A 55,509-nucleotide genomic window follows, 5' to 3' on the forward strand; every position below is an offset into this window, starting at 1 on the left:
CCCGAAGACCACCCTCATCCTCGGCATGCTGATCATCGCGATCGGGTACGGGGCGGGGCTCGGCCTGATGAGCGCGGCCTGGCAGACCATCGTCATCTCGGTGATCGTCGGCGCGGGCATCGGCCTCGCCTACTCCTCGCTGCCCGCGCTGATCATCGGCGCGGTCGACCCGTCCGAGACGGGCGCGGCCAACGGGCTCAACACCCTGATGCGTTCGATCGGTACGTCCGTCTCCAGCGCGGTCATCGGCATGGTGCTCGCCAACACCTCGAAGAACTTCGGCCCGGTCGCGCTCCCGACCATGCACGGCTTCCGCGTCTCGTTCATGATCGCCACGGGCGCGGTCGCCGGCGGTCTCGTGCTCGCCGCCTTCCTGCCCAAGGGCCGCCCGTCCGCCGTGCCGCAGCTGCGCGCCAGCAGCGAGGAGGACGCGGCCCTGGAGCGGGTCACCGAGGCACTGGCCGCCTTCCACGGCCAGGTCGTCGGCGCGTCCGGCGCTCCCGTCGCCCACGCCAAGGTCACGCTGATCGACCGCCACGGGCGTCAGGCGGGCTCCGCCCACACCGACGAGAGCGGCCGGTACGCGGTGGAGGTCCCGCAGGGCGGCCCGTACGTCCTGGCCGCGACCGCCGCGGGCCACGCGCCCCTGGCATCGGCGGCCACGCACCACGGGGGCGAGGGCCGGGTGACCGTGGATCTGGCACTGCCCGTCCCGGTCCCGGTCCCGCCCGGCGCGGACCCCGTGGTGCCTCAAGGGGCGTGACGCGGGTCGCGCGCCGTCAGGGCCCGCCCGTGGGCGCGGCCGGCACCGGAAGGACGGTGCCCGCCGCTGTGCAACGCACGGTCCAGATCCCCTCGGTGCCGTGCTCGTGCACGCGTACGTCCACGGCGGGCGGCTGCTTGCCGCCCGGCACATCGGCGTTGGCGGCGGTGCAGACGAGCTGGGCGATGCCGAGCACCGCGGCGACGGTGGCCCCCCTACGCAGGGCGCCGGACGTGAGCCGAGCGGCAGGGCGGGCGGCGCGGGACGGGCCGGCCTTGCAGGATGCGCGGGAAGGGAGACGTCCGGTCGAAGCGGCGTGGTTGGTGGTCATGCGCCCAGCAAAACAGCGCTCCGGGGGCCCGGGCCCCGTTGTCATCGTCCGCTCACACCACGCGAAAAGAGCTGTCGAAGAGCGGTGCTCGCGGTGTTCGGCGGGGTGCTGTCGAACCCCGGGGGCCGGTCCGCGGGGAGGCACACAGGGACAGGGCGGACAGGGCGCGCGTCCGGCACATACCCCGCACGTACCCCACAGGGCCCCCAACTCCCCCATGCAGGAAGGGAGTTGAGGGCCATGCAGGCTGTCCCCGCAGGTGTGCCGCGGCGCAGCCGAGGCGTGGCTCGCGGCTGCGACCCTTCAGGGCCGACGGGGTCGCGCTGGCCTCGCGGGCCTGCGCGAGGTCACCGCTGAGGCGTGGCGCTCGGCGTGCCGCTGGGCATCGGGGCGTGGCAGACGCCGCCCTCGACCATCTTCAGGTGCGCGGCCACGACGGGCCGTGCCGCCTTGGCGGCCGCCTGGATCTGGGCGTCCTTGCCCGACTTCAGCTCCTTGTCGATCAGCGTGAGTGCCTGCTGGTGACCGGTGCTCTGCACCTTCAGCCAGGCGGTGTCGTACGCCGTGGTGCCGTTCTTCGGCTTCAGCGCGGACAGGCTCTTCTGCTGGTCGGCGTTGGGTTCCTTCGGCAGGGTGATGCTCTTGCTCTTGGCGAGCGTCGCCCCCTTGGCGTCCAGCGTGGTGTGGTCACGCACGAGGACGTCGCCGACCTGTTTCACACAGGTGCTCTTGGCGTGGGCGTGTGCGTCCTTGCCCGCGGCGATCTCGGCCAGGTTGGACTGGTGGATCGCCTGGAGAAAGGCCGCGTCGGGGTTGGCGGCGGGGCTGGCCGCGGCGAACGCGGGCGCCGCGCCGGAGAGAGCGAGGGCGGCGACGGCGGCCGCGGTTGCGCAGGTGTGGGTGAATCGCATGAATCCTCCACGTGTCCGTGGACCGGGTGAGGGTCGGTTCGGTGGCCGGACGGCGCGAGTGCGCCTGTCCTGATGTGGCCCGACCGGCATCATCCTAGGTTCGCTCACCCACTCCCGCCCGTTCAGATCACCCTGGGTGACCGACGGGCCGGACGGCCTCCCGCGTCAGGCCGGATAGGGGGCTGCCTTGAGGCGCCGGGCGAGGTGGCTGGCGTTCGCGGCGAGCGCGGCGGTGGTACCCGCGGTGGCCTTGGGCGTGCTGACGAGGTCGAGGTAGTCGCTCTTCTGCATGGCTTCGCCGACCCAGTAGGTGACCGCTCCGGGAGCCAGTGTGAATCCGATGTCGTTGAGTCCCTGGAAGATGTCGGCGCTGACCTTGTGCGCGCCGTCCTCGTTGCCCACCACGCACACCGCGGCGACCTTGCCGTACATGAGCGGACGCCCCTCGTCGTCGGTCTCCGAGATGTCCGCGTTCAGCCGTTCCATGACCTTCTGGGCGATGCTGGAGGGATGGCCGAGCCAGATCGGCGTGGAGATGAGCAGGATGTCCGCGTTCAGGACGCTCTCGCGGATCGCGGGCCAGGCGTCCCCCTCACCCATGTCGGTCTTCACACCGGGCTTCACATCGTGGTCCGCCACACGGATGACCTTCCCGGTCACCCCGTGCTCGGCGAGCGACGACATCGCCTGCTCGGCCAGCAGGTGGGAACTCGAATCGGCGGGGGACGGAGACAGCGTGCACACGAGCGCGACGGCGCTCAGCGGGACGTCGGACCAGGCATCGGCATGCGTTTGAGTCGTATCCATACCTCAGCTACTGCCCCGCCATCAGCCGCGTTATCGTTCCGGCAGCCGCCGGACCCCCTCTTGGAGGATCGCCGGGACGTGCTCAGGCCACGCCTCCGGTGGGCCTGCTGGGTTTGGTGGTGGGGGGCCACCATTCGATGAGGAGCATGGTGGCGTCGTCGCGCAGGTCGCTGTCCTCGGTGTCGAGGATGGAGTGGATGAGGCGGCGCAGCGACTCGGCGGCCAGTTCGCCGGCGGCGGTGGCCAGGATGATGGAGTCCGTGAAGCGGTCCATGCCGAATTCCCCGCCGTTGGCGGTGCGCGCCTCCGTGACGCCGTCGGTGTAGAGCAGGACACGGTCGCCGGGCTCCAGGGGCAGTTCGTGGACGGCCCTCGGATCGTCGCTGAACCTGGCCGGAAGCCCCATCGGCGGCTGGGCCGTGCGCTCCAGGGCGCCTTCGACGACGCGTCCGTCACGGATCAGCACCGGCGGCGGATGCCCGCAGTTGCACCAGCGGAACAGACCGGAGGCCAGGTCGAGCTGGGTGAGGATGCCGGTGCAGTACTTGTCGGGCAGCCACTGGGCGAGTGCCTGGTCGATGGTCTGGACGAGGTCGAGCAGCCCGGCGCCGGCCCGTCGTGCGTTGCGGCAGCCGGCCAGGGCGACCGAGGTCGTCAGGCCCGATGCCAGGTCGTGGCCCATGGCGTCGAGGATCGTCGCGTGCAGCGTGGACTGAGTGAGTGAATGGTCGAAGGCGTCGCCGCCGATCTCGTACGCCGGTTCCAGCACGGCGGTGGAGACCACGTGCGCGTTGCCGATGGTGCGTGGGGGCAGGAAGGCGCGGAGCATTTCGGCGGGGAGCTGCATGCGCTCGACCCGCGCCCGGCGCGCGAAGCTGTCGCTGTAGGCGCGTTTGGAGGTGATGGCCATCGCCACGATCCCGGTCAGCATGCGGCAGCGCCGCAGCCGTACGGCGTCCACGGAGCGCGTCCGCACACCGAGCACTCCCAGGCGCTCGGCTCCGTCCACGACGGGCAGCCACAGACACAGGACGCCGGTCTCCATGTCCTCGATGCGCTGGGACACGGTCCGGTAGCACCAGCCGGCAACGGACGTGTCGATGTCCAGGGTCGCGAGGCCTTCGGTGAGCCCGATCAGGCTGCGCTGCTGGAGGTCGGTGAGGTAGATGACGACCTCGCCCAGACCGAACGCCTCGGCGCAGCGGTTGACCAGTACCGGCAGGTCCATGGGCGTCGCGCTGTGCGCCTGGGCGAGCAGGTCCTCCAGCAATCGCTCCCCGCAGCCCGCATCCCGGGTGTCGTCCACGCTCATGGCAACCGCCTCCTCTCGTGAGGCAGTCTCACACCCGGCCCCGCGTCCCGCCTGCCGTGAGCGGCGCCCCGGCCCGGCGCGCAACTCGCTCTCGCGCGCTGCGAGGGGGGCGGACTTTCGGCGCGGCCGCCCTCGCCTTCGGGGCCGCGGCGGACGAGCCGTTGCGGGGCGGGCAGCACGGAGCGGGGTGGCCCGCCCGGCCACCCCGCTCCCGACGACGCGTGGGTTCAGCTGCTCTCGGCGCGGAACATCCAGGCGTGCTTCTCCAAATCACCGGTCACCGCGATCAGCAGATCCTGACTCACCGGATCCGGCTCATCAGTCACCGCGATCCGCTCACGCATCCGCTCCACCACCCGGCCCAGCGCCACCACCAGCACCTCCACCGCCTCGGAGTCCTTGATCCACCCCTCCGGCACCGTACCGATCGCACTGCTCCCCGCCACCGTCGCAGCCCGACCATCCGGATTCACGCCAAGCGCAGCAGCACGTTCAGCCACCGTGTCCGAATGCTGCCGCGCCGTCGCCACCACATCGTCCAACTGAAGATGCACCGACCGAAAACGCGGCCCGACCACATTCCAGTGCACCTGCTTCGCCACCAACGACAGATCGACCAGATCGACCAGCGCACCCTGAAGCGCCGGACCAACCACCTTCAGCTCCGCATCGGGCAGCGCACTCTTCACGACAGACACCCTTCACTCCACTTCGCACTACTGATGTCATCCGCATGGGCGGACAGGACACGCGGACGGGACACGCGCACAGGACGAGACCGACAGGGGGCAGGTCAGTGGGGCCGCCCGTCGTAGTAGCGGCCGACCAGGTCGCGGTACGAGGGGTCGTCCAGGTGGGTGGCCGGTTCGAACTCCGGCGAGCCCTTGACCTGGTCGCGGGTGAGGGCCACGTGGATCTTCTTGTCGTCCGGGTCGAGCCTGGTGACCGTGCCGGCCGGCAGCAGGACACGCTTCCCGAAGATCCACGGCCCGGTGTCCACCACGAGGTGTGCGGCGCCGACCTCGTCGGAATGGTTGTCGACCTTGCCGATGTTTCCGTCGGCCGCCTCGACCTTCCACCCGCGCAGGTCGACTCCGGCGAGATGGCCGCTCGTGTCCTGGTAACCCCAGAGATCGCTGTTCATCACGATGCCCCTTTCCCTAAGTTGTCGCGGCGAGCTTTCTTCGCGTTGTTCGCGTCGGCGGGCGACGTCGCTTTCGTCTTCCCGCCGGGACGGCGGCGGCAGCGCTCAGCGCCTGAAGGCCTCGTTGGCCTTCTCCTTCTCCTCGCGCGTTTCGCCCTTGACCTGGTCGATCCGCCCCTCGGCGGTGAGCCGGTCATTGCCCGTCATACGGCCGAGGGCTTCCTTCGCCTTGCCCTTGGCCTGTTCCGCCTTCGCCTTGGCCTTCTTGTCGGCAGACATCGGTTCGCCTCCACCATGGGTCACGTGCGTGGACATCCATACGCCTGGCCGCCATGGACGTTTTCAAACGGGCCGGCCGGCCTCTCATGAGTGAGGGCCGGCCTCTCCCGGGCGCGGGACGCGGAGGCCGGCCTGTCCCGGGTGCGCGGCCGTGAAGACCGGCCTGTCCTGGGTGCGGGCCGTTCGCACGCCTTGAATAAGCCTCGCATACGCGGAGCGATACGCGGCGGCAGGCCCCGGGCGGTTCAGCCCGCCGCCAGGACCTCGGTCAAGAACGCGTCCACGTCGACCTCTTCCTGCCCGGGCGGAACGACCTCGTACGTCTTGTCCAGGAAGTGGCGCAGGGCGGGTTCCCACGCGGAGAACACCGCGCATCCCCATGCCCCGTCGAGCCCGCACCCGGCGAGCTCGATACGCGCCTCGCGGCGCCCCGCGACGACCTGCGGAGCCACCCGTACATCGCCGTCGCCGATCGCGCGGTGCAGTCCCTGAGCCAGCAGGTCCCGCTCGATCCTCCACATGACGGCGATGTCTTCCTGGAGCTCGAAGCAGACGCCGATCGCGAAGGGATCGTCCGGCTCATACGTCAGCTGCGTAACCACCGGGACGCGTGCGGCCCCTTCGGCCTCCAGGTTCATGAACACGGTCTCGCGCACGGAACTCAAGGATCGCCTCCAGCATTCGGACTCGGGCAGGCGCCGGCTCTCGCACGAATCGGGAATCCGTTCACCGGCGGCGGGACTCCGGCCCGCATCGAAGTCCCGCCGCGGCACACCCGAAGGTCAGGCGCGTGCGGTGGACTGCTCCTCGGACATCCCGGCGCGGAGCTTGGTCAGGATGCGCGACAGCAGGCGTGACACCTGCATCTGCGAGACACCGAGCTCCGCACCGATCTCCGACTGCGTCAGCTCCTGCCCGAACCGCATGCTCACGATCCGGCGCTCACGCTCGGTGAGGTCCCCCATCAGCGGGGCCAGGGACTGAAGGTTCTCCACCTTCTCCATGCCGGGGTCGTCCTCGCCGAGGAAGTCGACGAGCGTACGGCTCCTGCTCCCGGCCGCCCGGCCCGCGTCCTCGGTGTCGGCGGACATGTCGAGGGAGCCCGCCGTGTATCCGTTGGCGGCGACCAGGCCCTCGACGACCTCGTCCTCGTCCAGGTCCAGTTCGGCGGCGAGTTCACGCACGGTCGGATCGCGGTCCAGGTCGAGGGCGAGCTTCTCCTTGGCCTTCGCGATGTCCACCCGCAGCTCCTGGAGGCGGCGCGGCACATGCACCGCCCAGGTGGTGTCGCGGAAGAACCGCTTGATCTCACCCACGATGTACGGCACGGCGAACGAGGTGAACTCCACCTCGCGCGACAACTCGAACCGGTCGATCGCCTTGATCAGTCCGATGGTGCCGACCTGGATGACGTCTTCCATCTCGCCGCTGCCGCGGTTGCGGAAGCGGCCCGCGGCGAAACGCACCAGGGACAGGTTCATCTCGATGAGCGTGTTGCGCGCGTACTGATATTCCGCCGTGCCCTCTTCGAGTACCTGAAGCCGCTCGAAGAAGACCTTCGACAGTTCACGGGCGTCCTTCGGCGCCACCTTCCCCGCATCCTCGACCCAAGGCAGCTCCCCCAGCCCGGGTTCCATGGTCATGGCCGCCGTCCGGTCCGTCCGCTCGCGTCCCGTCACTTGCGCCGCTGCCATGAGGACAACCTCCCTAGTCGCCGTAACTACGTCCGTCGAAGCAAGCGCCTGCCCCCGGCGATCCGGATCATGCGCCGCCACCCCCAACTGGCCGAAGCGCGCAGGGTGGGAGCGGCGCGCGCGGGGCGCGTGTTCACGGTCGGGGAGCGGTCAGCGGGGCAGGGCGACGCAGACGTTCTTCCCGCCGTCGGCGGCGGGGACGACGGCCACACTCCGGGCCAGACAGCGGACCAGGTGCCAGCCGAATCCGCCGTCGCACCCCCGCAGATCCGGGCGGCGCTCCCTGGGCGGCTCGGGGCTGGGGTCGCGGACGCTGACGTGCAGCGCACCCCGGTCGGCGGCCAGGTGCAGCGCCGTGGCGCCGCCCGCGTGCCGCAGCGCGTTGGTGACGAGCTCGGACACGACGAGCACGACGTTCTCACTGTTCTCGTTCGACGGCCGGGGCACGAGCGCGGCGAGGAAGGCGCGAGCCGCGTCCCGTGCCTGGGCGGCTGTGGCCGGACCCGTGGCGCGTTGCGCGACGTCCGGCGGCGGACCGGTGGTGGCAGGCGGGCTAGCCATGATCGAAAACCCCCAGATGATGGGCCCGTGGATATGTGCGTGCTGGTGCTTCTGCCCGCAATCTCCCCGGCCGAACGTGCACCCGCCGACGCCGCCGTACGGCCGGAACCCGCCCATGCCATCGCGTGCGCCGCACGGCCGGGCGCCGCGTCACACGGGGCTGAGCGTCACGCCGGACCTGCTGCGCCGGGGCCGGGATCCGCCTCGGCCGCCTTGGCCACATTGCGGGCCATGCCGCCGAATACGACGGCGTGGAAGGGGGACACGCTCCACCAGTACGCGTGCCCGAGCAGCCCGCGCGGATGGAAGATCGCCTTCTGCCGGTACCGGCTGCGCCCGTGCTCGTCCGGTTCCGTCCGCATTTCGAGCCAGGCGAGGCCCGGCAGTCTCATCTCCGCGCGCAGCCGCAATAGCCGGCCGGGGACGATCTCCTCGACCCGCCAGAAGTCCAGCGAGTCACCGACCCGCAGCCGGTGCGCGTCGCGCCGGCCGCGTCGTAGACCCACGCCGCCCGCCAGCCGGTCGAGCCACCCCCGCACCGCCCAGGCCAGCGGGAAGGAGTACCAGCCGTGCTCGCCGCCGATCCCTTCCACCACGCGCCACAGTACGGCGGTGGGCGCTTGGACGGTCCGCTCCCTGACGTCGGTGTAGAGGCTGCCGCCCGCCCAGTCGGGGTCGGTGGGCAGGGGGTCGCTGGGCACGCCGGGTACCGAGGCGTTGGACCAGCGCGTGACGACCTGGGCCTCACGGACGCGCCGCAGGGCCAGTTCGAGGGCCTGGTCGAAACCGAGCGGGGCGCCCGGCTCGTCGGGCACGTACCGCGTGATGTCGTGTTCGCCGCAGACCACTTCGTGGCGCAGGGACTCCGCGAGCGGCCGGGCGATGGCGCGGGGCACCGGGGTGACCAGGCCGATCCAATGACTGGAAAGTCTCGGGCTGAGCATGGGCACCGGGAGGATCAGCCGGTGCGGAAGGCCCGCGACCTTGGCGTACCGCTCCATCATGGCGCGGTAGGTCATGATGTCGGGGCCCGCGATGTCGAAGGCCCGGTCGACCTCCGGCGGCATGCGGGCGCTCGCGACGAGGTAGCGCAGCACGTCACGGATGGCGATGGGCTGGATCCGGGTGGCGACCCAGCTGGGGGTAACCATGACCGGCAGCCGTTCGGTCAGATAGCGCAGCATCTCGAACGAGGCCGAGCCCGAGCCGATGACGACGGCGGCCCGCAGCACGGTCGCCGGCACCGCGCCCGCCAGGAAGATCTCGCCCACCTCGGCGCGCGAGCGCAGGTGCGGCGACAGCTCCCGCACCGGCACGCCCACCGGCGTGAGCCCGCCGAGGTAGACGATCCGCCGTACCCCGGCGGCGGCAGCCCCGTCCGCGAAGGTGTGGGCGGCCTCGCGGTCGGTCTGCTCGAAATCCGCTCCGGTGCCGAGCGCGTGCACCAGGTAGTACGCGACGTCGATGCCGCGCAGGGCGTCCGCCACGGATGCGGGGTCGGTGACGTCGCCGCGCACCACCTCGACCCGGTCGGCCCACGGCTGGTCGCGCAGCTTCTCGGGGGAACGCGCGAGGCAGCGCACCTGGTGTCCGGCGTCCAGGAGCTGGGGCACGAGCCGGCCGCCGATGTATCCCGTGGCGCCGGTCACCAGACACCGCGGCGGCCCGGCCGCGTCGTGTTCCGTCTCGTCCCCTCGCGCCACCGGGCACCCGCTTTCTGTACGCGCGCCCGGCCGGGCGCCCGGCTCGTACGCCGGGCGTCGGGGCACGCTGTCGACGGGTACACGGTGGCACTCGGGGTCCGGACATCGCGGCATCCGGCGCGCCGTCGGTGTTGCGCGGGTCGCTCCGGTCAGGGGACGACGACGCGCTCCACGAGCAGCCGTACCGCCGCCGCGATCGACTCGGCGTCGATGCCCGCCAGGTGCAACTGCTCCTCGGGGCTCGCCGATGAGGGCATGTTCTGCACGCCGAGCCGTACCAGGCGGGGCACCGGGCGGCCGTCCGCGAAGGCCTCGGCCACCGCGTCGCCGATCCCGCCCTGCACATGGTGGTCCTCCACCGTGACGAGGCAGCCGGTCGCCTGCGCGGCTTCCTGGAGGGTCCGGGTGTCGACGGGCTTCACCGAGTACAGGTCGATGATCCGTACGTCGATGCCCTCCCGGTCCAGGAGGTCGCCGGCGCGCAGCGCCTCCTGGACCGTGACGCCCGCCGCCACGATCGTCACCCGGTCGTGCTCGCCCGAGCGCAGGACCTTGGATCCGCCGGGGGCGAACTGCTCGTCGGGGCCATAGATGACGGGGGCGTCGCCCCGGCTGGTGCGCAGGTAGCGCACCCCGGGCAGGTCGGCCATCGCGGCGACCAGCTGGACCGTCTGGTTGGCGTCGCACGGGTAGAGCACCGTGCTGCCGTGCACCGAGCGGAACATGGCCAGGTCCTCAAGGCCCATCTGCGACGGGCCGTCCTGGCCGATGGAGACACCGGCGTGCGAGCCGACGAGGTTGATGCCGGCCTGGCTGACGGCCGCCATCCGTACGAAGTCGTGGGCGCGGGTCAAGAAGGCGGCGAACGACGATGCGTAGGGGACATACCCCCGGGCCTGCATGCCCACCGCGGCCGCGACGAGCTGTTGTTCGGCGATGTAGCACTCGAAGTAGCGCTCGGGGTGCGCCTTGCCGAAGAGCTCCGTACGGGTGGAGTCGCCGACCTCGCCGTCGAGCGCCACCACGTCCTCGCGGGCCGAGCCGAGTGCGGCCAGCGCCTGACCGAAGGCGTCGCGCGTGGCCACCGAGTCGCCGACCTCGAAGCGCGGCAGGTCCAGGTGCCCGATGTCCGGGCGCCGTCGGGCGGGGGCCTTGGGCGGCGGGGACACCTCGACGCGGACGAACCGGGGGCCGCCCAGTTCCTCGATCGCGGCGTCCGCGTCCGGCAGCGGCTTTCCGTGGTGGCCCTCGCGGTCCTCGACCTCCGCGACGCCCCGTCCCTTGAGGGTGTGGGCGATGACGGCGGTGGGCTGCGAGGTGGTGGACGCCGCCTCGGCGAACGCCGCGTCCACCGCGTCGATGTCGTGTCCGTCGATCTCGATCGTGTGCCAGCCGAAGGCCTGAAGGCGGCGGGCGTAGGCGTCGAGGTCCCAGCCGTGGCGGGTGGGCCCGCGCTGGCCGAGCCGGTTGACGTCGATGATCAGCGTGAGGTTGTCCAGGTTCTCGTACGCCGCGTGCTCGGCGGCCTCCCAGACCGAGCCCTCGGCCATCTCGCTGTCGCCGGACAGCACCCACACCCGGTACGGCGCGTGTTCGAGCCGCTTGCCCGCCAGCGCCATGCCGACGCCGACCGGCAGTCCCTGGCCGAGGGAGCCGGTCGCCACATCGACCCAGGGAAGCCGGGGCGTGGGGTGGCCCTCGAAGAGGCTGTCGCGGCTGCGGAACGAGAGCAGCTGCTCGTCGTCGATCACACCGGCCGCGCGGTACATCGCGTACAGGAGCGGGGAGGCGTGCCCCTTGGAGAGGATGAACCTGTCGTTCCCCGGGTGGTCGGGTGTGTCGAAGTCGTAGCGCAGGTGCTGGGCGAGCAGAACTGCCGCGAGATCGGCCGCGGACATGGAGGACGTGGGGTGGCCGGACTTCGCCGCGGCGGCCGCGCGCACGGCGTCCACCCTCAGCTGCTGGCCCAGGTCGGCGAGTTCCAGCGCGGCTTCGCGTTGCATGTCACTCCTTGCGTTCGACGGCCCGGCAGGCGGACCGGCGGGGTGGGTTGCGGTGGGCGGGTTGCGGTGGGTGGGTTGCGGTGGGTGGGTTGCGGTAGGGACGGCCGTGGCCCGGAGCGGGGACGGCAGCCCGACGTTCCTGGCGCGCGTGCTGCGGCCCCGCACGCCCAAGGCCATCGTGGCGCCGGGTATCCCCGTACGACGAGCCGAAACGGCCACATAGCGGCGCCAACCGGATCCCTTTCCCGAAGACTGCCCCCATCCCTCGCCACGCCCGCGCCCAATGACACGCGGGACGGCCGGCGTCCAGGAGGATCGAGCCAGCCAGGGCCGCCGGGGGATTTCCGTGGCGCCGCCCCCGCCTTCGGGCGCACCGCATCCCGCCCCGACCGAGCCGAGGAGCCGACCCCGTGACGGTGTCCGTAGTCCTGTTCACCTCCGACCTGCGGTTGCACGACAACCCGGTGCTGTCCGCCGCGGTGCGCGAAGCCGATCAGGTGGTCCCGCTGTTCGTGGACGACGACGGGGTGCGGGCGGCCGGGTTCGACGCGCCCAACCGCCGGGCGTTCCTCGCGGACTGCCTGGCCGATCTGGACGCCGGTCTGCGCCGGCGCGGCGGGCACCTGGTGGTGCGCACCGGTGATGTCGTGGCGGAGGTCTGCGCCCTCGTGACCTCGGTGGGGGCCGAGCGGGTGCACCTGGCGGGCGGTGTGAGCCGGTACGCCGCGCGGCGCGAGGAGCGGCTGCGCGCCGCGCTCGATGGGATCGGCTGCGCTCTTTCGGTGCACGACGCGGTGGTGACGGCGCTGGCGCCGGGCGCCGTGACTCCGGCGGGCAGCGACCACTACACGGTGTTCACGCCGTATTTGAGGCGCTGGACCGCGGCGGGGGTGCGTGAGGTGGCGGCCACGCCGCGCACGATCTCCGTCCCCGAGGTCGCGCCCGGCACGCTGCCGCGGCGCCCGGGGCCGGACGACGTGTCGCCCGGTGTCATGCGGGGCGGCGAGACGGCGGGCAGGCAGCGGCTTCGGCAGTGGCTGTCCGACGAGGTCGCCGCGTACGAGGACGGGCACGACGACCTGGCGGGCGACGCCACGTCACGTCTGTCCCCCTTCCTGCACTTCGGCGCCCTGTCCGCGGCCGAACTCGTCCATCTGGCACGGCGCGAGGGTTCCACCGGGGCGCAGGCGTTCGTCCGGCAGCTGGCCTGGCGGGACTTCCACCACCAGGTGCTCGCGGCCCGGCCGCGAGCGGCGCACGAGGACTACCGGCCCCGCGGCGACCGGTGGCGCACCGACGAGCGGGAGGTCACCGCGTGGCGGCAGGGACGCACCGGCTATCCCCTGGTGGACGCGGCGATGCGCCAGCTCGCCCATGAGGGGTGGATGCACAACCGGGGCCGGATGCTGGTGGCGAGCTTCCTCACCAAGACCCTCTACACGGACTGGCGGATCGGCGCCCGTCACTTCCTTGAGCTGCTGGTCGACGGGGACCTCGCCAACAACCAGCTCAACTGGCAGTGGGTGGCGGGGACCGGCACCGACACCCGGCCCAACCGGGTCCTCAACCCGGTGGCCCAGGGCAGGCGCTTCGACCCACAGGGCGCCTATGTGACCCGCTGGGTGCCCGAACTCGCGGGCGTGGAGCGCAAGTTCATCCACGAGCCCTGGAAAATGGAGCCGGCGGACCGTGCGCGTCTGGACTATCCCGAGCCGATCGTGGACCTCGCCGAGGGACGCGCACGCTTCGAGCAGGCACGGGGAGCGTGACCCTGACGGATGTAGCGCGCGTCACACGCATGGGCGGACGGGACGCGGGCACCCGGAAGGCAAGCCCCCTCAGGGTCACGTGTCCCCCCGGCCTGACCCGGGCTTGCGGCCCCGCCATCCTCTCCCCCCTCGGATGCGCGGGGCCGCCCCATGTCCGGCGGCGGCCGACGGGCGGCCCGGCCGGAGTACGGCGAGCCGGAGTACGGCGGCTCGGCCGGACCACGGCGGCTCGGAGCACGGCGGACCGGCGTCCGGGGGCCCGCCGTCCGGAGTGTCAGCTCCTGTGTGCCCCTGCCGCGCCTGCGTGCCACTGGAGCGCGCCGTGGCTCCGCCAGACACCCCGCCGCCCCCTAGCGCACCGTGACTCCGATGAGGCACGTGTCGTCGTCCGTGTCCGCGTTCGTGTACCGCAGCAGGTGGTCGAGCTGGTGCTCCAGCCGGCTCCCCGGGCCCAACTGGCGTGCGGACTGGGCCACATGGAGCAGATTGTCCAGCGAGTCCTGCACCGAACGGTCGCGGCGCTCGATCAGGCCGTCGGTGTACATCATCAGGGTGTCACCGGTCTCCAGCTGGGTCCGCCCCTCCTCGTACCGGGCCTGGCCGGTGGCGCCGAGCAGGATCCCGCCGATCTGGGGCAGCGCGCCCGCCTTTCCGTCCCGTACGAGGACGGGCGGCAGGTGGCCCGCCCGGGCCCAGCGCAGTTGGCGGGAGGCGGGATCGTACAGCCCGCACACCGCGGTCGCCGTGACGTTCTCGGTGAGGTGGTGGGTGACGGAGTTGAGCCACGTCAGGAGCTGGGCCGGGCCCGCGCCGGTGGTGGCGAGGCCGCGCAGGGCATTGCGCAGAGCCACCATGCCGGTGGCCGCCTCGATGCCGTGCCCGGCCACGTCGCCCACGCACAGGAGTACCTGGCCGGAGGGCAGCGCCACGGCGTCGTACCAGTCGCCGCCGACGAGGTGGTCCTTCTCGGCGGGCCGGTACCGGACGGCCACGCTCAGGTTGTGCAGGTCCACAGGCCCGTTGTCGGGCGGCATGATGGCCTGCTGCAACTGGAGGGCGAGCCGGTTGCGTTCGGCCGTCTCCTGCTGGCTCTGGGCGAGCTGGTCCCGGGTGGCCGCGAGGGCGACCTCGGTCCAGTGCTGGGCCGATACGTCCTGGTAGGCGCCGCGCACCGCGACGACACGTGCGTTGTCGTCGAGTACGGGTTCGGCGACGACCCGGATGTGCCGGGCCACGCTGTCCGCGCGCTGCAACCGGAACGCGGCGGACGCCGGGCGCTGGTGGTACAGGAGGGCGCGCAGGAACCGGCCGATGGAATGGGTGTCGTCGGGATGGACGTGCGCGGCGAGCTGTTCGAGCGGGATCGGCTCGGCGGTGGGGGGCAGCCCGTGCAGTTCGAAGAGGGAATCGTTCCACGCGATCTCACCGGAGAGCAGGTTCTCCTCGAACCCGCCGATGCGACCGAGGCGTTGGGCGTGCTGGAGCAGACTCGCCACCCTGGGGGCGCCGTCGTCAAGGCGCAGCACCACCAGGACGTGGGTGCCCTGGCGGCTGATGCTGACCTGGGCCTGTGTGGTCAGCGAGACGGTGTCGACGACAGCGGCGAGCCGCATGCTCTGGGCGCGGAACGGCTCGCCCGTGGCGAGGACGTGCTCCACCTTTTCGAAGAGCCCTCCGCGTTCGGCGGCCAGCGGGTACGCGTCGAGCAGCCGGGCTCCGGCGATCACGTTCCGCGACCGGCCCGCGAAGTCGACGAAGCTCGGATTGACGTGCCGGATCAGGAAGTCGGCCGGGGTGTCCGCCACGTCCAGGAGGGGTTCGAGGACCAGGCACGGGTCGTGGAGTCCGTCGGTGAGGTCGAGGAGTTCGCCCACTCTGGGGTCCGCGGGCTGCTTCGCCTGGGGGTCCGGGTCGGGGACGGGGTGGCTCTCCAGGGCGATCGCGCACAGCTCGGCGAGGACCTGCACCTGACGTTCGGTGGACTGGGACTGCCCGGGCAGGCGGTCGGCCCAGCAGATCTCCAGGACGCCGATGATCCGGCCTCCGGTGCCGGCCGGGACCGCCATGCGCCCCCCGCTCAGCTCCCGCAGCCCGATGGACGGAAGGGCGGCGTCGGCCAGCGCGTCGTAGGTCACGGTGGCCCGGTCGTCGAGGGCGCGCCGGGCCGGGGTGGGGACGCCGGGCGGCACATGGCGCCAGCGCGCCGGTTCCTCCTCGGAGAATCCGGCGCTGCCTGCCAGCGTCAGGGACTGGTCGGCGTGGGCGGCCCAGATGGCGACGGCGACGGCGCCCAGCGGTTCCAGGGCGTGCTGGAGGATGGACTGCGCCACGGCTTGCGCGTCCCCGGCCGCGAGCGCGCCTGCCTCGGCGCTGCGCAGCCGCAGCCCCACCGACGCGCTGGCCGGCTGGACGGCTTCGGCGATGAAGTCACGGGCGACATCGGCGATCTTGTCGCGGGTCGCCTGATTGACGAGGTCCGCCGCGAGTTCGAGGGTGGAGACGCCGGCCTGGGCCGCCAGGCTGTCCAGCTGGGCCGCCGCCTCGACCGGGCTGCACGTCAGGCGCTCGACCAGGATGCCGCTCGCGAGATCGAGCAGCGCACGCCCCTCCGCCTCGGCCTGGGCGCGCTGGAGTTCGTGCTGGAGCCGCTGGACGGTGTCCGCGAGCCGCCCCACGGCGCTGCCCTCCCCGGCCGGGGCAGGTGCCGGTTCCGAGCCGGGTTCGGCATCGCTCTGGCGGGGCAGGGCGCGGGAGAGCGCCGGCTGGGCCGGCAGCGGCAGGCCGGGCGTGAGCTGCCGGTCGCCGCTGTGCTCGTCCCCGGTCTGGTGGGACTTGGACACAAGCTCGCTCCTTCGGAGTGGGGAGGTGGACGGTCGGTGGCGGATCGGGGCAGGGGCCGTCAGGCGTTCAACTGCCGTTTGATCCGCGCGATCAGCTCACCCGCGTCCACGGGCTTGGTGACGTAGTCGCTCGCTCCGGAGGCCAGGCTCTTCTCCCGGTCGCCGATCATGGCCTTGGCGGTCACGGCGATGATCGGCAGCTCGACGTGGGCGGGCATGGAGCGGATGGCGGCGGTGGCCGCGTACCCGTCCATCTCCGGCATCATCACGTCCATCAGGATCAGATCGATCGCGGGATGCGCGGCCAGCGTGTCGAGGGCGATCCTGCCGTTCTCCGCCTGAAGCACCGTCATGCCGTGCACTTCGAGGATGCCGGTGATGGCGTACAGGTTGCGGTCGTCGTCGTCGACGACGAGCACGGTGCGTCCGGCGAGCGACTTGTCGGCGTGCTGGCTGACCACGACCGGTTCGTCGGCCCGGACCAGCGGGAGTACGTCGCCCGGCTGGTCCGCGCTCAGGTGCAGGGCGATGCGCTCGCGCAGCTCGTCGAGGCTGGAGATGAGTTCCAACGGCTGTGTGGCCGCGCGCTGTTGGAGCACCCGCTCCTGGTCCGTGCCCAGGCGCCGGTTGTTGTGGGCCAGGACGGGGACACCGCGCAGCGCCGCGTCGCGCGCCATGTCCTCAAGGAACCGCAGCGCCGCGTCGTCCGGCAGATCCAGCTCAAGGACCACGCAGTGGCAGGGCGTGGCGGCCAGCGCTTCGGCGGCCTCGTGGACGCCGACGGCCGCGGTGATCTCCACCGGGCCGCGCGGGTCACCGAGGTCGGGGTGGGCCGCCAAATCGCCGACGGCGCTCTCGGCGACCAGGGACAGCAGGCCGCGCGAGCGCTCCTCGACGACGAGCAGTCGCTTGGACTGCACGGGCTCGGGTGCCGGGGTGGCCGAGTGCCGCGGGTCGGGCTCGTCGGCGACCTCCTCCTGCGGCTCGGCCGCCGGCAGCGCGGGGCGGCCCGTCTGCATGTTGAGCTCGGCGTAGTCGGGCCGGGCGACCGGCAGGTAGAGGGTGAAGGTGCTTCCTTGCCCCAGGGTGCTCTCGGCGGTGATCGCGCCGCCCAGGAGGAAGGCGATCTCGCGGCTGATCGACAGGCCGAGCCCGGTGCCGCCGTACTTGCGGCTCGTGGTCCCGTCGGCCTGCTGGAAGGCACCGAACACGGTTTCCAGGTGCTGCGGCGCGATGCCGATCCCGGTGTCCACCACATGGAAGGCGATCACCGGGCCGCCGCGCCGGGCGGCCTCGGGGGCCAGCTGCTCCGCCAGGACCTCGATCCGCAGCTCGACGCCGCCCTTCTCGGTGAACTTGACGGCGTTGGAGAGCAGGTTGCGCAGCACCTGGCGCAGCCGGTAGTCGTCGGTGAGCAGTTCGCCGGGCAGCGTCACCGGGGTCTTCACGGTGAACGTGAGGCCCTTCTGGCTCGTCACCGGCCGGAAGGTGACGTCGATGTAGTCCAGGAGCTTGCGCAGCGAGATCCGCTCGGGACTGACGTCCATCTTGCCCGCCTCGACCTTGGACAGGTCGAGGATGTCGTTGATGAGCTGGAGCAGGTCGGAGCCCGCCGAGTGGATGATGCCGGCGTACTCGACCTGCTTGGCGGTGAGGTTGCGGCCGGGGTTCTGGGCGAGCAGCTGGGCCAGGATGAGGAGGCTGTTGAGCGGGGTGCGCAGTTCGTGGCTCATGTTGGCCAGGAACTCGGACTTGTACTTGGAGGCCAGCGAGAGCTGGTGCGCGCGGTCCTCCAGTTCCTGACGGGCCCGCTCGATCTCCAGGTTCTTGGTCTCGATGTCCCGGTTCTGCGCGACGAGAAGTTCGGCCTTCTCCTCCAACTCGGCGTTGGAGGACTGCAGTTCCTCCTGACGCGACTGCAACTCCTGGGAGCGCACCTGGAGTTCCGCGGTGAGGCGCTGCGACTCGCCGAGCAGTTCGTCGGTGCGGGCGTTGGCGGTGATGGTGTTGACGTTGACGCCGATCGCTTCCATGAGCTGTTCCAGGAAGTCCCGGTGGATCGGGGTGAAGGCGTGCACGGCCGCGAGTTCGATGACGCCGAGCACCTGCTCCTCGACCACGATGGGCAGCACCATCAGGCAGATGGGCTCGGTGCTTCCGAGGCCCGACGAGACGGTCACGTAGCCGGGCGGGAGGTCGTCGACGGCGATGGTGCGTTTGCTGCGGGCCGCCTGGCCGACGAAGGACTCGCCGAGCCTGAAGCGGCTTCCGAGCTTGGTGTCGGGGCGCGCGTAGGAGCCGACCAGGTGGAGGTACACCTCGTCGCTCGACTCCTCCGCGAGGTAGAAGGCACCGTACTGGGCGGACACGAGGGGGGTGAGTTCGTCCATGATGAGTTCGGCGACGACCGCGAGGTCCCGCCTGCCCTGCATCAGGCCCGAGATCCGCGCCAGGTTGGACTTCAGCCAGTCCTGTTCCTCGTTGGCCCGGGTGGTCTCGCGCAGGGACTCCACCATGAAGTTGATGTTGTCCTTGAGGTCGGCGACCTCGCCGGACGCGTCGACGGTGATCGACCGGGTCAGGTCGCCCTCGGCGACGGCTCCGGTGACCTCGGCGATGGCACGGACCTGACGGGTCAGGTTCCCGGCCAGTTCGTTGACGTTCTCGGTGAGCCGCTTCCAGGTGCCGGAGACGCCTTCGACCTCGGCCTGGCCGCCGAGGCGTCCCTCGCTGCCGACCTCGCGGGCGACGCGGGTGACCTCGGCGGCGAACGAGGAGAGCTGGTCGACCATCGTGTTGATGGTCGTCTTGAGCTCCAGGATCTCGCCCCGGGCGTCCACGTCGATCTTGCGGGTGAGGTCGCCCTGCGCCACCGCCGTGGTGACCTGGGCGATGTTGCGGACCTGGCTGGTCAGGTTGTGGGCCATGAAGTTGACGTTGTCGGTGAGGTCCTTCCACGTCCCGGCCACGTTGGGTACGCGCGCCTGGCCGCCCAGCGTGCCCTCGGTGCCCACTTCGCGAGCCACCCGGGTGACCTCGTCCGCGAACGCGGACAGGGTGTCGACCATCGTGTTGATGACACCGGCAAGCGCGGCGACCTCGCCCTTGGCCTCGACGTTGATCTTCTGCGACAGGTCGCCCTTGGCTACGGCGGTGGCGACCTGGGCGATCGAGCGGACCTGCCCGGTCAGGTTGGACGCCATGACGTTGACGTTGTCGGTGAGGTCCTTCCAGGTGCCCGAGACGCCCCGCACGGTGGCCTGCCCGCCGAGGTTGCCCTCGGTGCCGACCTCGCGCGCCACGCGGGTGACCTCGTCGGCGAACGCGCCGAGCTGGTCGACCATCGTGTTGATGGTCTCCTTGAGTTCCAGGATCTCGCCGCGGGCATCCACGCGGATCTTCTGCGAGAGATCGCCCTTGGCGACCGCGGTGGTCACCTCGGCGATGGAACGGACCTGGGCGGTGAGGTTGTCGGCCATGACGTTGACCGACTCGGTGAGGTCGCGCCAGGTGCCCGACACGTCACGGACGTCGGCCTGTCCGCCGAGCCGCCCCTCGGTGCCGACCTCGCGCGCCACCCGGGTCACCTCTCCGGCGAAGGAGGAGAGCTGGTCGACCATCGTGTTGATGGTGTCCTTCAGCTCCAGCACCTCGCCGCGCGCGGTGACGGTGATCTTCTGCGACAGGTCGCCCTTCGCCACGGCCGTGGCCACCTGCGCGATGGAACGAACCTGGGCGGTCAGGTTGCCCGCCATGAAGTTGACCGAGTCGGTCAGATCACGCCAGGTGCCCGAGACACCCTTCACATCCGCCTGCCCGCCGAGGATGCCCTCGGTGCCGACCTCGCGTGCCATGCGGGTGACTTCGTCGGCGAAGGCGGAGAGCTGGTCGACCATGGTGTTGACGGTGTTCTTCAGCTCAAGGATCTCGCCGCGGGCGTCCACGGTGATCTTCTGCGAGAGATCGCCCTTGGCGACCGCGGTGGTCACCTGGGCGATGTTGCGGACCTGGTCCGTCAGGTTGCCCGCCATGAAGTTGACCGAGTCGGTCAGATCACGCCAGGTGCCTCCGACGCCGGGCACCTGGGCCTGGCCGCCCAGCCGGCCCTCACTGCCCACCTCGCGGGCGACGCGGGTGACTTCGTCGGCGAAGGCGGAAAGCTGGTCGACCATCGTGTTGACGGTGTTCTTCAGCTCAAGGATCTCGCCGCGGGCCGCGACGTCGATCTTCTGCGACAGGTCACCCTTCGCCACCGCGGTGGCGACCTGCGCGATGTCACGGACCTGACTCGTCAGGTTGCCCGCCATCGCGTTGACCGAGTCGGTCAGGTCCTTCCACGTACCGGAGACTCCGGGCACATCCGCCTGGCCGCCCAGACGCCCGTCGGTGCCGACCTCCCGCGCGACCCGGGTCACCTCGGAGGTGAACAGCGAGAGCTGATCGACCATCCCGTTGAAGACGGTGGCGATCTCACCGAGCAGACCGTCGGCCTCGCCGGGCAGCCGCGTACCGAAATCGCCGTCGCGCACCGCGGTCAGACCCGCGAGGAGCTGACGCAGTTCTGGTTCACCGACCTGTGTGGCAGCGGCCTCCGAAGATGTTCGCTGCTGAGCAATGCTGGATTTCGTCGAGCCAGACATCGAACATCGCCTCCGTCACGTACGCCGGGCCCACGACCCGTCACTCCCGTCCAGTCGGTGGGCCCGATGCGCAGGGACCGTCACGAGATCCCCACCGCACGTACACGCACCGCCGAGGAGGTTATCCCACTGCTTGGACCACTCGGGACCGGCCGACGGAACTGTCGTGACCAGGCCGCCGCTGGGCGCCAACGGGCCCGACCGGTACGCTCATACGCGTTCATCGTCCGTTCCGGCGCCACGAAGGGGGAGCCGCGTGTTCACATCCGACGGCCCCGAGACGCGGGCCCCCGACGGCGAGCACTCCTTCTTCTCCTACGACGACGACGCCGAGTGCGCCGCCGCGGTGGTGGGTGCCGTACGGGCCGGTCTGCACAGCGGCCGGCGTGTCCTGTGCGCCGTCGACACGGCGCCGGGCGCGGCCCTGGACGCCCTGCGGCGCGGCGGCGTCGACGTGAGCGCGGCGCAGGACAGTGGCCGGCTGAGCGTGGTGTCCTCGCAGGAGTTCCCGCGCCCCCGCCTTCCCTTCGACCCGGACCGGGTCATCCCGCTGCTGCGCTCGGCGTGCGCCGAGGCACTGGAGGACGGACTGCCGGGTCTGGCGCTCGTCGAAGACAGGACGTGGTGCGCGCGGGAGGTTCCGGGCGCGGAGCGGTTGCTGGAGTACGAGCTGCGCCTGGAGCGCGAGGTCTACGCGACGCTGCCCGTGACGGGACTGTGCACGGCCGACCGCCGGGTCGTGCCGGAGCCGACGCTGGGGCTTCTGCGCGGCGCGCACCTCTCCCCCGCGCCCGGCGAGGGCCAGGGCCTCCCGTTCACGGTCACGGCGCTGCGCGATCAGGCCGGCGCCCGTCTCACCGGAAGCGCCGATCACGACAGCCGGTCCGCCCTGATTGCGGCACTGGCGGCGGTGAGCGGCATTCCCGGCCCGACGGTGCGACTCGACCTGTCCCGTACGACGTTCCTCGACACGGGGTCCGTGGCCGCCCTCCTGACGGCGACGGACCATCTGCGCCTCCAGGGGCGACGCCTGCTGCTCCACAACCCGCCGTACTCGCTGCGCAGGGTGATGCAACTGTTCCCGGACGAGTGCGCCGCGTTGGAGGTGCCCGCATGACCGACACCGTCGCCTCGACGCCGGACGCGGGGGCCTTCATCCACCCCGCCCTCTTCTACCGGGATCTGGACGAGTACGTGCGCGAGACGGCCGGATTCGTCCGGGGCGCCCTCGCAGCCGATGAGCCGGTGTTCGTCGCCGTGCCCGGGCCGCGCCTCGACGCGCTGCGCCAGCACCTCGGCGCGGACGCGGCCGCCGTCTCCTGCGCGGACATGACCGAGCTGGGCCGTAATCCCGGCCGCATTCTCGCCGCGCTCCAGGGCTTCGCCGACCGGCACCCGGGGCGCGCCCCCCGGATCATCGGCGAGCCGATCTGGGCGGGCCGCTCGACGGCGGAGACCATGGAGGCGACCCGCCACGAGGCTCTGATCAACACCGCGTTCTCCGGTCGCGGGGCCACCATCCTGTGCCCGTACGACACGAGCGCGCTGCCCTCGTCGGTGATCTCCGACGCACTGCGCACGCACCCCACCGTGATCGAGGACGGGCGCGACCGGTCCAGTTCCGCGTACACCTCGGCCGACGTCGTGTGCGCCGACTGCGACCTGCCGTTGCCGGAGCCGGCCGGGGTCGAGGCGTACCTGGAGTACGCGGACGGGCAGTTGGGCGAGGTCCGTGAGCGGGCCGACGCCTGGGCCCGGAGCACGGACCTGGAACCCGACCGGCGCGGCGATCTCGTCATCGCCATCAACGAGGCCGCCGCCAACTCCGTGGCCCACGGCGGTGGGCGCGGCGTCCTGCGGCTGTGGCGCACTCCTTCCGGTACGGCGGTGGCGGAGATCCGCGACGGCGGCCGGCTGACCAACCCTCTGGCAGGGCGCCGCCGGCCCGCCCTGGCATCGAGCAACGGTGGCCGCGGTCTGTGGATGATCCACCAGCTCTGCGACCTTGTGGAGATCCGCGCTCACGACACGGGCCTCACCCTGCGTCTCCACATGAGGGCGCCCGGCGCCTGAGGCCCGGCCCGGGGCTTCGGGCTGGGCATCCGGGCCGGGCATCCGGGCCGGGCATCCGGGCCGGGCATCCGGGCCGGGCATCCGGCGGGTTCGCGAGGGCTCAAAGGCGGCCTGCTGCCCGGAATCTTCGGGCTGTTCGGGCTGTCCGGGCCGGTTCGGGGCTGCCCCTGCCCGTCGGCGCCGTGCCCCCTCCGAGCGGACGGCGAGTGAACGGATGGGCATCGCGGCGCTTTTCCCGGTATGGCTCATAGGCCTGATCGCCGACCCCTGGTAGCTCTCTGGGCCGCCGTCCGGTGACCGAGCCGCACGGCGGTCCGTTTCCTGGGCGTCAACCGAGGGCGCGCAGCGGCTCCGTGCGCGCCGGGGCGTACGCTCCGGTGTCGCTGACGGTGCGTCATGTTCTGCATTTGGTCACGTGTGGGGTTTCTCCGCGCCGAGGGCACCGTCGCAGGCCAGAGTGTGCGCGTCCGGCCGAACCAGTGCCGGGCATCCGCACGATTCGGCGTCCTCACACGCATGGTGAGGCCGCCGCGAATTAGGGGTTCACATGTCTCCTCGTTCCATCAGCCGCATCGCCGCACTCGCCCTGGCCGCCGCCGGGCTCGCCACGGCGGCAGCCGTTCCCGCCACCGCCGTGGCCAGGCCGACTCCGCACTCACCCGTCGTTCTGGGCGCGATCCAGTACGACAGCCCCGGGCACGACGACCGCTCCCAGCGGAGCCTCAACGCCGAGTGGGTCACCGTCACCAACACCGGCCGCGGCACCGTGAACCTCAAGGGCTGGACCCTGACCGGACGCTCCCACCAGCCCTACACCTTCCACTACCTGCGTCTCGGCGCACACCAGTCCGTGCGCGTCCACACCGGCAAGGGCCGCGACACCGGCCGTGACGTCTACCAGGACCGGCACGACTACGTCTGGGACAACCACGCGGACACCGCGATCCTGCGCGACCACCACAAGCACACCATCGCCACCAAGTCGTGGCGCCACCGCTGATCGCGCCGCACCACTCATGACGGGCCGGTGCCCGGCGTCCCTCACGGGGTGCCGGGCACCGGCCCGTCGGCGTACGCAATGGCCGCAATGGCGGGCGTCCGGCACCGGGCCGTGCGCCCAGTCCGGGCCACGCCTACAGGTCGGGGCACGCGTACAGGTCGGGGCAGCGCCTGCGCGGACGGCCGAACTTCAGGGCGGCGCACGGCGTCAGCACACAGGCCCGCCTACCACCAGTACGCGGGGTATTCCGGGGCGTTGCGCCGGATACGCGAGGCCGCGTACTCACCGAGGACGAGCAGCACGCAGGCGCCCGCGAGAAGCGGCACGAAGCGCTCGGGCGCCGGGTGCTGGAGCACGACGACGACCGGCGTGGCGCAGGCCGGTGAGTGCGGGGCGCGGGCGATGAGCGTGAGCGCGACCGTCGCGGCGCCGGCCAGGGCGGTGGCCCAGGGCGAGCTGCCGACGGTGGCGAGGACGGCGTAGCCGGTGGCGGCGCCCAGCAGGTGCCCGAGGATGACATTGCGCGGCTGGGCCAGCGGCAGGGTCGGCGCGCCGTGCACCAGGGCGGCACTGGCCGCCAGCGGAGGTATCAGGACAGGTTCGTGGATGAGGGTGCCGATGGCCACCAGGGCCAGCAGCACGGTGGCGGCGGCGCTGATCGTGTGGAACGCGGCGCCCGCGGGCGGGCGGGCCGGTGCCCGGCCGATGAGCCGGCTCCTGCCCACCGGGACGGCGCGGACGGCGGGAGCGGGGCCGGTCTCGGACGGGCGGCTCGGAGCGGGCCGCGACAGCTGGGGCAGTGGGGACATGGGCATGATCTCTGAGCGGGCGGCGCGTGCCGGGCAGGTCGACAAGGGGCAGGAACGGTCGACACTGCGCGGGGCAGGTTCTGCGGTGGCAGAGAACGTGACCTTGCGGCGGCCCGGTGGGGCCGACACAGTCCACCGCTCATATTATCGAACGTCTCCCGGCCCCTTGCCGCCGCCCGAACCCCCTTCGACCGGCGAGGACGCGGCACAAGCCCCACCGATCCCTGGTCCCCGATCTCCGATTTCCCGAGGAGCCGGCCGACGGATCTGACAGACTCGCGGTTCGGCCGTGGCGAGGAACGGGGAGGCCGTCGTGCTGGAAGGGGAGGCCGTCGTGCTGGAAGGGGAGGCCGTCGTGCTCGAAGAGGACTGCGCGGAACGGGCGTTGCCGGTGGTCGAGTCGCGTCCCGTCGCCTCGGTCGTCGCCGGGCGCGACGACCTGCGCGAGCGCGGTTGGGGCGAGGAGACGGCCCTGCTCCGCCTGGACGGGACCCGGTTCGGCCCCGAGGCGTTGGCCGGTCTTGAACAGTTCTCCCACCTGGAAGTCGTCTTCTTCTTCGACCGCGTACCGGAGGGGGACATCGACTCCGGTGCCCGCCAGATTCCGGGGCACGAGCCCGGGGCCATGGCCGGGATCTTCGCCCAGCGCAGCAGGCGCCGCCCCAACCGGTTGGGGGTCTCGCGCTGCCGGCTCGTCGCGGTGGACGGACTCGACCTCCGTGTCACGGGGCTCGACGCGGTCGCCGGAACGCCCGTCCTCGACATCAAGCCATGGGTTGAGGAGTTTGGCCCGCTCGGTGAGGTGCGGCAGCCGACCTGGGCGACCACCCTGATGCGGGGCTACTACTGAGCGAGCCGTCGCCGGAGTGCTCCCGGCCCGTCCGCAGCCTCGTCGCTCGGCCGCCGGCCTGCGTCGTCAGGACGTACAGCAGCGCAAGGCTGATCAGCCAGCCCGCCACCGCGGAGAACTGGTTGATCGTGAACTTGAAGGCCTGGCCGAGGAGCAGGTCCACGAGGAGCGCGGCGCGCAGCGTGCGCAGGGCGTGGTCCCGGTCGCGGCGCAGCAGGACCGTGCCGCGCAGGGAGAGGGCCAGGGAGGCGAGCGAGCAGGCCAGGGCCCCGGTGATGACGGCCCACTGTGTCTCATGGGCGAGGGTGCCCGTGAGGCCGTCGGCGGCGACGGCGATCAGGAGCAGCGCCGCCTGAAGCACCGTGCCCCATGCGGCGATCCGGGCGAGCCCCTGCCGGCCGGACACGCGGGCGGCCAGCCACGCGCGGACGCGTCGTGCCGCCTCCTGGTGGGGGCCGGGACGCCGGGCGGGGCGCTCGGGTACGACGTCGATGAGGGCCGCGAGGGCCGCGTCCAGCTCGGTGGCCGGCGCGCCGGTACCGCGCAGGCGGCGCAGGGCCTCGTCCCGTTCTCGCGGGGTCAGTCCGCACAGGACGCCGTGCAGAGCGGTGTCCGCGGCGGCTGCGGAGCGGGCCGCGCCGGGCGCCTCGTCCCCGTCCCTGCGCGCGCGGCGCGTGACCCACCACGCGAGGCCGGTCAGCACGGCGAACGACAGGTAGATGATTCCCGCGGCGGGCCGGTAGAAGTAGCCGACGTCGGCGACCAGTTTGCCGACCTCGTCGATGAAGAGTCCGAAGCCGACCCCGCCGAGGACCGCGCCACGCCGCCGGGACGCGACGCCGGTGAAGACGAGCATGACCAGGAGCCCCGCCAGCATCAGCAGCCCGCCCCACAACATGTGGGCGATGTGGAGTCCGCCCTTGCCTCCCCCGAGTTTCGGGTAGCCGGTCAGCGCGAGGAAGGCACGGGTCGCCAGGACGGTGACGATGCCGACCAGGACGAAGAGCCGCAGGTGCGCCGCGGCGCTCGCGGTGCGCAGGAATCCGTGGGTCACAGGCGTACGAGACATGCTCCGAGCCTCGCGCCGACGTTCCGGCCGGACCATAGGGGCAGCCCCCCTCCCGCCCACGGGCTGACCCCATGGGCGCAGGCCCCCGGGCCGGCCGGACGGACCCGGCCGGCCCGGGGGATGGCACGGGTCAGCGGTAGGTCCCGGGGTGACCCTGCATCGCGATGCATGTCATGCATGGCATGCATCGCGATGCAGGGATCGTGTCCCGGGTGCCGATCAGCCTGCCGATCAGCCCTCCGCCCCCGGCCGGGACAGCCCGGTTCCGGGCACGTGCGCGGCCCGGCCGCCCCCACTCCTCGGACCGGCGGGCCGCCAACGCGCCCGGGTCACTCGGAGGACGATCCGCCCAACGCCTCGGCGAACGCGCCGGCTTCGTAGGAGCCGCCCCGCTGATGCACGATCACGGCAAGCCGGTTGGCCGCGTTGATCAGGGCCACCAGGGCGACCAGTGCGGCGACTTGATCGTCGTCGTAGTGCTCGCGCACCTGGGCCCAGGTCTCGTCGGAGACACCCTGGTGGGCGTCGGCGAGCCGGGTGCCCTCCTCGGCGAGTGCCAGCGCCGCCCGCTCGGCCGCGGTGAACACGGTGGACTCGCGCCACGCGGCGACCAGGTGGAGCCGTACCGCGCTTTCACCGGCGGCCGCCGCCTCCTTGGTGTGCAGGTCGATGCACCATCCGCAGCCGTTGATCTGGCTGGCGCGCAGGGACACGAGCTCCTGCGTGGACTCCGGCAGGGATGAGCGCTGGATCACCAGGCCGGCGTTGGCGAACCGCTTGGCGAACTTCGCGGCGATCTCGTTCCCGAACAGGTTGAACCGCACGTTCGAGTTTTCGTTCTCGGACAGGTCGAATCGAGCGTTCATGATCTCGTCCTCACTCGTAGCGTTGCGCTGGATGCCCACAAGATGCCGACCGCCCGCCCCCTGTGACGGGTTCACGATGTGACGTGGGCCACCGCTTGTGGATGTCACAGCGGGGTGAGGGCCGGCGTCTTGTGGGCGTGTGCCGTGGAGAGCCGAGAGTCAGGAGCAGCCAGTGAATGGTGAGCACGACAAGAACGCAGGGAGCCCGGCCGGGCGACTCCCCGACGGCCAAGACGCAGGCCCCGCGACCGACGCCTTCGTCGCCCACCGCAACCTGCTGTTCACCGTCGCCTACGAAATGCTCGGCTCGGCCGCCGACGCCGAGGACGTCCTCCAGGAGGTCTGGCTGCGGTGGGCGGGGGTCGATCTCGGCACAGTGCGGGACCAGCGGGCGTACCTGGTACGGATCACCACGCGTCAGGCGCTGAGCCGACTGCGTACCCTCGGCCGCCGCAAGGAGACCTACGTCGGCACGTGGCTGCCGGAACCCCTGCTCACCACCCCGGACGTGGCCGACGACGTCGAGCTCGCCGACAGCGTCTCGTTGGCCATGCTGCTGGTGTTGGAGACATTGGCGCCGACCGAACGGGCGGTGTTCGTGCTGCGCGACGTGTTCGACCTCGGGTACGACGAGATCGCCGGGGCCGTCGACAAGAGCCCGGCGGCGGTCCGCCAGATCGCGCACCGGGCCCGGGCACACGTCGCGGCGCGCCGGCCTCGCGGTGCGGTCTCGGCGGCCGAGACGAAGCATGCGCTCGACGCGTTCCAGCGGGCGACCGACACGGGCGAGTTGCAGGGCCTGCTGGACATCCTCGCGCCGGACGTCGTCCTCCTGGGCGACGGCGGCGGGGTCAAGCAAGCCGTGCTGCTGCCCATCGTGGGCGCGGACAAGGTGGCGCGGCTGCTGACGCACGGCCTCGGCAGGATTGCCGCGTTCTCGCTGCGTCCCGCTCAGGTCAACGCCCGCCCCGCGCTGGTGCTCCATCTCGACGGCGAAGTCGACACGGTCCTGGCGCTGCGCATCGACGACGGCCTCATCACCGGCATTTACGCCGTCCGCAACCCCGAGAAGCTGTCCGGCATGCGCAAGGGAACCACCCTCCTGCGCCGCTGAACCCGGACGGCAGGGAAAGCCCCAGCGGTCCCGGCGCCTTCAGGAGAGGCAGGCCGACGGGCAGGGACAGGGGCAGGTGGACGGCAGGGGCAGAGACAGTGGGCAGGCAGACCGGCGGGGAGGAAAAGCCTTTGCTCAGCCTAGGGGCCCTAGGTATAACCTAGGGCCCCTAGGAAAGGGGTGGGTGCATGGTGCGGGCCGGGTTGACGGCGGAGCGGGTGACGATCGAGGGAGCCGAGCTGGCGGACGAGGTCGGACTCGACCGGGTGACCATGTCGCAGGTGGCACGGCGGCTCGGCGTGAAGGACGCGAGCCTCTACACGCATGTCCGCGGTCTGGAAGACCTGCGCGGGCGGATCGCGCTGCTGGCCGCGGACGAGAAGACCATCCGTATCGCGGAGGCGACCGCCGGACGGTCGGGCAAGGACGCACTGGTCGCGTTCGCGGACGCCTGGCGCGCGTACGCCCACCGGCACCCGGGCCGCTACATGGCGACGCAGATCCCGATCCAGATCGACCCCGAGCTGGCTGCGAAGGCGCCGGGACCGCGGCGCGCGGTCGAGCTGACCTACGGCATGCTGCGCGGCTACGGACTGTCCGAGCCCGACCTGACCGACGCGGTCCGGTTGCTGCGCAGCACGTTCCACGGGTTCGTCGCCCTGGAAGCCGCGGGCGGCTTCGCTCACGCGCGCTCGCCGCAACGCTCTTGGGCCCGCGCCCTCGACGCCCTGCACACCCTCCTGGAGCACTGGCCCCCGTCCCGAGAAGGAGACTTGTCATGAATGGCCCGACCGCCGGCGCCCTGCGGGTGAACGGCGCGACCCTGTACCACGAGGTGCGCGGCCGGGGCCCGCTCCTGCTCCTGATACCCGGGGGGACGGGCGGCGCGGCTTCCCTGGACGCCGTCGCCGACGACCTGGCCGACGAATACACGGTCGCGACGTACGATCCGCGCGGCATGTCCCGCAGCACGCTGGACGATCCCGAGGCCGAGCAGTACGTGGCCGAACACGCCGACGACGCACTGCGGTTGCTGGACCTCCTGTCGCCCGGTGAGCCCGCCCGGGTGTTCGGCGCGAGCTCGGGCTCGATCGCCGCCCTGCACCTGCTCACCGCCCACCCCGCACGGGTCGAACGCGTCGTGGTGCACGAGCCGCCCGTGGTGGAGGTCCTGCCGGACGCGGCCGGCCATCGCGCGCTCGTCGCGCGCGTGCGGGACACCTTCCGCACGCAGGGGCTCATGCCGGCGATGGCCGTGTTCGCCGCCGGTCTGGCGAAGGACGGCGACACCACCGGGCCGAAGCCCCAGATCGAGCTTCCACCGCAGGCGGCGGCGCGGGCCGAGCGGACCATGGCCGACCTGCCGTACTTCGTCGGGCGCATCGTGCCCGCCTTCATGTCCTACGTCCCCGACGCCGACCGGTTGCAGACGCTGTCGGACCGGCTCGTCCTCGCCTGCGGCCAGGAGTCACGCGGCGAGCTGCCCTACCGTCCGGCCGCGTTCCTGGCCGAACGCCTCGGCACGGAACTCGTGTACTTCCCCGGCGGTCACACCGGACTCACCACGCACCCCACCGAGTTCGCCGCATGCCTCCGCAGGGCACTCCGGGCGTAGACCCCGTACGGACTCGCCGGTGCAACCCGCGGAAACGCGGCGAGCAGCTTGTCCGGCGCCACGACACCACCTGCGCCGCCGTGGCCGGCGGGCGTTCGCGCTGGTTCGCGCGGCTTTCGCCGTACGGGCGCGCGACCGCCCGCCGCCCGGCTACAACAGACCGCGGGCCATGCCCAGCAGGCGGTCGAGGACCTGCCTGCCACTGACCCGCAGCCCGTCGTGCTCCCACTCGTTGGTCACCCAGGCCCGCACCCCGCCCACCGCGTCCGCGGTGGCCAGCGAGTCGGCGGTGTCGACGTACATGTCGTCGTGGTAGACGGCGGCGAACACCGGGACCTGGTTGGCCGCCAGGACGTCGGGAGCGTACAGATCGGGCCAGTCCGTGCGCCTGGCAAGGAGATCGGCCGTCTCGCGCAACGGGCGCAGCGCGGGGTCGGTGTCGAACATCCAGGGGTAGATCATCTCGCCGGTGAACCGTACGGGGGCGCCGTCCGCCAGCGCCTGTGCCGCGTCGAACTCGGGGAACTCCCGGCGCACCCGCTCGGCGGCCCAGCCGGTGGGCCCCGGGTCCACCGACCGCTGCCCGTAAATGGGTTCATGCAGAATGGCGTAGAGGGGTCCGTCGGCGAAGGAGAGCTTCGACTGGACGCCCGCGAGGAAGGTGTCGGAGAGCTCCGGCCCGCTGCTGCCGTGGACCCAGGCGTCCTCCAGCAGGTAGTGCAGGAGGTCGGAGCCGTTGCCCGCGCCGAGCATGAGGCCCAGCGACTGGAAGGCCTCGACTGTCAGGGTCCCGCCGTCGGGCAGCTCGGCGGGCGCGGCCAGCAGGTGTTCGGCCACCCGCCGGACGGCCTCGACGTCCTGCGGGTAGCGCGCGTAGTGGGCCGCGTTCTTGCGGGCCACCCGGGGGTAGGCCGCCCGGTAGACGTCCGCCGCGCTGCTGCGCAGGCCCGCGAGGCCTCCGGTGACCAGGGCCTCGCGCAGCCCTTCGGGGGCCAGCGACAGGTAGGTGAGCGTGCAGAAGCCGCCGAAACTCTGCCCGAGCAGGGTCCACCGACCGTGCTCACCGAGCAGCCGGCGCCGGATCAGCTCGGCGTCCCGGACGATCGAGTCGGCACGGAAGTGGGAGAGGTAGTCGGCCTGTTGGGCCGCGCTGCCACGGCGCGGCAGGGTCTGCCGGTTCGCCGGGGTCGAGCGTCCGGTGCCACGCTGGTCCAGGAGCAGCACCCGGTAGTCGTCCAGTGCCCGGTCCAGCCAGCCCTCCCGGCCCACCGGCCTGCCCGCCCTTCCACCGGGGCCGCCCTGGAGGTAGAGCAGCCAGGGGAGTTCGGAGCTCTCCTTGCCCGCCGCCACCACTTCACGGGCATAGATCTCGATCTGCTCGCCTTGCGGCACGTCGTGATCCAGCGGCACCTGGAAGAGATGGTCGGCCAGGACAACACCTTGCTGTCGGGTCACGACGGACATGAGACTCCTTTGTCTGCTCTGCACGGTCTGTTCTGTGCGGTGCGCTCTGTGCGGTGTGCGGTGTGCGGTGTGCTCTGTACGGTCTGTGCTGCTGCGGCGCGCTGCTTGTGCGGCACGGCCTGTCCCGCTGTGGTTCGGATCGTGCGGCACGGTCGGTGCCGCTGTGGTTTGGATCGTGCGGCCGGCGCGCACACGATCCGCTTTCGCGCACGGCACCGCTCGCGCGAGTCGGTCACGACCGTCGGCCGACGCCCCCGGTGGACCTCCGGCACCGGCGGCCCACCTGCGTACCGTAGTTGACGCGGCGAGCGGTGCCCGGGTCGGCCGTACGAAGCCGTCGGTGCAGGGTCCTGGGCCTGGCTCCTCGCGATCCGGCCCCGGGCCGTCCCCGAGTGCGTCAGGGTGCCCGCTCGGCGCCTCTGCCTGCCGTCGCACGCGGCCCCGTTCTGGCACCTGCGGCGAGGCCGCTGCAACGGTTCGGGCAGCCCGTGGTGTACGAAGTGCTACGTGACCGAAGAGAATCAGCCGCCGACCGTTCGCGTGTTCATAGCGCTTGCCCCGCCCGACGACGCGAAGCACGAGCTCGCCCGGGTGTTGGAGCCCGCCTATGACGCCTATCCGCGCCTGCGGTGGAACCGCATCGAGGACTGGCACATCACGCTGGCGTTTCTCGGGGAACTTCCGGCCGAGACCGCCCCGCTCCTGCGGCGGCCGCTGGCCGACCTCGCGGCGACGCGGCGACCGCTGCGACTGGCTCTGCGGGGTGGCGGACACTTCGACGAGCGGGTGCTGTGGAGCGGGATCGAGGGTGAACTCGAAGGCCTGCACCGGCTCACCGCCGACGTACGTGCCGTGGTCAGGCAGTGCGGTGTCGTCTTCGAGGACCGTCCTTTGCGGCCGCACCTGACGCTGGCCCGCGCCCGGCGCGACGATCTGTCGAGCATCGTGAAGGCCGCCGACGGCCTCTCCCACTTCACCGGACGACAGTGGCAGACCGAACGCCTGCATCTGGTCGCGAGCAACATCGGCCGCGGGCCGGGACCGATCCGCTACGGCGACATCGGGGCATGGGACTTCAGCGGCGAGCTGTGACCCGGTCCGGCGGGCGGTCGCAGGGGCCGTAGGAACTCTTCGCTCGGCGGTCCCAAACGACGCGGACGTTCCTGACTGGGTGTCACCCAAGGGGCGGACTGCGCGTGAACTGGCACCCGCAGAAGGCGAGTTGATGTCCACGCCTGGACACCTCAGCGTCCACCTCCGCCTCCGCCTCCGTCGCGCACGCGACACGCACCCCGGGGACGTACCGGCATGGCGTGCACAGACATGGACCGCACGCCGCCCCTCCCGCTCCCGCCCCTCGGCCCGGCCCGTCCCCCGACCTGCACCCCACGCCCCGCGGTACCAGCCTCCACCGCGACGACGCGACGTCCTCCGGCACCTTGTCCGAAACTCGTACCATCACAGACCGTCACGGATGTGAGATCCCCAGATCATCGGGGCATGAGGACTACCAGGGGGTTTCGCCACACATCCCCGCTCCGCGCCTCACCATAGAGTCACGGAGAGTGAGAATTCTTCGGGCGACGCAAGCGGAGCCGGGAACCCGGGACACAAGAGACAGGCAGGCACGACGTGGGCGCAGACGAACTCGCCTTCTGGCTGCGGGCGCGCACCGTGGGCGGCACCATCATCATCGAACTGCACGGCGAGCTGGACATGTTGGCCCACAGGGAACTCGGGCCAACCGTCCATGCGCTGATGTGCCGGGCCAATGTCGACGCCGATGTCGATGTCGATGTCGATGTCGACGTGATCGTGGACCTTCGGGCGGTGACCTTCCTCGACGCGGGCGGCATCCGCCTGCTCCTGGCCATACGTGAACACGTGATGCGGCGAGGCGGTGCGCTGCGCCTGATACGCGGCACTCCGCGCGTCTCACATGTGCTGAGGATCGTCCGTCTCGACGGCTCCTTCACCATGCTCGACACGCTCCCCCGCGCCCTCACCGAAAACATGGGAGCCGTCGGCGGAGGAAGAACTTCCGGGTAGCGGCGCGGGTGCTCGCAGCGCGCTCCGGACGCTGAAGCGCTGGTTCACGCACCTCCTACGCGGTCCGTTGCTAGGCCGGGTTCGACGGCGGCCTGCCCTGCGCTCACCGTAGCGCTGCGGCCCTCGGATCCACCGAACCGGCCGGATCCACCGAACCGGCCGGATCCGCCGGACTCGCCGGATCGTATGGCCAGCACAAGTCCGGCGATGAGATTCGCGCGCCCGGCCATGGTGTCCACCACCACATATTCGTGATCGGCATGGGCGCCGCCCCCCACCGCTCCGAGACCGTCGAGGGTGGGTACCCCGAGGGCCGCGGTGAAGTTGCCGTCGCTTCCGCCGCCGACGGCCCTGCCTTCGAGGTCCGGAACGAGTCTCTTGGCCACCGCGAAAAGCCCGGCGGACGCGGACTCGGGCATCGGCGGCCGGCCCACGCAGCCCTCGACCGTGATCTCAGCCTCGTCGAGGTGCGGGGACAGGCGCGCGAACGCGGCCTCGATCCGCTCCTTCTCCTCGGCGGTCTCGACCCGTACGTCGACGACGACGGTCGCCTGCGCGGGCACGACGTTGTCGAGAGTTCCGGCGGACGCGACGGTCGGGGTGACGGTCGTGCCGATCTCGGGCCGGTCCAGTGCCGCGATGTCCAGGATCTGATGGGCCGCCTCGATCAGGGCGTTCACCCCGGCCGCGGGCTCCAGGCCCGCGTGCGATGCGCGGCCCGCGATGGAGACCTGGAATGTGCCGCACCCCTTGCGGCCGGTCTTGACGCCGCCCCCGTCGGCGGCGCCCTCGCACACGAGCACCGCGCCGCAGGCAAGGGCCCGTTCCTCAATGAGCGCGCGCGAGCAGCGGGAGCCGACCTCTTCGTCGGCCGTCACCAGGATCTCGACACCCGAGCGGTCGTCGAGCGCCGCCACGGCGTGAATGGCCTGCACCAGGCCGCCCAGCATGTCGAAGACGCCGGGGCCGGTCACCTGCCCGTCCCTGACCTCGAACGGGCGGCGCTCCAAGGTGCCGAGGGGGAAGACCGTGTCGTGGTGACCGAGGATCAGCACGGCGGGGTCACCGCCGCCCGACCAGTGGACGTGCGGTCCGGCTTCGCTCTCCACGAGCGTGGCACGGCCGCCGAGGCGGTTCTCGATGACGGCGGCGACCGTTGCGGCCGAGGCCGCAAGGGCGTCGAGATCCCGCGAGGGGGACTCGACCTCGACGAGGGTTCTCAGATCCTTGATCATCGCGTCCACGCTCACCGGGACGGCCTTGTGCGTCGTCATGCGACGAGGTTAGTCGGCATTCGTACGTCAACGGCCGGGGCGAGGCGGGGCTGCGCACACGCCACAGGGGTTGTCCATGGGGAGACGAGAGGACCCCGGGCGGCCGAAAGGAGGACATGTCGATAGAGCCGCGCAGTGGGGGTACCCGCCCTTAGAGGCCCTTAGAAGGCCCTTGAAGACCCCCAGAGCGGCGACGAACGGCATGCAGAGGTGAGTGATGTGACCGCACCCGAGGACCGGAGCATCCCTGAGAACGGGACGGGGGAAGATCATGGGACAACGCTGATCGGTGTCCGGCCCCATGACGATGTCGACCTGGCGCTGGAGTACCTGACCGCACGGTCCGAGGCGCCCGCGCAGTTCGCGCTCGGGGTGGCCGCCGCGTACCGGTGGTCCATGGGCCGCTCCGAGCGCTCCCCGGTCACGGGTACGGCCGTCCGTCGCCCGCCGGATCTGCCGTTGCTGACCGCCGAGGTGGACGCGGCCGTCGTCCAGCTCGAAGACCCCACCTCGCAGGCCGGTGCCCGGGACTTCACCCGGGGTGTGCACGACGGTCTCGCCTGGGTGTGCGGCTACAGCGACCGGCGGATCTGAGGACCCCGGCCGTCCGGACCGCCGACGCCACGGCCAGGATGCCCCCGGGGATCACGCCGCCGCCGGGGCTCACGGCGCCGCCGGGACCCACCAGGCCGCCTCAGGACGCGTCGGTGCGGGCGAAGACGCGCTCGTCGAGGATCAGCCCGATCGCGACGGCGACCGGAATGGCGACCAGCGCTCCGACGATGCCGAGCAGCGCGCCCCCCAGCAGGACGCCGACGACGGTGACCAGCGGGTGGACGTCGACCGCGAACCTCATGACGCGGGGCACGAGCAGATAGTCCTCGGCGACCCGGAACGCGATGTAGAAGCCCGCCGTGGCAAGGGCCACCGGCAGCGACACCGACAGGGCCACCAGGCTGACGACGAGACCGCCGATGGTGGAGCCCACGATGGGAATGAGGTCCATCAGGGCGATGAAGACCCCGAACGCGGCCGGGTAGGGGACGCCGGTGACCACGCACCACAGGAACGTGGCAAGGCCCGCGATCGCCGAGGTGACCACGTTGCCGAGCATGTAGCGGCCCACCCTGTTGAGGATCTCGTCGGTGACCCCCTGGGTGTGCGGGCGTTTGGTGGCCGCGACGAAGCGAAGGCAGAACCGCTTCAGGGACGGCAGGAACGCCATCACGTACACCGTGACGACCACGACGACGACGGCCGAGGTCACCGCACCCACCACGATCCGTCCGGCGCCGAGCAGACCGCCCGCCAGTCCGGCCGCGCCGCCCGAGGAGAACTGCTGCTTGATCTTGTCGAGCACGTGGTAGCGGTCCTCGAACCTGCCGAGCGTCGAGTTGTGGTCGCGCAGTTGCCGCAACCAGCCGGGCACCGCCTTGACCAGCGCGTTGACTTCGTCGGTCACCGGGGGTACGACCAGCGCGAGGAATCCCGCGAACACGGCCAGGATGACGGCCAGGACCGCCAGGACCGCCCAGCCGCGGCGCACCCGGTGACGGGTGAGCCAGGCGACGACCGGCTCAAGGGCGAGCGCGATGAACACGGAGAGCAGCAGGAGAGTCAGGAGGCTGCCGACCTCCAGGACGGTCTGCACCGTCAGCCACGCCAGCGTCGCTCCCAGGCCGACCGCGAAGCCGACGGCGAACCAGGAGCCGCCCCCGACCACGATCCTTCGGCCGGGGCGCACGCGCGCGCTCGCCGCGGGCTCCGCGGCGGACCGCCCGGCAGGATCGCGGCCGTCCCCCTCAGGCCGGGCCGAGGTCATGACGGCCCTTCTGCCCGTCCGGCGCGAGTGAGGCGCAGGCGTGCGATGCGTGCGATGCGTGCATCTGCCAGTACCTCTCTGCGAGGCCGCGGCGACGGCTCCGTGGACGGCCGCACAGCCGCACAGCCGCACGGTTGCACGCCCCGCGCGACACGACAGCGGCGCCCGTCGGAGCCGGGCTCTTCCAGCTCCGACCCTAGCCAGGTATCCCGCCCACGGCCTCGTGTGCCGGTCCCCGTGCCCGCCATCCGGCTGAGGAGCGGCGTCGCCGAGCGCCTGTGCCGTCATACTCCCGGCGTCGCTGGTGCCCGTGCGTGCGGCGGTGATTGGCCGGCGATCTGCCGGGTACTGGTGGGGCCCGGAAGGACCGGTTCTCACGGGTGCTCCTCGATGGCCCCGGCACAGCGCGCCGTCGTCGGCGGGCCGGCCGGCAGTGCTTTCATGAGCGAGCCCGGAACGGGGCCGAACAACTGATGACGGGTCGGGGGTCGAGGTGATCGCGGATGGGTCGAGCAGTGGCCGTAACCGCTGAAGTGGTCGCGTGGTGGTTGCTCCTGACGGGAGTGTGGCTCATCCTCATCAGCACGGTGGACGCCTTGGAGTGCCTGGTCGGCGCTGCGGCCGCGTTGCTGGCCGCGGTCGCGGCCGCGGCGGCGCGCCGGGCGATGAGCGGCGGGTGAGCGGCTGGCTGGTGGCCGCGACGGCGTTGCTCGCGGCAGGGTTCGGCCCCGTGGTGTGGGGGGTGGCGACCGGCCCGCTGGAACGCCGGGTCGTCGCCCAGAACTTCGGCACATCGGTGGTGTGTCTGGTCATGCTGCTGCTCGCCCAGGGGTACGCCCGCCCGTCCTATGTCGACCTCGCGCTGGTCCTGGCCGTACTCGGCCCGGCCGGCACGCTGGTGTACGCGCGCCTGCTCGCCGACGACCTCGACGACCGTCCGCCGCACGCCAACCTGCTGACGGTGGTGGCCGCGTCGGCCACCGCGGTGGTCGTGGTGGCGACGTGCGTGGCGACCGGGCCCGGCCGGGCGATGGTGAAACTGCTGCTGATCGGGGTGCTCCTGGTGGCCGGGAACGTCATCGCCTCCCGGGCGCTGGCGGGCGGCTTCCCGCCGGACGGAGGCGCCGCGCGATGACGGACGCTCTGATCCTGGTCTCGCTGCTGCTCGTCGCCGCGTCGGCGACCGCCGCCGTCGCCGTGCGCGACCCGGCCCGACAGGCCCTGGTGCTCGCGGTGCTCGGTCTCGCGCTCGCCGTTCTCTTCACGGTGCTCCAGGCGCCCGATGTGGGCCTGTCGCAGCTGGCGGTGGGTTCGGCTCTGACCCCGCTGCTCATTTTGCTGTCCGTACGCAAAGTACGGCGCCGCGGCCAGGGAAAGGACGGCGAATCGTGAGCCGCCGCATGCGCATGTGGGTGCTGGCGACGGGCGCGCTCGGCGTTGCCGCCCTCTTCGTCGCCGCCTTCCTGCGCATGCCGCGTTTCGGCGGCGCGCGCCACCCGTACGGGGACCGCGCAGTGGCGGCGGCACTCTCCCGGCACACCGCCAATGTCATCTCCTCCGTCAATTTCGATCTGCGCGCCTTCGACACCCTGGGCGAGGAGAGCATCCTGTTCGGCGCGGTGCTCGGCACCGTCGTACTGCTGCGTCAGACGCGGGACGAGCGCCAGGTGCGGCCGGCCCCGGCCGAGGTCGCGGCTCCCGTGCGCCGCTACGCGCTGCTGATGCTGCCCGTCGCCCTCCTGAGTGGCCTGTACGTCATCGCGCACGGACAGCTCAGCCCCGGAGGCGGTTTCCAGGGCGGTGTGGTCGTGGCGACGGCGCTGCATCTGCTCTACATCGGTGCGGACTACCACGCCCTGGAGCGGATCCGGCCGGTCGGTCTGTACGAAGTGGGGGACGCGGCGGGCGAGGCCGCCTATCTGATTCTGGGCGTCGCAGGGCTGCTGGGTGGTTCGGCGTTCCTCGCCAACACCCTGCTTCCGTACGGCACGTTCAACACGCTGGCGTCGGGCGGCACGGTGCCGCTCCTGAACGCGGCGGTGGGCATGGAGGTCGCGTGCGCGGTGGTGGTGCTGCTCGCCCGCTTCCTCGACCAGGCGGTCGAGATCGCGGACGACGAACGACCGAAGGGCGAGAACGGATCATGAGTGGGGGTGTGAGGCGACCGTGATGTCCGTAGTGCCGTACCTCGTCGCCGGATGGATCTTCCTGGTGGGCTGCTACGGCCTGGCCACCAGCCGGAACCTGGTGCACGCGGTGGGCTGCCTGACGGTATGTCAGTCATCCACGTATGTCCTGCTGCTCGCCGCGGGCTACCGGGACGGCGGCACCTCCGCCGTCTTCTCCGACGTGAAGCCCGGCTCACGGCCGCTGGTCGACCCCGTGGTCCAGGCCCTGGCGCTCACCGATGTCGTGGTGGGCGCCACGGTCACCGCCCTGCTGCTCTCTCTGGTGATACAGGTCGCCAAACGTCATGGCACGGTGAACCCCGACGAGCTGTCCGAGCTGCGCGGATGAACGACCTGCTGCCTCTGGTCGTGGCCCTGCCCCTGCTCGGCGCCGCGGCGCTCGTCGCGGCCGGGCGCCGCCTGCCCCGCATCGCGGCCGAGGTGACCGCGTGCGCCGTGGCCGCCGCCACGGCGGGACTCGCGATCGCGCTCCTCGTGAACTCCTCGCCGGACGCCGTCGAATGGGTCGGCGGCTGGCACCCCGAGGGCGGCGAGGGCGTGGGGGTCGTCCTGGTCGGCGACGGGCCCGGCACCGGTCTCGCCGCGCTGGTGTCCGTCCTCGTGGTCGCCGTCCTTGTCTACTCCTGGCGGTACTTCGACGAGCCGCCGCAACGGCACGCCGGCTCCTTCCCCGCTCTTGTGCTGCTCTTCCAGGCCGGCATGTGCGGATTCTCGCTCACCGGCGACCTCTTCAACGCCTTCGTCTTCTTCGAGCTGATGAGCGTCGTGGCGTACGCCCTGACCGGCTACCGGGTCGAGGAGGCGAAGGCCGTCCAGGGCGCGCTCACCTTCGGGGTGCTCAACTCCCTCGGCGCGTACGCCACGTTGACCGGGATCGTGCTGCTCTACGCGCGCACCGGCGAGCTGGGGATGCGGGCGATCGGGCGGCACCTCGATGCCGAAGGAGGGCCCGACGCGCTGGTCCTCGCGGGCTTCGCCCTCGTCCTGACGGGGCTTTTGGTCAAGGCCGCGGCGCTGCCGTTCCACTTCTGGCTGCCGGACGCCCACGCGGTGGCGCCCACCCCGGTGTGCATGCTGCTGTCCGGGGTCATGGTCGAGCTCGGCGCGTACGGCACGTGGCGGGTGTACAGGACGGTGTTCGCCGGGCCGGGCGGCGTGCCGGCGCCGGACGCCGAACGCGCCCTGGTGGTGCTCGGCGTCCTGACGGCCCTCGTGGGCGCGCTGATGTGCTGGCAGCAGCGCCACATCAAACGGCTTCTCGCGTACTCCACCGTCGCGCACACCGGGCTCTTCCTGGCCGGGATCGGCCTGTTGAAGCCGGAGGCCACCAGTGGCGTCGCGCTCTACGTCCTCGGCCACGCGGGGGTGAAGGCGGCGCTCTTCGCCTGCACCGGCATCCTGCTCGACCGCTACGGCAGCGTGGACGAGCACGAACTGCACGGCCGGGCAAGGAAGTTGCCCGTCGTCGCCGCTCTGTATCTGGTGGGCGCGCTGGCCCTGGCGGGGCTTCCGCCCTTCGGCACCGGCCTCGGAAAGTCGGTCACGGAGGAAGCGGGAGGCGTCGGCTTCACCGTCCTGTTCGTGGCCGTGTCGGCGCTCACCGCGGGCGCGGTACTGCGGGTCGCCGCGCGCGTGTTCTTCGGTCTCGGGCCCCGGCCGCTGGGCGACCCGGGGCATGAGACGGACGGAGGGCACGAGGAGCCGGAGACCGAGGGCCGGATCGCCCAGGTGCCGGTGACCATGATCGCGGTGCCGGGCCTACTGCTCGCCGGGGCACTGGCCGTGGGTCTCGTCCCCGGCATGGCCGCGGCGGTCGGCAGGTCCTTCGACGCCGAGGCGCCCCACGCACCGCACTGGACGCTGCCCGGTCTGCTCCTGGGCCTCGCGTCGGCCGCGCTGGCCGTGGGCATCGCCGCGGCCGCGGTGCGCGGCCCGGCGCGCCGGGAGCCGTACCACTGGATGGAGCCGCTGCGCCGGCTGCACTCCGGGCACATCGGTGACTACGTGGCCTGGCTGCTCGTGGGGGCGGCCCTGCTCGGCGGCCTGGCCCTGCCGGGCATCCTCACCGGCTGACCGGAGCCGCACACAAGGGCATCCGCACCCGCGCCGAACGGGACCCGCCGAGCCCGTGTCCACCGGCGCACGACGCACGGCGGCCCCCCGTCCGCCCTACGGGCGCGAGGGGCCGCCGTCACGCGGAACCCGGGATCACATGGGGTCGATGCCGCGGCCTTCGGTCGCCATCCTGCTCTGCTCCTGAAGGTGGCGCGCCTTCTCCTTCAGGCGTCGGCGCTCCTCCGGGTCGGCGGCACGCTCCGCGGCCTGCTCCAGCTCCTCGGCCTTCTGGCTCATCTGCCGGGCACGGGCACCGAACTCGTCTGCGACGCTCATGTTCACTCCTGAAACTCGGGTGGGGGTACAGCTGCCCCCAGCCAAACAGCGTCCGGAACCCTTCGCATCCCGAACGGTCACGCACGGTCACAGTTCCGGGCAGAGGACGCGGGGTGCCAGGAGACTTCCGGTGCCTCGTGTCAGTGCGCCCCCATCGCGGGTAGGCGCTGTGCCATGACCATTCTCGCTTCGTCACAGACCCTGGCCAGCGCCTCGTCGTCCTGGCTTTTCACCGGCGTGGGCGTCCTCGTCGTCGCCGTACTGCTGTGCACCTTCTGGTACGGCAGCCGCCGTGCGGCCCGGAAGCCGACGCCTCCTCAGGAACCGCAGCCGCGCTCGGACTCCTGGCAGACGCCCGACGCCGCCGGGGCGCCCGAGCGTTCGGATCCCTAGAGCCGCCGACAACCGCCAGGACCTGGTCCGCCCGACATCCCCGTGGCGCCGTCCGGGCTCACCCGCCCGCCTTCTGCGAATGGGCCGCCCGGTCGGACAGGTCGTCAAGCCCCAGCGGCTTCGCCGGCGGGTCCGGCACGGCCGAGCGGCGCCGGACCCGCCCGTCGGACGCGACGTGCAGCAGTTCACCCGGCTCCATCGCACGCCATTCGGGGTGCTCGTCCATGGGCTCACTGGCGACGACACACGCCGGGGCCTCGGCCAGATCTCCCGAATGCACACGCATCCGGCCCGCGATGCCGCTGTGGTCGAGGTGCCTGGCCCCGTGCGGTCCGCCGGCCTCACGCTCCAGTACGTACAGCTCATGTGTGGCGGGGTAGCGCAGGGCCCACAGTTCGTCCACCGTCGTCAGGACGAAGTTGAGGGAGTACACGGGCAGGTGGGCCGCGATCCAGCGGGCGGCCTGCTCGATGCCCCGCCCGATGTCGCCGTCCGCGCGCCGGATCTCCCGGGTGATCAGCGCGAAGACCCGCTCGGAGTCCGTGTCGCCGCGCACCAGGGCCAAATCCGGCCCCAGATGTGCCTCAAGGGCCGGCAGGTCCTCGACCACTCCGTTGTGCGCGAACAGCCTGACGTCCTGCTGGAAGGGGTGGGTGTTGGCCGCGGTGAGACTTCCGGTCGAGGCGAGACGGATGTGGGCGATGAAGGTCGCCGAACAGATCTGCCGTGCCTCGCGGGCGAAGTCACGGTCCTCGTACGCCGCGTCGGGCGCCTTACGGACCTGGGGCCCGCCATCGGCGTCGAAGTACCCGAGCCCCGTCCCGTCCGGGTCACGGTGGCTCTGCGCCGTGAGGCTGTCGGGGGCGTCGAGCAGCCAGAAGGTCGCCCGGCTGCGGCGCGGGGCGCTGCTCAGTCCGAACAGACGGCACATCGACGCCACCTCCACGATCGTGTCGAACTCGGGCCCCGCTCAGGCATCGTGACGCCCTCGGGCCGCTGAACGCAACCTGCCGACGCCGCGTCGGGGTTCGGGTTCGGATCCGGATCCGGATCCGGATTCGGGTTCGGGTTCGGGTTCCGGTTCCGGTTCGGGTTCCGGTTCGGGTTCCGGTTCGGGTTCCGGTTCCGGTTCGGGTTCGGGTTCCGGTTCGGGTTCGGGCGTATGCGGCAGACCCCGCCGGCCGGACGGGACTTCGAAGACGCGGCCTAGCCGGGGGTGCTGAGGGTGAAGGTGGCTCCGTCGGGGTCGCTGAGGCGGACCCAGGGACCGGTGGGCGAGGTGCCCTCGGCCAGGACGGTCGCGCCGTGCTCGCGGGCGAGCCCGGCGTGGGCGCCGGGATCCTCGACGGTGAAGTGGGTGTGCCAGTGCGGACGCAGACTCGGATCGGGCGCGGCCTCGATGGCCCCCGACGTCAGCCGGGCCACCGGATGCCCGCCGTGGCGCAGCACCACCTCGTCGTGTTCGTAGCGCACATCGCAGCACCCCGGCCGCTCGCACGCCCAGTCCAGGACCTCGCCGTAGAAGATCGCCGCGTCGAACGCGTCCCGGGTGTGCAGCCGCGTCCAGGCCGGCGCGGTGTCGCGCCACGTCTCCCACTGCGCGACCAGCGGGCCCTGCCACAGGCCGAACACCGCACCGTCCCGGTCCGCCGCAAGCGCCCCGCGCCCGGTATGCAACGCGACAGGACCCACCGCCACCGTGCCGCCCCGCTCCCGGATACGGCTCGCGGTCACATCCGCGTCCTCCACCGCGAAATACGGCGTCCACGCCACCGCCACCTGCAACGCCGGAGCCAGCGCACCGATCCCGGCCACCGGCACCCCGCCCGCCAACGCGATCCGGAACTCCTCACCCAACGCCCCCGACCGGAACGTCCACCCCAGCACCGCACCATAGAAACCCAGCGCGGCATCCAGATCCCGGGCCATCAGACTCACCCAGCACGGCGCCCCGAACACGGGTGCGCCGGAGCTGAGTCGGGCGGTGGAGTCTGTCGATGGGGGCGTCAAGAAGGGCCTCGCTTCCAGGTGCGCGACACACCGGTTCATGGGCTTTCCACTATCGCGCCGCCGAGCCGTCGATGCCTGCCGGCCGCGCGGGGGCGGGAGGCGCCGGGTTGACGGCCCCGATTTTCCCCGTGGCGCAAGGGGTGGCGGTGCTTCGTGTTGCGGATGCGGCCGTACGGGTCATGCTGGAGGAATCCGCGCTGTGCTCACCTGGCTACTTTTAGTGGCCCTGGCGTGGTTGCGGACGCGGGAGTGGCCGGCGAGCCGCTCCCGCCGACAAGGGAGCCGTAGTGGTAACCATCGACAGTCCCCGCCAGTACACCCTGAGTCTGCACGCGACGCCGGACCGCATACCGCAGATCCGTCGCATCGTGGCCGCTCATCTGCGCCACTGGCGGTTGGAGAACATCATCCAGCCCGTGAGCCTCGGCGTGTGCGAACTCCTCACCAACGTCCACCGGCACACCGACGGCAATCAGCCCTGCGTCCTCGAACTGCGGTGGTCGCGTGGGCAGTTCACCGCGTCGGTCGCCGACGGTGAACCGCGGCTGCCGAGCCTTCAGGGGCCTCAGCCGTTCGCCTCGCGTGGCCGCGGTCTCGCCCTCGTCGCGCATCTCAGCGACAGCTGGGGCACCCATCCCACGTCCGACGGCAAAGTCGTCTGGTTCACGCTCACCGCCCAGCCCCAGGCGTTGCGCCCGCTGCGCGTGCTGCCGCCGACGCCCGCCTTGAGCACGACCGTGAGTGTGCCCGCCCTGTCCCGCCCGGACACCCGGGCGCACGCGCATCCGCGGCCCGTCGACACCCCGTGTCTCACCGGCGCCTGACGCCCCGGCCTCGGTCGCGCACACCCGTGGCCCCGCCCCCGCGAGGGCGGGCCCCGGGCGGCGCCGGCGGCTGATGGTCCCAACCGGCCCGGCGCCTGCGTTCCTCCGTACGCGAGGAACGTACTTGCGGACTACCACGGGACAGCCGGAGAAAACCTGCGAACAAGAGACCTTTGACCTCCTCGTGCGGACGGCACCCTGCCGTGCGGGGTGCCGTCCGGGGGACGGTGCCGTCCGGTGCCCGTCAGGATGCGAGTTCACCGATGAGGGCTTCGCAGAACGCCTTCAGGTCGTCCGGCTTGCGGCTGGTGATCAGGGTGCTGGGGGCCGAGGTACACACCTTGACCTGCTCGTCGACCCAGGTGGCGCCCGCGTTGGTGATGTCGGTACGCAGACTCGGCCACGAGGTGAGGGTGCGTCCGCGCAGCACGTCCGCCTCGATGAGCGTCCACGGCGCGTGGCAGATGGCCGCGACCGGCTTGCCCCGGTCGAAGAAGCCCTTCGCAAAGGCGACCGCGTCCTTGTCCATGCGCAGCGCGTCGGGGTTGGCGACACCGCCGGGCAGCACCAGGGCGCCGTAGTCGTCCGGTTGTGCCTGGCTCACGGTGGTGTCGACCGGGAACGTGTCGGCCTTGTCCAGATGGTCGTACGCCTGGACGCGCCCCGAGTCGGTGGACACCAGTTCCGGTGTGTGGCCCGCGTCGGACACGGCCTTCCACGGCTCGGTCAGCTCGATCTGCTCGATGCCTTCCGTCGCCACGAGAAATGCCACCTTCATGACGTCGCTCCTTTCCGAGTGCACCGCGCGGATCGCGGTGAGGATGGGTTCATGGGAGGGATGGATTTACGGGCTGGGTTTACGGGACGGGTTCACGCGAGGGGGCCATGGGAGGGGTTCATGTCCGCCTGCGGTGGCGCCGTACGGCCCATCCCGCCGCGGCCAGCACACCGAGACCGGTGCCGGCGGCCAGGACGGGATGCTGGGCGGTCGTCGCCTGGTAGGACCGGGAGTGGGCCTGCTCGTCGAAGATGCCGTGCGCGCCGTGGTCGTCGCCGGGTGCCTCGTCCAGGGGCTGCCACAGATTGCCCCGTGATGTCTCCGGCTTCATGTCCTCACGCTGCTGCGAGTCGTACCCGGTCCTGGCCAGGTAGCGGTCGAGGAGGGCGGGCACGAAGCGGTTGGCCCACACGGTCGCGACCGTGGAGGCGCCGACGTAGTACTGCTTGCGCCCGGGGTGGTCGGCGGCGTGGAGCACGGCGCGCGCGGCGACCTCCGGCTGGTAGATCGGCGCAACCGGCTGTGGGTGGCCCGACAGTCGCGAGCGCACCCAGGAGAACTGGGGGGTGTTGACGGCCGGCATCTGGACGACGGTGACGCGTACACGGCTCTTGTTGTGGAGGAGTTCGGTGCGCACGGACGAGGTGAACCCGTTGATCGCGTGCTTGGCTCCGCAGTAGGCCGACTGCAACGGAATGGAGCGCTCCCCCAGTGCGGAGCCGACCTGCACGATCGTCCCCCGGTCACGCGGCAGCATGCGGGCCAGCGCGGTGTGCGTGCCGTGCACGAAGCCGAGGTAGGTCACCTCGGTGACGCGCCGGAACTCTTCGGCGGAGATTTCATCGAAGGGGGCGAACACGGAGGTGAAGGCGACGTTGACCCACACGTCGATCGGCCCGAAGGCCGCCTCCGCGGCTTCGGCGGCCTTTTCGACCTGCTCGGGGTCGGCGACGTCGACGGGCAGCGCGAGGGCGCGTCCGCCCAGCTCCTCCACTTCGGCGGCGGTCACGTCGAGGCCTGCTTCACCGCGGGCCAGAAGGACGACGTGGGCGCCGCGCCGGGCGAAGAGCCGCGCGGTGGCGCGGCCGATGCCGGCGCTCGCTCCGGTGATGACGACGGTCTCGGGCATGGCCTTTCCTTTCGGGACGCGACGGCGGGCGGCGATCTCGCCGTCCGGGTCAACCGGCGCGGTAGGGCTCGGCATCGGCGGTCTTGAACGTCAGTCCGTGACCCGGCGCCCCGTCGGACCCCGGCGTGATGTGTCCGCCCGCGGGGTCCAACGTGCCGTCGAACCACAGGGATTCGATCCGGACGTGGTCGTGGAACCACTCCAGGTGGCGCAGGTTCGGCACGGCGGCCGCGACGGCGGCGTGCGCGTGCGGGGCGCAGTGCCCGGAGATGTGCAGTCCGAACGCCTCGGCGAGCGCGGCCGCGCGCAGCCAGACGGTGGGCCCGCCGCAGCGGGTCACGTCCGCCTGGAGGCAGTCGACGGCGCCGGCCCGCAGCATGTGCCCGAAGTAGGTGAGGGTGTACCCGTATTCACCGGCCGCCACGTCGACGGGGCCGGCGGACCTCACGCGGGCGAGGCCGTCGAGGTCGTCGGACGAGACGGGCTCCTCGAACCAGGTGACTTTGTGATCGTCCAGGCAACGGGCCATGCGGGCGGCCTGTTTGACGGTGTAGCCGCCGTTGGCGTCGACGTACAGCTCGGTGTCGTCGCCGATGGAGGCGCGGGCCTTCGCGACGCGCTCCCGGTCGCGGTGCTCGGCGCTCCCCCACGACTCGCCGATCTTGATCTTGACGCGGGGGATGCGCTGCTCCTCGGCCCAGTGCCGCAGCTGGTGGTCCTGGTGCCGGTCGTCGTACGTCGTGAACCCGCCGCTTCCGTACACCGGGACGTGCGGACGGGCCCGGCCGAGCAGGTGGGTCAGCGGGACGCCGAGGAGTCGGGCCTTGAGGTCCCACAGGGCGAGGTCCACGGCGGAGATCGCGCCCGCGACGAGGCCCGGGCGCCCGTCGTTGCGCACGGCCCGGGTCATCGCCTCGTTCGCGCCGGGTACGTCCCAGGCGGAGCGGCCGGTGACCACGGACGCCAGATGACCGCGGACGTACGCGGCCGTCTCGGGCGCGCCGTAGGTGTAGCCGAACCCGGTGGTGGTACCGGAGCGGGCGTGGACGACCACGAGGGTGGTCCTGGCCCACTCCAGCGTGCCGTCGGCCTCGGGGGTGTCGGTGGCCAGCGTGTACGCGGCCGCCTCGACCCCGTCGACCGAGGGCGCGTCGCCGGGCGCCGGGGGTGCGCTCACGCGTTGCCGCCGTCGCCATGGCGGTGGCGGGTGCCGGGAAGCATCTCCTGCACCTTGGCCTTGAGGCCCTGCTTGATCATGCCGGTGCGGTCGCTGTCCCCCTTGAGCACGGACGCGGCGGCGGCCTCGATCTGGTCGAGCGAGGCGTGGGGCGGGATCGGCGGCACGGCCGGGTCGGTGCGGAAGTCGATGACGAACGGCCGGTCGGCGGCCAGCGCCTGCCGCCATGCTCCCTCGACATCGCCCGGCTTCTCGACGCGCACGCCGCCGAGCCCGATGGAGCGTGCGAAGTCGGCGTAGGCGATGTCGGGCAGGGACTGGGACGGCAGGAACTGCGGGGCGCCGGACATCGCGCGCATCTCCCAGGTGACCTGGTTGAGGTCCTGGTTGTTGAGCACGGCGACGATCAGGTTGGGGTTGCTCCACTCCTGCCAGTACTTCGCCGCCGTGATCAGCTCGGCCAGCCCGTTCATCTGCATGGCCCCGTCACCCACGATCGCGATGGCCGGGCGCTCCGGGTGGGCGAACTTGGCGCCGATCACATAGGGCACGCCGGGCCCCATGGTGGCGAGGGTGCCGGAGAGCGAGCCCCGCATCGAGCCGCGCATCCGCAGGTGGCGGGCGTACCAGTTGGCGGCGGAGCCCGAGTCGGCGGCCAGGATCACGTTGTCGGGGAGCAGCGCGTCCAGGGCGTGCACCACATACTCCGGGTTGACGGGGTCGGCGTCGACCGCGGCGCGCCGCTCCATCACCTCCCACCAGCGCGCGGTGTCCTTCTCGATCTTCTTGCGCCACTTGTCGTGCTTCTTGCGCTTCAGGAGCGGAAGGAGGCGCTTGAGGGTGCCGGCGGAGTCGCCGACGAGGTTGACCTCGAAGGGGTAGCGCAGGCCGATCATCTGCGGGTCGATGTCGATCTGGACCGCGCGGGCCTGGTCGAGTTGGGGCATGAACTGGGTGTAGGGGAAGCTCGATCCGATGACGAGCAGGGTGTCGCAGTCCTGCATCATCTCGTAGCTCGGCCGGGTGCCGAGCAGACCGATGGAGCCGGTCACGTACGGCAAGTCGTCGGGCAGCGCGTCCTTGCCGAGCAGGGCCTTGGCGACGCCGGCGCCGAGCACGTCAGCGATCTCCTCGACCTCGGCGCGGGCGCTGCGGGCGCCCTGGCCGATGAGGATGGCGACCTTTTCGCCGGCGTTCAGGACCTCGGCGGCGCGGGCGATGTCGTCGTCCGCCGGGACCGGGGCGTACGACGCCATGCCGAGGCTGGAGGGCACCATCTTGAAGGCGTGCTGCGGCGGCGAGTAGTCGAGTTCCTGCACGTCCGCCGGGATGATGACGGCGGTCACCGTGCGCTGGGCGCGGGCGACGCGCATCGCGCGGTCGATGACGTTGGGCAGCTGCTCGGGGACCGTGACCATCTCGCAGTAGGCGCCCGCGACGTCCTTGTAGAGGCTCAGCAGGTCGACTTCCTGCTGGTAGGAGCCGCCCATGGCGCTGCGGTTGGTCTGGCCGACGATCGCGACGACCGGTACGTGGTCCAGCTTGGCGTCGTACAGGCCGTTGAGCAGGTGGATGGCGCCCGGTCCCGAGGTCGCCGCGCAGACGCCGACCTTGCCGGAGAACTTGGCGTAGCCGACCGCTTCGAAGGCGGCCATCTCCTCGTGCCGCGCCTGGATGAACTGGGGCTTGTTCTCGGCGCGTCCCCAGGCGGCGAGCAGGCCGTTGATGCCGTCACCGGGGTAGGCGAAGACGTGCTCGACCTCCCACTCGCGCAAGCGCTGAAGGACGTAGTCGGAGACTTTGATCGACACGGGGGCTGCCTTTCGCTCTTTCGTTTCGCGGGATTGCTGAGGGGCGGGGGGGCGGGACGCGACGGGTCCCAGGTCACCGGCGGCGTCGGCGCGTCCAGGCATAGAGGGCGGCCGCGCCGCCGCCGACGGCCAGGCCCACCGCCCCCGTGACCAGCCGCGCGTCCGCGGCCGACGGCTCGGGGCGGGCGGTGAGCTTTTCCGGGTGGTCGGCCGGCAGCGGCCCGTCGAGGCCGAGCGCCAGCGCTTCGGCCAGGTGCATGGCGCGGCGCCCGGTGTTGCCCTGCTCGATCTGGGTACGGCAGCTGAATCCGTCGGCGACGACGAGCGTGCTGGGGGCGGCGCCACGCACGGCGGGCAGGACGCCCTTCTCGCCGATCTTCATGGACAGGTCGTAATGGCCCTGCTCGAAACCGAAGTTGCCGGCCAGGCCGCAGCAGCCCTCGTCCAGGACGTCCGCGTCCAGGCCCATGCGGCGCATCAGTTCACGGTCGGCGTCGTCCTTGAGGACGGCGTGCTGGTGGCAGTGCGTCTGAACGAGCGCTGTGCGGGCCAGAGTTGGCGGTCGCCAGTCGTCGGGCGCCCGGTGCAGCAGGAACTCGGCGAAGGTTTTGAACTGCTGGGCCAGGCGCTGGACGTCCTGGTCGTCCGGCATCAGTTCGGGCGCGTCCGCGCGGAAGACGGCGGTGCACGACGGCTCCAGCCCGATGACGGGCGTACCCGCTTCGATCCACGGCCTGAGCACGTCGAGCGTGCGGTGCAGTACCCGCTTGGCGGTGGTGAGCTGACCGGTGGAGATCCAGGTGAGAGCGCAGCACACGGCCTTGGTGGGGACCGCCACATGGAATCCGGCGTCCTCCAGGACCCGTACCGCCGACTTGGCGACGTCGGGGTGGAAGTACGTGGAGAACGTGTCGGGCCACAGGACGACGGTGCGTTCGTCGGCCGGGTCGGGTTCGGGCAGGCCGCGCGCCGCCCACCACTGCACGAACGACTCCTCGGCGAAGGCCGGGGCCTCCCGCTCGGGTGCCACTCCCGCGAGCCGTTTGCCGAGCCGGGCGACGACCGGCGCGTGGGCCAGAGCGTTGGCGGCGCGGGGAGCGAGGCGGGTGAGGCGGGCCCACAGCGGCAGCCAGCCCATCGAGTAGTGCGCGGCCGGGCGGGGCCGGCCCGCGTAGTGGTGGGACAGGAACTCGGCCTTGTAGGTGGCCATGTCGACGCCGGTCGGGCAGTCGGACTTGCAGCCCTTGCACGCCAGGCACAGGTCGAGGGCGTCGTGGACTGCGGTGGAGCGCCAGCCGTCTTTCACCGCCGAGTCGGGGTGGCCGTCCAGCATCTCGAACAGCAGCCGTGAGCGGCCGCGCGTGGAGTGCTCCTCCTCGCCGGTGGCCCGGTAGGAGGGACACATGACGCCGCCGGAGTGGGTGCGGCAGTTGCCGATCCCCACACAGCGCAGCACCGCCCGGTTGAAGGAGCCGTTGTCGTCGGGGTAGGCGAACTGGGTGGCGCGTTCCTGGGGGCGCCAGCGCGCGCCGAGCCGCAGGTTCTCGTCCGTGCGGTACGGGTCGACCACCTTTCCCGGGTTCATCCGGTTCGTGGGGTCGAACAGCGTCTTGACCTCGCCGAACGCCGCCACGATCGGTTCGCCGAACATCCGGACCAGGAGCTCGCCGCGGCCCTGGCCGTCGCCGTGCTCCCCCGAGAGCGAGCCGCCGAAGGAGGCCACCAAGTCGGCTGCCCTGAACAGGAATTGACGGAACGCCGCCACCCCTTCGGCGGTCTTCAGACCGAACGGGATACGGGTGTGGACACAACCCTGCCCGAAGTGCCCGTACAGCGAGGGGTGGTCGTAGTCGAACTCTTCGAAGAGGTTCCTGAGGGCACGCAGGTAGTCGCCGAGGCGCTCGGGCGGCACCGCGGAATCCTCCCAGCCCTCCCATGTCTCCCGCTCGTCGGGCGGGCGCGCGGTCACGCCGAGCCCGGCCTCGCGGGCCTTGAGCATGGCCTGCTCGCGTTCGGTGTCGTCGGAGAACGCCACCGACGGATCCTTCTCGTCCCGGCCGAGCGCCCGCAGCAGCGCGTGCGCCTGCCCGTCGACCTCGTCCTGGCTGTCCCCGGTGAACTGCACGAGCAGCCAGCTGTCGCCCTCGGGGAAACTCTCCAGGGATTCGAGGTAGGCGTGCTCCTCCCGCATGAGCTGCGCCATCCGCCCGTCCAGCGCCTCCAGTTCGGCAGGCGAGCTGTGTTCGAGGAGACGGGGCACGTCGTCGGCGGCGGCGCAGATGTCGGGGTAGCCAAGGACGAGGATCGCGTCGCACGGCGGCACCGGCACGAGGTCGAGCTCGGCGTGCAGCACCGTCACGAGCGTGCCTTCGCTGCCGACCAGCGCGCGGGCCAGGTCGAACTCGTTCTCCGGGAGCAGGGAGTCCAGGTTGTAGCCGGACACCCGGCGGGGGATCTTGGGGTAGCCGCGCCTGACGTCCGCCAGATTGCGGTCGATGATGTCCTTGAGCCCCTGGTAGATCTCGGCGCGGCGGCCGCCCTCGGCGACGATGGCCTCGAACTCGTCGGGGGTCGTGGGGCCGACCCACATGCGTGTCCCGTCGTAGGTGAGGACTTCGAGCCGCCGTACGTTGTCGACGGTCTTGCCGTAGGCCTGGGCGGAGGCGCCGCAGGAGTTGTTCCCGATCATCCCGCCGAGCGCGCAGTGACTGTGGGTCGAGGGCTTCGGGCCGAACTTCAGCTTGTGGGAGGCGAGTTGACGGTTGAGTTCGTCCAGGACGAGCCCCGGCTCGATCACACAGGTACGCCGGTCCGGGTCGACGGACACCAGGGCGTCGCAGTATTTGGTCCAGTCGATGACGACCGCCGTGTTGGTGCACTGGCCGGCCAGGCTGGTCCCTCCCCCGCGCGAGAGGACCGGGGCGCCGAATTGCGCGCACACCGCGACGGCCTCGACGGCGGCGTCGACCGAACGGGGCACGACGACACCGATCGGGACCTGCCGGTAGTTGGATCCGTCGGTGCTGTAGGCGCCACGGCTTCCCGCGTCGAACCGCACTTCGCCGTCGACGCGCTCGCGAAGGGCGCGTTCGAGTCCCGCGGTGTCCAGGTCCTCCGCTGCTTTTCGAGCGTCGGGCCCCTGGCGGGCCGAAGTGGGGCCGTCGGGCATGTGCATCACTCTCCTCGTCAGCTTTCGCTCCCCGTCCGCGTTCCGCGGGTACCCCTGGTCGTGGTGCCCACACCCTCCCTACGGCTACCGCAGGTCGACCGCCCCCGCCACTCGGCCGTCCACCGCCGCCCGGGCATGCGGGGGTGCCTGGCCGCGTCTAGGGTGGCTGGGGAGGGGGCTCCGTGCCGCCGGCTCGCGGCCGGGGCGTTTCCCCGCGCGTACTCCGGCCACCCGGATGGGGATGGATCGCGTCCGCCACTCGTGAGGAGTCTCCAATGACGGAATACGGCTACTTCCTGTCCAGCGAGGAGCACACCCCGGCCGAGCTGGTGGAGCAGGCCAGAATGGCGGAGCAGGCCGGTTTCACCGCGCTGTGGATCTCCGACCACTACCACCCGTGGAACGGCGAGCAGGGCCAGAGCCCGTTCGTGTGGTCGGTCATCGGGGCGCTGTCCCAGGCCGTCTCGCTTCCCGTGGAGACCGCCGTGACGTGCCCCATCGTCCGGATGCACCCCGCTGTCGTCGCCCAGGCCGCGGCCACGAGCGCCGTGCAGCTCGGTGGGCAGTTCCGGCTGGGTATCGGCAGCGGTGAAGCCCTCAACGAGCACATCCTGGGCGGCCACTGGCCGGAGGCCGCCGTGCGCCTGGAGATGATGGAGGAGGCTGTCCGGGTGATGCGTCAGCTCTTCACCGGGGACCAGGTCAGCCATCACGGAAAGCACTACACGGTGGAGAACGCCCGCCTGTACACCGTCCCCGACGAACCCGTACCGATCGACGTCTCGGCCTTCGGACCGCTCGCCGCGGAGGTCGCCGGACGGATCGGGGACGGCTTCATCACCATGGCGCCCGACGCCTCGTCCATCGAGCGGTTCCGGCGCAGCGGCGGCGGCAGCAAGCCGGTGATGGCCGGGCTCAAGGTCTGCTGGAGCACGGACGAGGAGGAGGCGCTGCGCACCGCACACCGGCTGTGGGCCAACGAGCAGCTGCCCGGCGAGCTGCCCCAGATCCTGCCGACCCCGGCCCACTTCGAGCAGGCGTCCGAACTGGTCACTCCCGACCGGGTCCGCGAGAACGTCACCTGCGGACCTGATCCGGACGCTCATGTCGCGGCGGTGAAGGGGTATGTGGACGCCGGGTTCGACACCGTCTACATCAACCAGATCGGCAAGGACCAGCAAGGGTTCTTCGACTTCTACCGCACCAAGGTGCTGCCCCAGCTCGACTGAGCGGCCCCAGCGGCGAAGGAGCCGGCCCCCATCGCACCGACCACGGGAGTGACATGACCCATCCGCACCAGCAGGACACCGGCTCTTCGGAGTCCCACCCCGACACGGCGCTGGACGAAGTCCTCAAGGAGTTCGAGGACGCCGAGACCCGCGATCCGCGGGGGACCGGGCGCGAGGACGCGCACGACGGTGAGGCGGGGGACGCCCTCACGCCGAACGAGGAGGCGCAGGAGGAAGCGGCCGACGACTGAACCATGGGATCCCCGCGGGATACGACCGCGGGGCACATCCGAGGACGCCTGGCAGGGGAACGCGCCCCTGACAGGCGTCCTCGGGTGTGCAGCCGTGGCCCGGCCCTCGCCCTCCGGCCGGAACGGGCGAGGGCCGTGACTCAGTGGGTCATTAGGTCAAGGTCAGCGGGTCAGTGGGTCAGCGGTTCAGTCCTTGCGCTCCATCTGGGCGAAGATGCTGGTGTCCAGGTGGGAGAGCAGTTCGGCGGGGTCCTCGTACACGGCCGAGGCGCCCGCCTCTTCCAGGTCCGCACGGGCGATGCCGCCGGCGAGCAGCGCGACGGCGCGTACGCCCGCCGCCCCGGCCGCCTTCATGTCCCACACCGTGTCCCCCACGAACACCGCGTCCGACGGCTCGGATTCGGCGAGCTCCAGTGCCCGCTGGACGGGGTCGGGGGCCGGTTTGCCGTCGCTCACGTCGTCCGCGCTCGCCACGCCCGCGATGACGTCGTCGGCGTCGATGGCGCGGCGCAGGGCCTTCAGTTCGGGCCCGCCCGCCGATGTGGCGAGGACGATGCGCCAGCCCCGCCCGGACAGTTCGCGCAGCAGGCGGCGGGCCCCGTCCAATGAGGGAAGGCGCTCGAAGTAGGTGCCGTACAGGGCGGTGTGCGCGGCGCTCAGGGTCGCGTCCTGGTCGTGGTCCCTTTCCGCTCCGAGCAGATGCTCGATGAGGTCGTCCGAGCCCAGTCCGATCGCCCGGTGGATGTCGTGGGTCGACACATCGTGTCCCGCCTGGCGGAATGCCTCCCACCAGGTGACCACGTGCAGATGGTTGGTGTCGACGAGGGTTCCGTCGACGTCGAACAGTGCCGCACGTGCCATGCGTCCATGCCTTTCGCTGCGTCGTACCCGGGTTCCGCTCCCCTGCCGATCATGCCGTGATTCGCCGCTCGCGACATCCGGTGGCCCGGCCGGCGGATCACGCCGCGCGCCGGTCCCATGCGCCGGTGTCCCCGAACGGCCGTGCCGCGTCCGGGGCCGTCGCCTGCGCGACCGGCAGGTCCGGCACGGCGACCAGATGACGCCCTGGCGGCTCCTCGGCGGCTTCACCACCGCCCAGCATGAACTCTTCGTACCTGGCCAGTGCCAGCAGAGCGATCAGCATCAGGGCGGGCAGGAAAACGGCGACGAGGACCACGACAACTCCTTGCAGGGGAGACGTGCCTGCCGGACCCGGGTTGCCGCGTGCGCGCCTGCGAAACCTGTCGGGCGAAACTCGCCTCCGGGGCGCATCCTGGCCGCGTACGCCTCGCGACAGGGGGTACCCGGCCAGCCTTCGGCCGCTCGCCGGGCGGGGCGGAGGTTTTGGCCGCAGCGGATCGGCAAAGGGTGAAATATGGTGCAAATCGGCTACACG

The 55,509-nt window shown here is 71.6% G+C and carries 53 protein-coding genes (2 of these 53 running past the window's edge); 23 read left to right on the plus strand and 30 right to left on the minus strand.

The window, feature by feature from the left end; translation table 11 throughout:
- Positions 1–763: the end of an MFS transporter gene (locus ACGFW5_RS23460; protein ID WP_393836244.1), read on the plus strand. The gene continues 1,013 nt to the left of window position 1, outside the view; the window shows 763 of its 1,776 coding nt (coding positions 1,014–1,776); its start codon lies beyond the left edge, outside the window; it ends in the stop codon at positions 761–763.
- Between the two features lie 16 nt (positions 764–779).
- On the opposite strand, the gene ACGFW5_RS23465 is transcribed toward ACGFW5_RS23460, so the two are convergent.
- The 12 genes from ACGFW5_RS23465 to ACGFW5_RS23520 form a co-directional block, all read right to left on the minus strand.
- On the minus strand, positions 780–1,094 hold the full coding sequence (locus ACGFW5_RS23465) for a hypothetical protein (protein ID WP_393836245.1): 315 nt from the start codon (positions 1,092–1,094) through the stop codon (positions 780–782).
- A 347-nt stretch (positions 1,095–1,441) separates the two neighbouring features.
- Positions 1,442–2,005: a DUF4142 domain-containing protein gene (locus ACGFW5_RS23470; protein WP_393836246.1), complete on the minus strand. Its 564-nt coding sequence runs from the start codon at positions 2,003–2,005 to the stop codon at positions 1,442–1,444.
- Positions 2,006–2,170: 165 nt separating this feature from the next.
- On the minus strand, positions 2,171–2,812 hold the full coding sequence (locus ACGFW5_RS23475; protein WP_393836247.1) for a flavodoxin family protein: 642 nt from the start codon (positions 2,810–2,812) through the stop codon (positions 2,171–2,173).
- Positions 2,813–2,894: 82 nt separating this feature from the next.
- Positions 2,895–4,124: a PP2C family protein-serine/threonine phosphatase gene (locus tag ACGFW5_RS23480; protein ID WP_393836248.1), complete on the minus strand. Its 1,230-nt coding sequence runs from the start codon at positions 4,122–4,124 to the stop codon at positions 2,895–2,897.
- Positions 4,125–4,351: 227 nt separating this feature from the next.
- Positions 4,352–4,822 carry a Dps family protein gene (locus ACGFW5_RS23485; RefSeq protein WP_393836249.1) on the minus strand — a complete coding sequence of 157 codons (471 nt, stop codon included), beginning with the start codon at positions 4,820–4,822 and terminating at the stop codon, positions 4,352–4,354.
- A gap of 95 nt (positions 4,823–4,917) precedes the next feature.
- Positions 4,918–5,268: a PRC-barrel domain-containing protein gene (locus ACGFW5_RS23490; protein ID WP_393836250.1), complete on the minus strand. Its 351-nt coding sequence runs from the start codon at positions 5,266–5,268 to the stop codon at positions 4,918–4,920.
- A gap of 105 nt (positions 5,269–5,373) precedes the next feature.
- Positions 5,374–5,547 (minus strand): CsbD family protein, encoded by a 174-nt coding sequence (locus ACGFW5_RS23495; protein WP_393836251.1) that lies wholly within the window; start codon positions 5,545–5,547, stop codon positions 5,374–5,376.
- A 245-nt stretch (positions 5,548–5,792) separates the two neighbouring features.
- Positions 5,793–6,203, minus strand: coding sequence for an SsgA family sporulation/cell division regulator (locus ACGFW5_RS23500; protein ID WP_393836315.1), 411 nt, complete (start codon positions 6,201–6,203; stop codon positions 5,793–5,795).
- Between the two features lie 126 nt (positions 6,204–6,329).
- Positions 6,330–7,190, minus strand: a complete 861-nt coding sequence (locus ACGFW5_RS23505; protein ID WP_393836316.1) for a SigB/SigF/SigG family RNA polymerase sigma factor — start codon at positions 7,188–7,190, stop codon at positions 6,330–6,332.
- 201 nt (positions 7,191–7,391) lie between these two features.
- Entirely contained in the window at positions 7,392–7,802 is a 411-nt protein-coding gene (locus ACGFW5_RS23510) for an ATP-binding protein (RefSeq protein WP_393836252.1), read from the minus strand.
- Between the two features lie 167 nt (positions 7,803–7,969).
- Positions 7,970–9,619, minus strand: a complete 1,650-nt coding sequence (locus ACGFW5_RS23515) for an SDR family oxidoreductase (RefSeq protein ID WP_393836253.1) — start codon at positions 9,617–9,619, stop codon at positions 7,970–7,972.
- Positions 9,620–9,654: 35 nt separating this feature from the next.
- Complete coding sequence (locus tag ACGFW5_RS23520) at positions 9,655–11,508, minus strand: transketolase (protein ID WP_393836254.1); 1,854 nt, start codon at positions 11,506–11,508, stop codon at positions 9,655–9,657.
- Between the two features lie 410 nt (positions 11,509–11,918).
- Between ACGFW5_RS23520 and ACGFW5_RS23525 the strand changes: the two genes are divergently transcribed.
- Complete coding sequence (locus tag ACGFW5_RS23525) at positions 11,919–13,277, plus strand: cryptochrome/photolyase family protein (RefSeq protein ID WP_393836255.1); 1,359 nt, start codon at positions 11,919–11,921, stop codon at positions 13,275–13,277.
- Positions 13,278–13,627: 350 nt separating this feature from the next.
- Here the strand turns inward: ACGFW5_RS23525 and ACGFW5_RS23530 are convergent, their stop codons facing one another.
- Positions 13,628–16,117, minus strand: coding sequence for a SpoIIE family protein phosphatase (locus tag ACGFW5_RS23530; RefSeq protein ID WP_393836256.1), 2,490 nt, complete (start codon positions 16,115–16,117; stop codon positions 13,628–13,630).
- A gap of 59 nt (positions 16,118–16,176) precedes the next feature.
- Positions 16,177–20,757 carry a HAMP domain-containing protein gene (locus ACGFW5_RS23535; RefSeq protein WP_393836257.1) on the minus strand — a complete coding sequence of 1,527 codons (4,581 nt, stop codon included), beginning with the start codon at positions 20,755–20,757 and terminating at the stop codon, positions 16,177–16,179.
- Between the two features lie 256 nt (positions 20,758–21,013).
- Here ACGFW5_RS23535 and ACGFW5_RS23540 point away from each other — a divergent pair, with 256 nt between their 5' ends.
- The 3 genes from ACGFW5_RS23540 (at position 21,014) to ACGFW5_RS23550 (ending at position 23,830) form a co-directional block, all read left to right on the plus strand.
- Positions 21,014–21,874 (plus strand): MEDS domain-containing protein, encoded by an 861-nt coding sequence (locus ACGFW5_RS23540; RefSeq protein WP_393836258.1) that lies wholly within the window; start codon positions 21,014–21,016, stop codon positions 21,872–21,874.
- Positions 21,871–22,830 (plus strand): anti-sigma factor RsbA family regulatory protein, encoded by a 960-nt coding sequence (locus ACGFW5_RS23545; protein ID WP_393836259.1) that lies wholly within the window; start codon positions 21,871–21,873, stop codon positions 22,828–22,830. The genes ACGFW5_RS23540 and ACGFW5_RS23545 overlap by 4 nt, the downstream gene beginning before the upstream one ends.
- Before the next feature lie 547 nt (positions 22,831–23,377).
- Positions 23,378–23,830, plus strand: a complete 453-nt coding sequence (locus tag ACGFW5_RS23550; protein ID WP_393836260.1) for a lamin tail domain-containing protein — start codon at positions 23,378–23,380, stop codon at positions 23,828–23,830.
- Positions 23,831–24,054: 224 nt separating this feature from the next.
- Here the strand turns inward: ACGFW5_RS23550 and ACGFW5_RS23555 are convergent, their stop codons facing one another.
- Positions 24,055–24,639, minus strand: a complete 585-nt coding sequence (locus ACGFW5_RS23555; protein ID WP_393836261.1) for an HPP family protein — start codon at positions 24,637–24,639, stop codon at positions 24,055–24,057.
- A gap of 313 nt (positions 24,640–24,952) precedes the next feature.
- Here ACGFW5_RS23555 and ACGFW5_RS23560 point away from each other — a divergent pair, with 313 nt between their 5' ends.
- Positions 24,953–25,489, plus strand: coding sequence for a TrmO family methyltransferase (locus ACGFW5_RS23560; RefSeq protein ID WP_393836262.1), 537 nt, complete (start codon positions 24,953–24,955; stop codon positions 25,487–25,489).
- On the opposite strand, the gene ACGFW5_RS23565 is transcribed toward ACGFW5_RS23560, so the two are convergent.
- Both ACGFW5_RS23565 and ACGFW5_RS23570 read right to left on the minus strand, forming a co-directional pair.
- The gene (locus tag ACGFW5_RS23565) at positions 25,404–26,558 is read right to left on the minus strand and encodes a hypothetical protein (RefSeq protein ID WP_393836263.1); all 1,155 of its coding nucleotides are present in this window, start codon (positions 26,556–26,558) and stop codon (positions 25,404–25,406) included. The genes ACGFW5_RS23560 and ACGFW5_RS23565 overlap by 86 nt on opposite strands.
- A gap of 329 nt (positions 26,559–26,887) precedes the next feature.
- Positions 26,888–27,424 (minus strand): carboxymuconolactone decarboxylase family protein, encoded by a 537-nt coding sequence (locus tag ACGFW5_RS23570; RefSeq protein ID WP_393836264.1) that lies wholly within the window; start codon positions 27,422–27,424, stop codon positions 26,888–26,890.
- Positions 27,425–27,596: 172 nt separating this feature from the next.
- Here ACGFW5_RS23570 and ACGFW5_RS23575 point away from each other — a divergent pair, with 172 nt between their 5' ends.
- The 3 genes from ACGFW5_RS23575 (at position 27,597) to ACGFW5_RS23585 (ending at position 30,153) form a co-directional block, all read left to right on the plus strand.
- Positions 27,597–28,538, plus strand: coding sequence for an RNA polymerase sigma-70 factor (locus tag ACGFW5_RS23575; protein WP_393836265.1), 942 nt, complete (start codon positions 27,597–27,599; stop codon positions 28,536–28,538).
- A 188-nt stretch (positions 28,539–28,726) separates the two neighbouring features.
- Complete coding sequence (locus ACGFW5_RS23580) at positions 28,727–29,320, plus strand: TetR/AcrR family transcriptional regulator (RefSeq protein WP_393836266.1); 594 nt, start codon at positions 28,727–28,729, stop codon at positions 29,318–29,320.
- Positions 29,317–30,153: an alpha/beta fold hydrolase gene (locus tag ACGFW5_RS23585; RefSeq protein WP_393836267.1), complete on the plus strand. Its 837-nt coding sequence runs from the start codon at positions 29,317–29,319 to the stop codon at positions 30,151–30,153. The genes ACGFW5_RS23580 and ACGFW5_RS23585 overlap by 4 nt, the downstream gene beginning before the upstream one ends.
- Positions 30,154–30,303: 150 nt before the next feature.
- Here the strand turns inward: ACGFW5_RS23585 and ACGFW5_RS23590 are convergent, their stop codons facing one another.
- Positions 30,304–31,617 (minus strand): alpha/beta fold hydrolase, encoded by a 1,314-nt coding sequence (locus ACGFW5_RS23590; protein WP_393836268.1) that lies wholly within the window; start codon positions 31,615–31,617, stop codon positions 30,304–30,306.
- 507 nt (positions 31,618–32,124) lie between these two features.
- Here ACGFW5_RS23590 and thpR point away from each other — a divergent pair.
- Together thpR and ACGFW5_RS23600 are read left to right on the plus strand one after the other, a co-directional pair.
- Entirely contained in the window at positions 32,125–32,709 is a 585-nt protein-coding gene (gene thpR / locus ACGFW5_RS23595) for an RNA 2',3'-cyclic phosphodiesterase (protein WP_393836269.1), read from the plus strand.
- Between the two features lie 540 nt (positions 32,710–33,249).
- Positions 33,250–33,666 carry an STAS domain-containing protein gene (locus tag ACGFW5_RS23600; RefSeq protein ID WP_393836270.1) on the plus strand — a complete coding sequence of 139 codons (417 nt, stop codon included), beginning with the start codon at positions 33,250–33,252 and terminating at the stop codon, positions 33,664–33,666.
- Between the two features lie 44 nt (positions 33,667–33,710).
- Here ACGFW5_RS23600 and ACGFW5_RS23605 read toward each other — a convergent pair whose 3' ends face one another.
- Entirely contained in the window at positions 33,711–34,940 is a 1,230-nt protein-coding gene (locus tag ACGFW5_RS23605; RefSeq protein ID WP_393836271.1) for a M20 family metallopeptidase, read from the minus strand.
- 219 nt (positions 34,941–35,159) lie between these two features.
- On the opposite strand from ACGFW5_RS23605, the gene ACGFW5_RS23610 reads away from it, so the two are divergent.
- Positions 35,160–35,534, plus strand: a complete 375-nt coding sequence (locus ACGFW5_RS23610; protein ID WP_393836272.1) for a hypothetical protein — start codon at positions 35,160–35,162, stop codon at positions 35,532–35,534.
- 100 nt (positions 35,535–35,634) lie between these two features.
- Here ACGFW5_RS23610 and ACGFW5_RS23615 read toward each other — a convergent pair whose 3' ends face one another.
- Positions 35,635–36,762 (minus strand): AI-2E family transporter, encoded by a 1,128-nt coding sequence (locus ACGFW5_RS23615; protein ID WP_393836273.1) that lies wholly within the window; start codon positions 36,760–36,762, stop codon positions 35,635–35,637.
- 503 nt (positions 36,763–37,265) lie between these two features.
- Here ACGFW5_RS23615 and ACGFW5_RS23620 point away from each other — a divergent pair.
- From ACGFW5_RS23620 to ACGFW5_RS23645, 6 genes are read left to right on the plus strand one after another with little or no spacing between them, the layout of a single operon-like run.
- Entirely contained in the window at positions 37,266–37,442 is a 177-nt protein-coding gene (locus tag ACGFW5_RS23620) for a hypothetical protein (protein WP_393836274.1), read from the plus strand.
- Positions 37,439–37,897, plus strand: a complete 459-nt coding sequence (locus tag ACGFW5_RS23625) for an MrpF/PhaF family protein (RefSeq protein WP_393836275.1) — start codon at positions 37,439–37,441, stop codon at positions 37,895–37,897. Before ACGFW5_RS23620 ends, ACGFW5_RS23625 begins: the two co-directional genes overlap by 4 nt.
- Positions 37,894–38,154, plus strand: coding sequence for a Na(+)/H(+) antiporter subunit B (locus ACGFW5_RS23630; RefSeq protein WP_393836276.1), 261 nt, complete (start codon positions 37,894–37,896; stop codon positions 38,152–38,154). Before ACGFW5_RS23625 ends, ACGFW5_RS23630 begins: the two co-directional genes overlap by 4 nt.
- Positions 38,151–38,909 carry an MnhB domain-containing protein gene (locus ACGFW5_RS23635; protein ID WP_393836277.1) on the plus strand — a complete coding sequence of 253 codons (759 nt, stop codon included), beginning with the start codon at positions 38,151–38,153 and terminating at the stop codon, positions 38,907–38,909. Before ACGFW5_RS23630 ends, ACGFW5_RS23635 begins: the two co-directional genes overlap by 4 nt.
- A gap of 22 nt (positions 38,910–38,931) precedes the next feature.
- On the plus strand, positions 38,932–39,279 hold the full coding sequence (locus ACGFW5_RS23640; protein WP_393836278.1) for a sodium:proton antiporter: 348 nt from the start codon (positions 38,932–38,934) through the stop codon (positions 39,277–39,279).
- On the plus strand, positions 39,276–41,024 hold the full coding sequence (locus ACGFW5_RS23645; RefSeq protein ID WP_393836279.1) for a complex I subunit 5 family protein: 1,749 nt from the start codon (positions 39,276–39,278) through the stop codon (positions 41,022–41,024). Before ACGFW5_RS23640 ends, ACGFW5_RS23645 begins: the two co-directional genes overlap by 4 nt.
- Positions 41,025–41,159: 135 nt before the next feature.
- Here the strand turns inward: ACGFW5_RS23645 and ACGFW5_RS23650 are convergent, their stop codons facing one another.
- Entirely contained in the window at positions 41,160–41,342 is a 183-nt protein-coding gene (locus ACGFW5_RS23650) for a DUF6381 family protein (RefSeq protein ID WP_393836280.1), read from the minus strand.
- 174 nt (positions 41,343–41,516) lie between these two features.
- Between ACGFW5_RS23650 and ACGFW5_RS23655 the strand changes: the two genes are divergently transcribed.
- Positions 41,517–41,735 (plus strand): DUF6479 family protein, encoded by a 219-nt coding sequence (locus ACGFW5_RS23655; protein ID WP_393836281.1) that lies wholly within the window; start codon positions 41,517–41,519, stop codon positions 41,733–41,735.
- A gap of 58 nt (positions 41,736–41,793) precedes the next feature.
- Here ACGFW5_RS23655 and ACGFW5_RS23660 read toward each other — a convergent pair whose 3' ends face one another.
- Both ACGFW5_RS23660 and ACGFW5_RS23665 read right to left on the minus strand, forming a co-directional pair.
- A complete protein-coding gene (locus ACGFW5_RS23660) occupies positions 41,794–42,666 on the minus strand; it encodes a class II glutamine amidotransferase (RefSeq protein ID WP_393836282.1) in 873 nt (290 codons plus the stop codon).
- Between the two features lie 275 nt (positions 42,667–42,941).
- Complete coding sequence (locus tag ACGFW5_RS23665; RefSeq protein WP_393832774.1) at positions 42,942–43,664, minus strand: VOC family protein; 723 nt, start codon at positions 43,662–43,664, stop codon at positions 42,942–42,944.
- A gap of 368 nt (positions 43,665–44,032) precedes the next feature.
- Between ACGFW5_RS23665 and ACGFW5_RS23670 the strand changes: the two genes are divergently transcribed.
- Positions 44,033–44,569, plus strand: a complete 537-nt coding sequence (locus ACGFW5_RS23670) for an ATP-binding protein (protein WP_393836283.1) — start codon at positions 44,033–44,035, stop codon at positions 44,567–44,569.
- Positions 44,570–44,813: 244 nt separating this feature from the next.
- Here the strand turns inward: ACGFW5_RS23670 and ACGFW5_RS23675 are convergent, their stop codons facing one another.
- From ACGFW5_RS23675 to ACGFW5_RS23695, 5 genes are all read right to left on the minus strand, one after another.
- The gene (locus tag ACGFW5_RS23675; RefSeq protein WP_393836284.1) at positions 44,814–45,347 is read right to left on the minus strand and encodes a type 1 glutamine amidotransferase domain-containing protein; all 534 of its coding nucleotides are present in this window, start codon (positions 45,345–45,347) and stop codon (positions 44,814–44,816) included.
- A 118-nt stretch (positions 45,348–45,465) separates the two neighbouring features.
- Complete coding sequence (locus ACGFW5_RS23680) at positions 45,466–46,476, minus strand: SDR family oxidoreductase (RefSeq protein WP_393836285.1); 1,011 nt, start codon at positions 46,474–46,476, stop codon at positions 45,466–45,468.
- 49 nt (positions 46,477–46,525) lie between these two features.
- On the minus strand, positions 46,526–47,653 hold the full coding sequence (locus ACGFW5_RS23685) for an enolase C-terminal domain-like protein (protein ID WP_393836286.1): 1,128 nt from the start codon (positions 47,651–47,653) through the stop codon (positions 46,526–46,528).
- Complete coding sequence (locus ACGFW5_RS23690; RefSeq protein WP_393836287.1) at positions 47,650–49,464, minus strand: thiamine pyrophosphate-requiring protein; 1,815 nt, start codon at positions 49,462–49,464, stop codon at positions 47,650–47,652. Before ACGFW5_RS23690 ends, ACGFW5_RS23685 begins: the two co-directional genes overlap by 4 nt.
- Before the next feature lie 73 nt (positions 49,465–49,537).
- On the minus strand, positions 49,538–52,633 hold the full coding sequence (locus tag ACGFW5_RS23695; protein WP_393836288.1) for an FAD-binding and (Fe-S)-binding domain-containing protein: 3,096 nt from the start codon (positions 52,631–52,633) through the stop codon (positions 49,538–49,540).
- A 275-nt stretch (positions 52,634–52,908) separates the two neighbouring features.
- Between ACGFW5_RS23695 and ACGFW5_RS23700 the strand changes: the two genes are divergently transcribed.
- Entirely contained in the window at positions 52,909–53,862 is a 954-nt protein-coding gene (locus tag ACGFW5_RS23700) for an LLM class F420-dependent oxidoreductase (protein ID WP_393836289.1), read from the plus strand.
- A 53-nt stretch (positions 53,863–53,915) separates the two neighbouring features.
- A complete protein-coding gene (locus ACGFW5_RS23705; protein WP_393836290.1) occupies positions 53,916–54,113 on the plus strand; it encodes a hypothetical protein in 198 nt (65 codons plus the stop codon).
- A 186-nt stretch (positions 54,114–54,299) separates the two neighbouring features.
- On the opposite strand, the gene ACGFW5_RS23710 is transcribed toward ACGFW5_RS23705, so the two are convergent.
- Complete coding sequence (locus ACGFW5_RS23710) at positions 54,300–54,974, minus strand: HAD family hydrolase (RefSeq protein WP_393836291.1); 675 nt, start codon at positions 54,972–54,974, stop codon at positions 54,300–54,302.
- A 97-nt stretch (positions 54,975–55,071) separates the two neighbouring features.
- Positions 55,072–55,290, minus strand: coding sequence for a hypothetical protein (locus ACGFW5_RS23715; protein WP_393836292.1), 219 nt, complete (start codon positions 55,288–55,290; stop codon positions 55,072–55,074).
- 198 nt (positions 55,291–55,488) lie between these two features.
- On the opposite strand from ACGFW5_RS23715, the gene ACGFW5_RS23720 reads away from it, so the two are divergent.
- Positions 55,489–55,509 carry the start of an LLM class F420-dependent oxidoreductase gene (locus ACGFW5_RS23720; protein ID WP_393836293.1) on the plus strand. 945 nt of this gene lie beyond the right edge of the window, so 21 of the gene's 966 nt are visible here — the first part of the coding sequence; it begins with the start codon at positions 55,489–55,491; its stop codon lies off the right edge, out of view.

This window comes from Streptomyces sp. NPDC048416 (genome assembly GCF_043200435.1).
Lineage (GTDB): Bacteria > Actinomycetota > Actinomycetes > Streptomycetales > Streptomycetaceae > Streptomyces.

Coding starts and splice junctions, on each gene's coding strand:
- ACGFW5_RS23480 (WP_393836248.1), bottom strand. CDS start 4,124: ATGAGCGTGGACGACACCCGGGATGCGGGCTGCGGGGAGCGATTGCTG.
- ACGFW5_RS23495 (WP_393836251.1), bottom strand. CDS start 5,547: ATGTCTGCCGACAAGAAGGCCAAGGCGAAGGCGGAACAGGCCAAGGGC.
- ACGFW5_RS23585 (WP_393836267.1), top strand. CDS start 29,317: ATGAATGGCCCGACCGCCGGCGCCCTGCGGGTGAACGGCGCGACCCTG.
- ACGFW5_RS23590 (WP_393836268.1), bottom strand. CDS start 31,617: ATGTCCGTCGTGACCCGACAGCAAGGTGTTGTCCTGGCCGACCATCTC.
- ACGFW5_RS23700 (WP_393836289.1), top strand. CDS start 52,909: ATGACGGAATACGGCTACTTCCTGTCCAGCGAGGAGCACACCCCGGCC.
- ACGFW5_RS23470 (WP_393836246.1), bottom strand. CDS start 2,005: ATGCGATTCACCCACACCTGCGCAACCGCGGCCGCCGTCGCCGCCCTC.
- ACGFW5_RS23640 (WP_393836278.1), top strand. CDS start 38,932: ATGTCCGTAGTGCCGTACCTCGTCGCCGGATGGATCTTCCTGGTGGGC.
- ACGFW5_RS23665 (WP_393832774.1), bottom strand. CDS start 43,664: ATGGCCCGGGATCTGGATGCCGCGCTGGGTTTCTATGGTGCGGTGCTG.
- ACGFW5_RS23580 (WP_393836266.1), top strand. CDS start 28,727: ATGGTGCGGGCCGGGTTGACGGCGGAGCGGGTGACGATCGAGGGAGCC.
- ACGFW5_RS23565 (WP_393836263.1), bottom strand. CDS start 26,558: ATGTCTCGTACGCCTGTGACCCACGGATTCCTGCGCACCGCGAGCGCC.
- ACGFW5_RS23695 (WP_393836288.1), bottom strand. CDS start 52,633: ATGCCCGACGGCCCCACTTCGGCCCGCCAGGGGCCCGACGCTCGAAAA.
- ACGFW5_RS23520 (WP_393836254.1), bottom strand. CDS start 11,508: ATGCAACGCGAAGCCGCGCTGGAACTCGCCGACCTGGGCCAGCAGCTG.
- ACGFW5_RS23550 (WP_393836260.1), top strand. CDS start 23,378: ATGTCTCCTCGTTCCATCAGCCGCATCGCCGCACTCGCCCTGGCCGCC.
- ACGFW5_RS23630 (WP_393836276.1), top strand. CDS start 37,894: ATGACGGACGCTCTGATCCTGGTCTCGCTGCTGCTCGTCGCCGCGTCG.
- ACGFW5_RS23535 (WP_393836257.1), bottom strand. CDS start 20,757: ATGTCTGGCTCGACGAAATCCAGCATTGCTCAGCAGCGAACATCTTCG.
- ACGFW5_RS23505 (WP_393836316.1), bottom strand. CDS start 7,190: ATGACCATGGAACCCGGGCTGGGGGAGCTGCCTTGGGTCGAGGATGCG.
- ACGFW5_RS23545 (WP_393836259.1), top strand. CDS start 21,871: ATGACCGACACCGTCGCCTCGACGCCGGACGCGGGGGCCTTCATCCAC.
- ACGFW5_RS23655 (WP_393836281.1), top strand. CDS start 41,517: ATGACCATTCTCGCTTCGTCACAGACCCTGGCCAGCGCCTCGTCGTCC.
- ACGFW5_RS23465 (WP_393836245.1), bottom strand. CDS start 1,094: ATGACCACCAACCACGCCGCTTCGACCGGACGTCTCCCTTCCCGCGCA.
- ACGFW5_RS23650 (WP_393836280.1), bottom strand. CDS start 41,342: ATGAGCGTCGCAGACGAGTTCGGTGCCCGTGCCCGGCAGATGAGCCAG.
- ACGFW5_RS23605 (WP_393836271.1), bottom strand. CDS start 34,940: ATGACGACGCACAAGGCCGTCCCGGTGAGCGTGGACGCGATGATCAAG.
- ACGFW5_RS23710 (WP_393836291.1), bottom strand. CDS start 54,974: ATGGCACGTGCGGCACTGTTCGACGTCGACGGAACCCTCGTCGACACC.
- ACGFW5_RS23555 (WP_393836261.1), bottom strand. CDS start 24,639: ATGTCCCCACTGCCCCAGCTGTCGCGGCCCGCTCCGAGCCGCCCGTCC.
- ACGFW5_RS23615 (WP_393836273.1), bottom strand. CDS start 36,762: ATGACCTCGGCCCGGCCTGAGGGGGACGGCCGCGATCCTGCCGGGCGG.
- ACGFW5_RS23515 (WP_393836253.1), bottom strand. CDS start 9,619: ATGCCGCGATGTCCGGACCCCGAGTGCCACCGTGTACCCGTCGACAGC.
- ACGFW5_RS23645 (WP_393836279.1), top strand. CDS start 39,276: ATGAACGACCTGCTGCCTCTGGTCGTGGCCCTGCCCCTGCTCGGCGCC.
- ACGFW5_RS23660 (WP_393836282.1), bottom strand. CDS start 42,666: ATGTGCCGTCTGTTCGGACTGAGCAGCGCCCCGCGCCGCAGCCGGGCG.
- ACGFW5_RS23570 (WP_393836264.1), bottom strand. CDS start 27,424: ATGAACGCTCGATTCGACCTGTCCGAGAACGAAAACTCGAACGTGCGG.
- ACGFW5_RS23510 (WP_393836252.1), bottom strand. CDS start 7,802: ATGGCTAGCCCGCCTGCCACCACCGGTCCGCCGCCGGACGTCGCGCAA.
- ACGFW5_RS23675 (WP_393836284.1), bottom strand. CDS start 45,347: ATGAAGGTGGCATTTCTCGTGGCGACGGAAGGCATCGAGCAGATCGAG.
- ACGFW5_RS23680 (WP_393836285.1), bottom strand. CDS start 46,476: ATGCCCGAGACCGTCGTCATCACCGGAGCGAGCGCCGGCATCGGCCGC.
- ACGFW5_RS23490 (WP_393836250.1), bottom strand. CDS start 5,268: ATGAACAGCGATCTCTGGGGTTACCAGGACACGAGCGGCCATCTCGCC.
- ACGFW5_RS23705 (WP_393836290.1), top strand. CDS start 53,916: ATGACCCATCCGCACCAGCAGGACACCGGCTCTTCGGAGTCCCACCCC.
- ACGFW5_RS23620 (WP_393836274.1), top strand. CDS start 37,266: ATGGGTCGAGCAGTGGCCGTAACCGCTGAAGTGGTCGCGTGGTGGTTG.
- ACGFW5_RS23475 (WP_393836247.1), bottom strand. CDS start 2,812: ATGGATACGACTCAAACGCATGCCGATGCCTGGTCCGACGTCCCGCTG.